Source organism: Bradyrhizobium sp. CB1717, from assembly GCF_029714325.1.
Taxonomy (GTDB): domain Bacteria; phylum Pseudomonadota; class Alphaproteobacteria; order Rhizobiales; family Xanthobacteraceae; genus Bradyrhizobium.
Genome location: NZ_CP121666.1, coordinates 4,022,994 through 4,078,915, shown reverse-complemented (window position 1 = coordinate 4,078,915; position 55,922 = coordinate 4,022,994). Strand labels below are relative to the sequence as shown.

57 protein-coding genes and 1 pseudogene (2 of these 58 cut by a window edge) are annotated in these 55,922 nt (G+C 64.3%); 31 read left to right on the top strand and 27 right to left on the bottom strand.

Annotated features, from left to right (window positions below; translation table 11 throughout):
• Nucleotides 1–455 carry the 5' portion of a hypothetical protein gene (locus QA649_RS19250; protein ID WP_283025560.1) on the bottom strand. It extends 445 nt beyond the left edge of the window, so 455 of the gene's 900 nt are visible here — the first part of the coding sequence; it begins with the start codon at nt 453–455; its stop codon lies off the left edge, out of view.
• 249 nt (nt 456–704) lie between these two features.
• Between QA649_RS19250 and yidD the strand changes: the two genes are divergently transcribed.
• Entirely contained in the window at nt 705–1,043 is a 339-nt protein-coding gene (yidD, locus tag QA649_RS19245) for a membrane protein insertion efficiency factor YidD (protein ID WP_283025559.1), read from the top strand.
• 88 nt (nt 1,044–1,131) lie between these two features.
• On the top strand, nt 1,132–1,341 hold the full coding sequence (locus QA649_RS42955) for a hypothetical protein (RefSeq protein ID WP_349254072.1): 210 nt from the start codon (nt 1,132–1,134) through the stop codon (nt 1,339–1,341).
• Here the strand turns inward: QA649_RS42955 and QA649_RS19235 are convergent, their stop codons facing one another.
• Together QA649_RS19235 and QA649_RS19230 are read right to left on the bottom strand one after the other, a co-directional pair.
• Nucleotides 1,342–2,553, bottom strand: coding sequence for a hypothetical protein (locus tag QA649_RS19235; RefSeq protein WP_283025557.1), 1,212 nt, complete (start codon nt 2,551–2,553; stop codon nt 1,342–1,344).
• Between the two features lie 2 nt (nt 2,554–2,555).
• The gene (locus QA649_RS19230; RefSeq protein WP_283025556.1) at nt 2,556–3,923 is read right to left on the bottom strand and encodes an amino acid permease; all 1,368 of its coding nucleotides are present in this window, start codon (nt 3,921–3,923) and stop codon (nt 2,556–2,558) included.
• 321 nt (nt 3,924–4,244) lie between these two features.
• On the opposite strand from QA649_RS19230, the gene QA649_RS19225 reads away from it, so the two are divergent.
• Nucleotides 4,245–5,549: an alpha/beta hydrolase gene (locus tag QA649_RS19225; RefSeq protein WP_283025555.1), complete on the top strand. Its 1,305-nt coding sequence runs from the start codon at nt 4,245–4,247 to the stop codon at nt 5,547–5,549.
• 170 nt (nt 5,550–5,719) lie between these two features.
• Nucleotides 5,720–6,046, top strand: a complete 327-nt coding sequence (locus QA649_RS19220; RefSeq protein ID WP_026312645.1) for a GrlR family regulatory protein — start codon at nt 5,720–5,722, stop codon at nt 6,044–6,046.
• A gap of 17 nt (nt 6,047–6,063) precedes the next feature.
• On the opposite strand, the gene QA649_RS19215 is transcribed toward QA649_RS19220, so the two are convergent.
• Both QA649_RS19215 and QA649_RS19210 read right to left on the bottom strand, forming a co-directional pair.
• Complete coding sequence (locus QA649_RS19215; protein WP_283025554.1) at nt 6,064–6,441, bottom strand: hypothetical protein; 378 nt, start codon at nt 6,439–6,441, stop codon at nt 6,064–6,066.
• 92 nt (nt 6,442–6,533) lie between these two features.
• Complete coding sequence (locus tag QA649_RS19210; protein WP_283025553.1) at nt 6,534–7,709, bottom strand: MFS transporter; 1,176 nt, start codon at nt 7,707–7,709, stop codon at nt 6,534–6,536.
• A 186-nt stretch (nt 7,710–7,895) separates the two neighbouring features.
• Between QA649_RS19210 and thrS the strand changes: the two genes are divergently transcribed.
• The gene (gene thrS, locus QA649_RS19205; RefSeq protein WP_283025552.1) at nt 7,896–9,938 is read left to right on the top strand and encodes a threonine--tRNA ligase; all 2,043 of its coding nucleotides are present in this window, start codon (nt 7,896–7,898) and stop codon (nt 9,936–9,938) included.
• 93 nt (nt 9,939–10,031) lie between these two features.
• Nucleotides 10,032–10,595 carry a nitroreductase gene (locus QA649_RS19200; protein ID WP_283025551.1) on the top strand — a complete coding sequence of 188 codons (564 nt, stop codon included), beginning with the start codon at nt 10,032–10,034 and terminating at the stop codon, nt 10,593–10,595.
• A 34-nt stretch (nt 10,596–10,629) separates the two neighbouring features.
• Here the strand turns inward: QA649_RS19200 and QA649_RS19195 are convergent, their stop codons facing one another.
• Nucleotides 10,630–11,493: a LysR family transcriptional regulator gene (locus QA649_RS19195; RefSeq protein ID WP_283025550.1), complete on the bottom strand. Its 864-nt coding sequence runs from the start codon at nt 11,491–11,493 to the stop codon at nt 10,630–10,632.
• A gap of 217 nt (nt 11,494–11,710) precedes the next feature.
• On the opposite strand from QA649_RS19195, the gene QA649_RS19190 reads away from it, so the two are divergent.
• The 3 genes from QA649_RS19190 to QA649_RS19180 all read left to right on the top strand — a co-directional run bounded on the left by QA649_RS19190 (nt 11,711) and on the right by QA649_RS19180 (nt 15,501).
• Entirely contained in the window at nt 11,711–12,124 is a 414-nt protein-coding gene (locus tag QA649_RS19190; protein WP_283025549.1) for a TadE/TadG family type IV pilus assembly protein, read from the top strand.
• A gap of 1 nt (nt 12,125) precedes the next feature.
• The gene (locus QA649_RS19185; protein WP_283026053.1) at nt 12,126–13,796 is read left to right on the top strand and encodes a pilus assembly protein TadG-related protein; all 1,671 of its coding nucleotides are present in this window, start codon (nt 12,126–12,128) and stop codon (nt 13,794–13,796) included.
• A gap of 445 nt (nt 13,797–14,241) precedes the next feature.
• Nucleotides 14,242–15,501 (top strand): serine hydrolase domain-containing protein, encoded by a 1,260-nt coding sequence (locus QA649_RS19180; RefSeq protein WP_283025548.1) that lies wholly within the window; start codon nt 14,242–14,244, stop codon nt 15,499–15,501.
• On the opposite strand, the gene QA649_RS19175 is transcribed toward QA649_RS19180, so the two are convergent.
• The 4 genes from QA649_RS19175 to QA649_RS19160 all read right to left on the bottom strand — a co-directional run bounded on the left by QA649_RS19175 (nt 15,487) and on the right by QA649_RS19160 (nt 20,993).
• Nucleotides 15,487–17,949, bottom strand: coding sequence for an EAL domain-containing protein (locus QA649_RS19175; protein ID WP_283025547.1), 2,463 nt, complete (start codon nt 17,947–17,949; stop codon nt 15,487–15,489). The two genes, QA649_RS19180 and QA649_RS19175, sit on opposite strands and share 15 nt — an antisense overlap.
• Before the next feature lie 978 nt (nt 17,950–18,927).
• Nucleotides 18,928–19,122, bottom strand: a complete 195-nt coding sequence (locus QA649_RS19170) for a hypothetical protein (protein ID WP_164987853.1) — start codon at nt 19,120–19,122, stop codon at nt 18,928–18,930.
• Nucleotides 19,123–19,423: 301 nt separating this feature from the next.
• The gene (locus QA649_RS19165) at nt 19,424–19,780 is read right to left on the bottom strand and encodes an aldo/keto reductase (protein ID WP_349254071.1); all 357 of its coding nucleotides are present in this window, start codon (nt 19,778–19,780) and stop codon (nt 19,424–19,426) included.
• Between the two features lie 139 nt (nt 19,781–19,919).
• Nucleotides 19,920–20,993 (bottom strand): hypothetical protein, encoded by a 1,074-nt coding sequence (locus QA649_RS19160; RefSeq protein ID WP_283025546.1) that lies wholly within the window; start codon nt 20,991–20,993, stop codon nt 19,920–19,922.
• A gap of 244 nt (nt 20,994–21,237) precedes the next feature.
• On the opposite strand from QA649_RS19160, the gene QA649_RS19155 reads away from it, so the two are divergent.
• Nucleotides 21,238–22,290 (top strand): patatin-like phospholipase family protein, encoded by a 1,053-nt coding sequence (locus tag QA649_RS19155; protein ID WP_283025545.1) that lies wholly within the window; start codon nt 21,238–21,240, stop codon nt 22,288–22,290.
• Between the two features lie 19 nt (nt 22,291–22,309).
• Here the strand turns inward: QA649_RS19155 and QA649_RS19150 are convergent, their stop codons facing one another.
• The gene (locus QA649_RS19150; RefSeq protein ID WP_283025544.1) at nt 22,310–22,738 is read right to left on the bottom strand and encodes a CBS domain-containing protein; all 429 of its coding nucleotides are present in this window, start codon (nt 22,736–22,738) and stop codon (nt 22,310–22,312) included.
• A gap of 188 nt (nt 22,739–22,926) precedes the next feature.
• Nucleotides 22,927–23,751 (bottom strand): rhomboid family intramembrane serine protease, encoded by an 825-nt coding sequence (locus QA649_RS19145; RefSeq protein WP_283025543.1) that lies wholly within the window; start codon nt 23,749–23,751, stop codon nt 22,927–22,929.
• A 456-nt stretch (nt 23,752–24,207) separates the two neighbouring features.
• Here QA649_RS19145 and QA649_RS19140 point away from each other — a divergent pair, with 456 nt between their 5' ends.
• The gene (locus QA649_RS19140; RefSeq protein WP_283025542.1) at nt 24,208–24,762 is read left to right on the top strand and encodes a PAS domain-containing protein; all 555 of its coding nucleotides are present in this window, start codon (nt 24,208–24,210) and stop codon (nt 24,760–24,762) included.
• 176 nt (nt 24,763–24,938) lie between these two features.
• Nucleotides 24,939–25,766: a Crp/Fnr family transcriptional regulator gene (locus QA649_RS19135; protein ID WP_283026052.1), complete on the top strand. Its 828-nt coding sequence runs from the start codon at nt 24,939–24,941 to the stop codon at nt 25,764–25,766.
• Nucleotides 25,767–26,044: 278 nt separating this feature from the next.
• Here QA649_RS19135 and QA649_RS19125 read toward each other — a convergent pair whose 3' ends face one another.
• Nucleotides 26,045–26,530 (bottom strand): phasin, encoded by a 486-nt coding sequence (locus QA649_RS19125; RefSeq protein WP_283025540.1) that lies wholly within the window; start codon nt 26,528–26,530, stop codon nt 26,045–26,047.
• Between the two features lie 442 nt (nt 26,531–26,972).
• Nucleotides 26,973–27,359, bottom strand: coding sequence for a hypothetical protein (locus tag QA649_RS19120; RefSeq protein ID WP_283025539.1), 387 nt, complete (start codon nt 27,357–27,359; stop codon nt 26,973–26,975).
• Between the two features lie 147 nt (nt 27,360–27,506).
• Between QA649_RS19120 and QA649_RS19115 the strand changes: the two genes are divergently transcribed.
• Together QA649_RS19115 and QA649_RS19110 are read left to right on the top strand one after the other, a co-directional pair.
• On the top strand, nt 27,507–28,013 hold the full coding sequence (locus tag QA649_RS19115) for a GNAT family N-acetyltransferase (RefSeq protein ID WP_283025538.1): 507 nt from the start codon (nt 27,507–27,509) through the stop codon (nt 28,011–28,013).
• A gap of 123 nt (nt 28,014–28,136) precedes the next feature.
• Nucleotides 28,137–28,439 (top strand): hypothetical protein, encoded by a 303-nt coding sequence (locus tag QA649_RS19110; protein WP_283025537.1) that lies wholly within the window; start codon nt 28,137–28,139, stop codon nt 28,437–28,439.
• 77 nt (nt 28,440–28,516) lie between these two features.
• On the opposite strand, the gene QA649_RS19105 is transcribed toward QA649_RS19110, so the two are convergent.
• A complete protein-coding gene (locus tag QA649_RS19105; protein ID WP_283025536.1) occupies nt 28,517–30,457 on the bottom strand; it encodes a DEAD/DEAH box helicase in 1,941 nt (646 codons plus the stop codon).
• Between the two features lie 569 nt (nt 30,458–31,026).
• On the opposite strand from QA649_RS19105, the gene QA649_RS19100 reads away from it, so the two are divergent.
• Together QA649_RS19100 and QA649_RS19095 are read left to right on the top strand one after the other, a co-directional pair.
• Nucleotides 31,027–31,767, top strand: coding sequence for a metallophosphoesterase family protein (locus tag QA649_RS19100; RefSeq protein ID WP_283025535.1), 741 nt, complete (start codon nt 31,027–31,029; stop codon nt 31,765–31,767).
• Between the two features lie 126 nt (nt 31,768–31,893).
• Nucleotides 31,894–32,247, top strand: a complete 354-nt coding sequence (locus QA649_RS19095; RefSeq protein WP_283025534.1) for a cupin domain-containing protein — start codon at nt 31,894–31,896, stop codon at nt 32,245–32,247.
• A 22-nt stretch (nt 32,248–32,269) separates the two neighbouring features.
• Here the strand turns inward: QA649_RS19095 and QA649_RS19090 are convergent, their stop codons facing one another.
• From QA649_RS19090 to QA649_RS19080, 3 genes are all read right to left on the bottom strand, one after another.
• Entirely contained in the window at nt 32,270–32,782 is a 513-nt protein-coding gene (locus tag QA649_RS19090) for a hypothetical protein (protein ID WP_283025533.1), read from the bottom strand.
• A gap of 44 nt (nt 32,783–32,826) precedes the next feature.
• Nucleotides 32,827–33,309: a VOC family protein gene (locus QA649_RS19085; protein ID WP_283025532.1), complete on the bottom strand. Its 483-nt coding sequence runs from the start codon at nt 33,307–33,309 to the stop codon at nt 32,827–32,829.
• A 109-nt stretch (nt 33,310–33,418) separates the two neighbouring features.
• Complete coding sequence (locus tag QA649_RS19080) at nt 33,419–34,570, bottom strand: zinc-binding dehydrogenase (RefSeq protein ID WP_260389753.1); 1,152 nt, start codon at nt 34,568–34,570, stop codon at nt 33,419–33,421.
• Between the two features lie 182 nt (nt 34,571–34,752).
• Here QA649_RS19080 and QA649_RS19075 point away from each other — a divergent pair, with 182 nt between their 5' ends.
• From QA649_RS19075 to QA649_RS19060, 4 genes are all read left to right on the top strand, one after another.
• Complete coding sequence (locus QA649_RS19075; RefSeq protein WP_283025531.1) at nt 34,753–35,232, top strand: GNAT family N-acetyltransferase; 480 nt, start codon at nt 34,753–34,755, stop codon at nt 35,230–35,232.
• A 308-nt stretch (nt 35,233–35,540) separates the two neighbouring features.
• The gene (locus tag QA649_RS19070) at nt 35,541–36,731 is read left to right on the top strand and encodes an MFS transporter (protein ID WP_283026051.1); all 1,191 of its coding nucleotides are present in this window, start codon (nt 35,541–35,543) and stop codon (nt 36,729–36,731) included.
• 133 nt (nt 36,732–36,864) lie between these two features.
• On the top strand, nt 36,865–37,476 hold the full coding sequence (locus QA649_RS19065) for a PilZ domain-containing protein (protein ID WP_026312634.1): 612 nt from the start codon (nt 36,865–36,867) through the stop codon (nt 37,474–37,476).
• Between the two features lie 330 nt (nt 37,477–37,806).
• A complete protein-coding gene (locus tag QA649_RS19060; RefSeq protein ID WP_283025530.1) occupies nt 37,807–38,430 on the top strand; it encodes a transglutaminase-like cysteine peptidase in 624 nt (207 codons plus the stop codon).
• 118 nt (nt 38,431–38,548) lie between these two features.
• Here the strand turns inward: QA649_RS19060 and QA649_RS19055 are convergent.
• Together QA649_RS19055 and QA649_RS19050 are read right to left on the bottom strand one after the other, a co-directional pair.
• Nucleotides 38,549–40,310, bottom strand: a pseudogene (locus QA649_RS19055) (CHAD domain-containing protein).
• A gap of 464 nt (nt 40,311–40,774) precedes the next feature.
• Entirely contained in the window at nt 40,775–42,133 is a 1,359-nt protein-coding gene (locus QA649_RS19050) for an amidohydrolase family protein (protein ID WP_283025529.1), read from the bottom strand.
• Nucleotides 42,134–42,492: 359 nt separating this feature from the next.
• On the opposite strand from QA649_RS19050, the gene QA649_RS19045 reads away from it, so the two are divergent.
• A complete protein-coding gene (locus tag QA649_RS19045) occupies nt 42,493–42,699 on the top strand; it encodes a hypothetical protein (protein ID WP_283025528.1) in 207 nt (68 codons plus the stop codon).
• A 14-nt stretch (nt 42,700–42,713) separates the two neighbouring features.
• Here the strand turns inward: QA649_RS19045 and QA649_RS19040 are convergent, their stop codons facing one another.
• Nucleotides 42,714–43,421, bottom strand: a complete 708-nt coding sequence (locus tag QA649_RS19040; RefSeq protein WP_283025527.1) for a GntR family transcriptional regulator — start codon at nt 43,419–43,421, stop codon at nt 42,714–42,716.
• A gap of 270 nt (nt 43,422–43,691) precedes the next feature.
• Here QA649_RS19040 and QA649_RS19035 point away from each other — a divergent pair, with 270 nt between their 5' ends.
• The 5 genes from QA649_RS19035 to QA649_RS19015 are packed head-to-tail and all read left to right on the top strand — an operon-like array spanning nt 43,692 to nt 48,597.
• Nucleotides 43,692–44,678, top strand: a complete 987-nt coding sequence (locus tag QA649_RS19035) for an ABC transporter ATP-binding protein (protein ID WP_283025526.1) — start codon at nt 43,692–43,694, stop codon at nt 44,676–44,678.
• 42 nt (nt 44,679–44,720) lie between these two features.
• The gene (locus tag QA649_RS19030) at nt 44,721–46,010 is read left to right on the top strand and encodes a PotD/PotF family extracellular solute-binding protein (RefSeq protein ID WP_026312631.1); all 1,290 of its coding nucleotides are present in this window, start codon (nt 44,721–44,723) and stop codon (nt 46,008–46,010) included.
• Between the two features lie 4 nt (nt 46,011–46,014).
• Entirely contained in the window at nt 46,015–46,974 is a 960-nt protein-coding gene (locus QA649_RS19025) for an ABC transporter permease (RefSeq protein ID WP_283025525.1), read from the top strand.
• Between the two features lie 2 nt (nt 46,975–46,976).
• Nucleotides 46,977–47,855: an ABC transporter permease gene (locus tag QA649_RS19020; RefSeq protein WP_018647069.1), complete on the top strand. Its 879-nt coding sequence runs from the start codon at nt 46,977–46,979 to the stop codon at nt 47,853–47,855.
• Nucleotides 47,856–47,859: 4 nt separating this feature from the next.
• Nucleotides 47,860–48,597 carry an aspartate/glutamate racemase family protein gene (locus QA649_RS19015; RefSeq protein WP_283025524.1) on the top strand — a complete coding sequence of 246 codons (738 nt, stop codon included), beginning with the start codon at nt 47,860–47,862 and terminating at the stop codon, nt 48,595–48,597.
• Here the strand turns inward: QA649_RS19015 and QA649_RS19010 are convergent, their stop codons facing one another.
• Nucleotides 48,598–49,566 carry an arginase family protein gene (locus tag QA649_RS19010; protein WP_283025523.1) on the bottom strand — a complete coding sequence of 323 codons (969 nt, stop codon included), beginning with the start codon at nt 49,564–49,566 and terminating at the stop codon, nt 48,598–48,600.
• A 358-nt stretch (nt 49,567–49,924) separates the two neighbouring features.
• Here QA649_RS19010 and QA649_RS19005 point away from each other — a divergent pair, with 358 nt between their 5' ends.
• Nucleotides 49,925–50,416, top strand: coding sequence for a hypothetical protein (locus tag QA649_RS19005; protein WP_283025522.1), 492 nt, complete (start codon nt 49,925–49,927; stop codon nt 50,414–50,416).
• Between the two features lie 189 nt (nt 50,417–50,605).
• Here the strand turns inward: QA649_RS19005 and QA649_RS19000 are convergent, their stop codons facing one another.
• Nucleotides 50,606–50,977: a hypothetical protein gene (locus tag QA649_RS19000; protein ID WP_283025521.1), complete on the bottom strand. Its 372-nt coding sequence runs from the start codon at nt 50,975–50,977 to the stop codon at nt 50,606–50,608.
• Nucleotides 50,978–51,080: 103 nt separating this feature from the next.
• Nucleotides 51,081–51,398, bottom strand: a complete 318-nt coding sequence (locus QA649_RS18995; RefSeq protein ID WP_283025520.1) for a hypothetical protein — start codon at nt 51,396–51,398, stop codon at nt 51,081–51,083.
• A 93-nt stretch (nt 51,399–51,491) separates the two neighbouring features.
• Here QA649_RS18995 and QA649_RS18990 point away from each other — a divergent pair, with 93 nt between their 5' ends.
• Complete coding sequence (locus tag QA649_RS18990) at nt 51,492–51,656, top strand: hypothetical protein (protein WP_283025519.1); 165 nt, start codon at nt 51,492–51,494, stop codon at nt 51,654–51,656.
• 2 nt (nt 51,657–51,658) lie between these two features.
• On the opposite strand, the gene QA649_RS18985 is transcribed toward QA649_RS18990, so the two are convergent.
• Nucleotides 51,659–52,189 carry a gamma carbonic anhydrase family protein gene (locus QA649_RS18985; RefSeq protein WP_283025518.1) on the bottom strand — a complete coding sequence of 177 codons (531 nt, stop codon included), beginning with the start codon at nt 52,187–52,189 and terminating at the stop codon, nt 51,659–51,661.
• Nucleotides 52,190–52,270: 81 nt separating this feature from the next.
• Complete coding sequence (locus QA649_RS18980; protein ID WP_283025517.1) at nt 52,271–52,600, bottom strand: hypothetical protein; 330 nt, start codon at nt 52,598–52,600, stop codon at nt 52,271–52,273.
• Between the two features lie 222 nt (nt 52,601–52,822).
• Between QA649_RS18980 and QA649_RS18975 the strand changes: the two genes are divergently transcribed.
• Both QA649_RS18975 and QA649_RS18970 read left to right on the top strand, forming a co-directional pair.
• Nucleotides 52,823–53,530, top strand: a complete 708-nt coding sequence (locus QA649_RS18975) for a hypothetical protein (RefSeq protein WP_283025516.1) — start codon at nt 52,823–52,825, stop codon at nt 53,528–53,530.
• A gap of 340 nt (nt 53,531–53,870) precedes the next feature.
• Nucleotides 53,871–54,212 (top strand): cupin domain-containing protein, encoded by a 342-nt coding sequence (locus QA649_RS18970; protein WP_283025515.1) that lies wholly within the window; start codon nt 53,871–53,873, stop codon nt 54,210–54,212.
• A 178-nt stretch (nt 54,213–54,390) separates the two neighbouring features.
• Here the strand turns inward: QA649_RS18970 and QA649_RS18965 are convergent, their stop codons facing one another.
• Entirely contained in the window at nt 54,391–55,245 is an 855-nt protein-coding gene (locus QA649_RS18965) for an AraC family transcriptional regulator (RefSeq protein ID WP_283025514.1), read from the bottom strand.
• Between the two features lie 240 nt (nt 55,246–55,485).
• Between QA649_RS18965 and QA649_RS18960 the strand changes: the two genes are divergently transcribed.
• Nucleotides 55,486–55,922, top strand: partial view of a molybdopterin-dependent oxidoreductase gene (locus tag QA649_RS18960; protein ID WP_283025513.1) — the beginning only. Its footprint extends 1,690 nt past the window's final position; 437 of the gene's 2,127 nt are visible here — the first part of the coding sequence; it begins with the start codon at nt 55,486–55,488; its stop codon lies off the right edge, out of view.

Genomic DNA, 55,922 nt, shown 5'->3' with positions numbered 1-55,922 from the left:
CCGGCCAGCAGCAGGAACACGCACATGGACTCGCAATAGGCCTCGGGCGCGACCGAAGGACGGGCCGACTGCCCGCCGCGATTCTGAAGGCTGATTCCGACCGTGGTCAAAAGTCCGAGATTGCGGAAGCGCCGGCCGAGCGTGATCGCGTCGTTGACGGAACCGCCGCTGGAATCGAGCACCACGGTGGCGCCGCCGAGCTGGCGTCCGCGAGAAAACTCTTCGAACTCCTTGGGGGTATCAGCGGTGATGATGCCGACCGCGCTGACCCAGCCGCGGCAATTCGGTTCGCAAGCGACCCAGCTGAACTTCATCGGCAGCTTGCGCTCTTCGAGAGCGCTGCCCGCTCGGGCCGATGACCCGAATGTCGCGACGGCGCCGGCCAGCGCGACTCCACAGACGGCGGTTCCCACCAGCAACCAGCCGCGAAGATCAAGGGAGTTCAGAAGTTTCAATCTGGTTCCTTCCCCAAAGCCCCAAGGTCGCCAAACAATCCCCGGTAGCGCCCTCTGAGTCCATCATACAGGCGTATGTTTTCTACACACGGCCGTCATAAAAATGGTATCCGGGCGAATACAGATCGTCCACAGATACTTGCTGCACTGCTCCCAGAAAGCAGGCAAAATATGGCGCGCAAACAACACCTTACAGTTCCCTGCGCCGGAACCGGGCAACACCTCGCTTAACGTCGCAGCAACGCGCCCATGAAGCATTCAACCTGCGAGCATTGTTCCACTCCCGTCGAAGGCGTCCTTCGCCTTCCGCGAAGATTTGGCCGCGCGCTGATCTGGCTCTATCGCCACACGCTCTCGCCGCTGGTCGGATACAATTGCCGGCACCTGCCGACCTGCTCCGTCTATGGCGATGAGGCGATCGAGCGCTTCGGGCTCTGGGCCGGCGGCTGGATGACGCTCGCGCGCGTGCTCCGCTGCAATCCGTACGGCACGTCGGGCATCGACAATGTGCCGCTCGTCGCGCCGCAAAACGCACGCTGGTATCTGCCCTGGCGGTATGCCCGCTGGCGCGGCGTCAATGCGTCCTGAGCTTGCTGCAGCGCTTTGCGCATCGCTGACCTCGGAACCGGAACCGTCGCCTCGCGTTGTTGTGATGCTCCCACGGGAGGAAACAACAATGCGCTGGAAAATCAGCCCTCATTTTCACCTCAGGTCTGGGCCCAACCCTGGTCCCAGGAAGCCTCACGATCCCAGAACCCTCGATATGCTCGCCATCATCGCATTGCTGGTGCTCGCGGCCGGCTCCGGCTGGTATCTGGCGACGAGTCTTGCAACGCCGCCCAGCACGACGGCCTTCGTCGTGCCGAGCCAGAGCGTGCACTGGTAGCTAGCGGAACCAGAAGAAGCGTCCCGGCGGCGGCGGGATCGGCTCGGGCGGGCGCGGTCGCTTCGGGCGCGGCGGTCGTGGCGGCTCGGCGGACGAAGCGGTCTCAGCCGCCGGCGCGCTCTCGCTTCCCGGCACTTTCACCGCCAGCAGAAGATTGGATTCATGCATGCGCCAGCGATAGCCGACGCCGAAGTCGATCGGCTGGGCGCGCGTGAACAGTTCGGCGTAGCGCTCCTGGTAGCGTCCGGGGAACTCATCGATCGGCCCGAGGTAGCGGCCGAACGGGAAGAAACGCCACTGCCGTGCATTGTAGTTGGCAAGCGGAATGCCTGAATCGTCCTGGACGATGGTGGCGCTGTTGGCGAGCAGCCAGTCGCGGACGACCGTGAAGTTGCCGGAGTGCATGAGATAGGACGCGCTCTTGAGCAGACTGTTGCCGGGCCCGAGCGTCTCGCAGAACCTCAGGAAACCGGTCGCGCGCGCGCCGGAATTCGACAGGTCGGTCGAGAAATAATACAGCGTGCGCACCTCGCCGTCGCTGCCGGCGAAGGTAATGCGGACACCGCGCGTCGCGTTCGGTCCCGGATTGTCGTTCCCCACATGCATCCCGCCCTTGTTGTCGAGCGCGACCATCTCGACGTTGCGGATGGTCTTGCCGGAGCGGGCGAGGAAGACATAGAGGATCGGCAGGGTGCCGTTGACCTGGTTGGTGTGCAGGTCGACCTTCATCTGCTTGGTGATGAAGAAGGAGAAGCTCAGGATCGAGCCGAGCGAGCGCTCGACATTGTAGAGCGCGGCGCCGACCGAACCGCGCGGCACCTTCGTCAGATCGGGCACGGCGCCAACCGGCTCCAGCGCGCCGAGCACGTAGGTGCTGGCCTTGGAATAGAAGGCATTGGCGTAGAGGAAGTCCGGGCCGCTGAACATGTAGAACATGGTCGGCCGCGGCGCGGCCAGATTGACGTCGGACCAGGCGCGGATCTTCGATATTTGCCGCTGCTCGAGCTGGGCGAAGGCGTTGTCGAAGAATTTTGCGTGATGCTGCCAGTTGGGGTCCCTGGTCAGCGGCACCAGCGGCGAGTCCGCCGCAGGCTGCATACCCGCAAGGAAGCGCGCGGTATCGTCAAAGGTGACGTCGGCGGCAGATGCGGACGAGACGGCCGCAGCCAGGAGGGCAAGAGCGACTGCCGCAATTCTCATGGATCGAAACATGTCTATTCGCGGTGTGATGAATTGGCAGCGGCGACCGGCCGCCTGCGGAAGACAGCATAGATCAACAGGCCCGAGACCATGACGAGCATCCCCGAGAGCGACTGCACCGGTCGCTCGGTCAGGAGGTAGTACATCATGAACGCGGTCACGAGCAGGAAAACGAGCGGCGTGAACGGGTATCCCCAGGCGCGATAGGGTCTGGGCAGATCAGGATCGGTGATGCGCAGCTTGATGACGCCGGCGACCGTGAAGAACGAGCAGAACAACAGCGCGAACTGGATGAAGTCGAGCACGGCCTCGAAGCTGCGCGTGAACAGCAGCAGGGTCGCGACCGCGAGCTGGAACAGGATGGCATAGGCCGGCGCACCGCTGACCGATCGCTTCGAGAAGACGCGCAAGGCAGGAATGTCCTCCCCCATCGTCATCATCACGCGCGGGCCGATCCACATCATCGCGCTGATCGAGGAGATCAGGCCGACGCAGATCATGGCGCCGACGATCCGGCCGCCGAGGCTGCCGAAGATGGTGGTGCCGGCGACACTGGCGACGTCGAGCTGGCCTGCGAGCGCGCCGACGGGCGTGGAATAGAGGAACACCGCGTTCAGCGCGACATACAGCACCAGCACGATCAGCGTTCCCACGAGCAGTGCACGCGGCAGGCTTTGTTGCGGCGTGTTCATCTCGCCGATGATGTAGGTCGCGGCATTCCAGCCCGAGAACGAATACATCACGAAGACGAGTCCGATCGCGAACGGCGCGCTGACGATATGCGCGAGGTCGCCCGGCTGCGGCGTGAAGGCGATCGGCTGCGGCGCGCCGATGATGAAGCCGGCGACCAGGAAGGCGACGATCAGCACGACCTTCAAAATGGTCGAGATCAGCTGGAAGGTCGAGGAGTGCCTGACGCCGGTCAGCTGCACGATCGAGACCAGCCACACCACGCCGAGGGCGAGCGGGATCGGCGGCAGATCGGGAATGACCGACTTGGCGTATTCGCCGAAGGCCATCGCGGCGAGCGCGACGGGCGCTGCAAAGCCCACCGTCGCCGAGACCCAGCCGGCGAGAAAACCGAAGGCGGGATGATAGGCGCGGCCGAGGAAATTGTACTCGCCGCTCGAGCGCGGAAACATCGCGCCCAGCTCGCTGTAGGAGAACACGCCGCACAGCGCGACGATGCCGCCAACGGTCCAGAGCAGGAGGATCGAGAAGCCGGACGGGATGTCCTTGACCTGGAAGCCGAGGCTGGTGAAGACGCCGACCCCGATCATGTCGGCAACGACGATGGCGGTTGCGACCAGAGCGGAGACCCCGGGCCCGCTCCCGGTCAGCCGGCCAGTCCAGGGTGCGGTACCCGCATCTGATGCCGTCATCGGGGTCCTTAACCTCAGGCGTCTCGCCTCACGGGGAGCATCGTGCAGTTTGGCTTCAGTCAATTCAAGCAGGGTTAACAAGGGCTAAATGAGGCAAAGGACATTGGTATTTTCGCACCGCTTATGCAGGGTCGTGGGGGATAAACCGGCCCAGGCACCGGAAAATCCCGTTCCCTACCCCACAATCACGACACGATTGCGTGGTCCTTTTGGGCGTTCCGGATGTGGGGAAGTTTCTCCGGACACTTAACGTCGCCTAAACGCCAGTCGGCTCAATTGTCTAGAGATTGCCGATGGACGTGACTTTGGGGTCATGGGTGGATGGTCGGGGCCGTTCCGAACATGAGAGCTGACATTCGTGCCGACCGGGCCTCGTCCGGTCGGCACGGTCGTGCGCTCCGTGTCGGCCTGATCTCAGCCTTGGTGCCGCTGTTGCTGACGCTGGTTCAATGCGGCAAGGCGCCCAATCCGGCAGCGCTCGCGGCGAACTCGCAGGCCAATGTCCAGGTGGTCGCCAAGACCAATACCCAACAGATTGCCAGCGCCGACACATTCGAGGATCGCTTCCCCGCCCCGCAGTTCAGGGAGCGTTTCCCCTCAGCGAGCGAGAGTTTCCTGCAACGGCAGATGTCCGACTTCTCGCCCAAGCGCGCCGTGCAGCAGCAGCCGGAGCAGTCGCCCTACAAGGTCGCCTCGCTCGCGCCGCAAGTCCCCTACCAGCGTCCGCCGCGCGACGACCTGACGACCCTCGTCAGCATGAAATCGTCCGCCTTCCCCTATTTCGGCAACAACCCCGCCTCCGACGCGCCGTTCCTCAACATCTCCAAGGGCGACCGCCGCGGCCACCGCAGCTATTCCGGACGCGTCTACTGGCAGGACGAGACCTACAGCGACAGCCGCGTGCTGGTGCACGTGCCCGAGCATTTCGACGTACGCAAGCCGGGCGTGGTCGTGGTGTTCTTCCACGGCAATGGCGCGACGCTGGAGCGCGACGTGCGCGACCGGCAACTGGTGCCCAGGCAGATCACCGACTCCGGCGCCAATGCCATCCTGCTTGCGCCGCAGATGGCGGTCGATGCCGCCGATTCCAGCGCCGGCAAATTCTGGCAGGCCGGCGGCCTCAAGCGCTTCATGGAGGAGTCGGCGAACCACCTCGCCCGCCTCACCGGCGATCCCGACAGCGCGCGCGCCTTCGCCAACATGCCGATCGTCATCGTCGGCTACAGCGGCGGCTTCCTGCCGACGGCCTGGAGCCTCGAGGTCGGCGGCATCAGCGACCGCGTCCGCGGCGTGGTGCTTCTCGACGCCGTCTATGGCGAAATGGACAAGTTCGCTTCCTGGATCGAGAGCCACCGCTCCGGCTTCTTCGTCAGCTCCTACACCCGTTACACCGCACGGCGTGACCGCGAGCTGATGAGCATGCTCAGGCAGAAGGGCATCAGCGTCTCCGAGGACATGGACGGCCCCTTGCGCCCCGGCAGCGTGGTGTTCGTCGAAACCGGCGACGGCATCACCCATCGCGACTACGTGACCCGCGCCTGGACGCGGGATCCGCTCAAGGACGTGCTGGTGAAGATGTCGGCGACGCCGGCACTGGCCCTGACGCGCGTTGCGTCAAGCCGTTAGGATATTGCGCCAGCCGGTATTTGCCCGCGCTTGCCTGCAATTGTCTCACCAGCTGATCAAAATGTGATGTTGATGGGCTTTCGTCCCCGGGAGCCAACGGATTGCGCCCGCTGCCAACGACCATAATTTGCCAGCCGAGTTGCGGTCGGAATTTCTGCGGGGACATGCGGGTGCGTCAGGGATTGTACAAGGCCGACTTCCACACGGTTCACGGGACCGGGTGCGGCGTCGTCTATGTGATGGATGGCAAGATGCGCGGCGGCAATTCCGCTTTCGCCTTCATCGGCACCTACACGGGCGAAGGCGACAGCATCAAGGTCAAGATCTCGACCCAGCGCTACAATGACGATCCGTCCTTCAAGGCGCTGTTCGGCATCGACCGGATCACGTTGACGCTCACCGGCCGGGAAGACGGCGACACGGCGGAGTTCGAAGGCAGCGCGCTGCAAGTGCCGGGCGTTGCCTTCAGGGCCGTGCTGAGCTGGATCAGCGATTAGCCGCCCGGCTCCGAGCGTTAGGTCTTGGGCAACTTCGGAATGCTCTCGGCAAAGCCGTTGAAGCAGGCCAGCCGCTCGTCCTCTTCCTTGAAGAAACGGCAATCGGCGTAGCCCTTGGCCTTTGCCGGCTTCGGCTTCGGCGCCGGCGGGATCACGGCGTCGTAGCAGTTGAGACGGTCCTTGGTGCCGTCGTCGATCTCGAGGCAGGCCTGAAGCCGCGCCGCGATCGACTGCGGCTTGCCCTTCGGCGCCGGAGTAGCCGTCGCGGCCGCCGCCTTGGTGCCCTTGGGCGTGACCTGCACCAGCGGCTTGTCCCCGACCATCGGTGGCTTGTCGGCTTGCGCGAACGCGGAGGTGGAATAGAGCACCGCAGCAACCGCCAGAATCATCCTCATCTCAGTCAACTCTCTTTGGTCCCCATGACCGGCCTTCTAGCGCTCTGACGCGCCGTTTGCCAAGCACCTTGCGCGTACGAAAGCGCGGGATTTCAGGCCGTCGCAGCCGCAGCCGGCCGGGGCCGGGTCAGGATCACCAGGACCAGCGCCAGCACGACGAAGCCGACCGCCACGAAGCCGATCGTGTGCAGGAGCTCGCGGGCAAACAGCAGTCCGCCGGTGGCGGACCCGACGGCCTGGCCGATATAGAGGACGGAGGTGTTGAGCGCGACGGTCGCCGGCGCCAGCGGCGGCGCAGCCGCGACCAGCCGCACCTGCTGCATCGAATTGGTCGAGGCAAAGCCCAGGCCCCAGATCGCGACCGCGATCGCCATCAACGCGATGGTGCCCGCGCTCAGCGCCCACACGGCGATGCCCGCAAGCACGAGGCAGGTGAACAGCAGCGAGGTTCGGTAAGGCCCCCAGGTGTCGACGATGCGTGTCGCGATGGCGACCCCAAGGAAGCCGCAGATGCCATAGATGGCGAACACCATGCCGACCGTATCGGGGCTCGCCCCGGTCAGCTTCTTCAGCAGCGGGCCCATGAAGGTGAACACCACGAACTGCCCGGACATTTGCAGCATGGTGATCGCCAGCAACAGCAAAATCGTCCTGCTACGGCCGACCGCACTCCAGGTCTTCAGATCCACCGGCGTGCCCTTCAAGCCCGCCGGCAGGCGCAGCAGCAGCAACAGGAAGCTGATGCAGCCGAGCGCGCCGATCCCGCCATAGGCGGCGTGCCAGCCATAACGGCTGGCGATGAAGGTGATCAACGGCAGACCGACGGCGGCCGCCAGCGACCAGCCGAGAAAGATATAGGCGATCGTGCTGCCGCGCCGCTCCGCCGGCACGATCAGTGCCGCGGTGCCCGCCGCCTGCGGCGTGTAGAGCGCACCGACCGCGAGCATGACCAGGCGGATGACGAGGAGGCTCGCGTAGTCGGGCGCAAACGCCGAGGCGAAATTGCCGAGCGCGAGCACCGCCAGCGTCGTGGTGAGCAGAGTCCGTCGCTCGATGCGGCTGGTCAGCCACGCCGTCAGCGGCGAGCCGATGCACAGCGTCACCGCGCCGAAGGTGATCAGGAGCCCGGCCGCGTGGATGCTGATCCCAAGCCCCGCCGACAATTCCGGCAGCATGCCCGCCGGCGCCAGCACCGAGCAGCCGGTGACGAGATTGCCGAGCATCAGGGCAGTTGGCGCGAAACGGCCGGCGGCGGGGGGATTTTCCATGCAAACGCATGTAGCGGCGGCGTGTGACGAGTTAAAGGGCACAACGCCAAATAGTTGGGGCTGCGCCGCGGGTTTTGCGCGTCACTTTCTTGGAAATGCCGGATTGCACAGGCCGAATCGCCTGATATATCGCTCGTTCCCGCTTACCTGCGCTCGTTCGCAGGAGTGAGCCTCAGGAGAAAAGCAATGACAGACCAGCCCAAATCCGAGTCCGGTTTCCAGTATAGCCTGTCCAACCTGAAGCCCGTGACCCCCGCTCCCAAAGTCACCCTCACCTTCCCCGACGGCGCCCGGCGCGAATACGACAAGGGCATCACCGGCCTCGATATCGCCAAGGGCATCTCGCCGTCGCTGGCCAAGCGCACGGTTGCGATGGCGCTCGACGGCGAGCTCGCAGACCTCAACGATCCCATCGAGGCCGATGCCAAGATCGAGCTCGTCAATCGCGACGACCCGCGCGCGCTCGAATTGATCCGCCACGACTGCGCGCACGTGCTGGCGGAAGCCGTGCAGACGCTGTGGCCGGGCACCCAGGTCACCATCGGTCCGGTGATCGAGAACGGCTTCTACTACGACTTCTTCCGCAACGAGCCGTTCACGCCGGAAGACTTTGCCGCGATCGAGAAGAAGATGCGCGAGATCATCGCGCGCGACAAACCCTTCACCAAGGAAGTGTGGGATCGCGAGAAGACCAAGCAGGTGTTCCGCGACAAGGGCGAGGCCTTCAAGGTCGAGCTGGTCGACGCCATTCCCGGCACCGAGCCGATCAAGATCTATTACCAGGGCGACTGGTTCGATCTCTGCCGCGGCCCGCACATGACCTCGACCGGCAAGGTCGGCAATGCCTTCAAGCTGATGAAGGTGGCCGGCGCCTATTGGCGCGGCGACAGCAACAACCCGATGCTGACCCGCATCTACGGTACGGCCTTTGCCAAGCAGGAGGACCTCGACGCTTATCTGAAGCAGATCGAGGAAGCCGAGAAGCGCGACCACCGCAGGCTCGGGCGCGAGCTCGACCTCTTCCACTTCCAGGAAGAAGGTCCGGGCGTCGTGTTCTGGCATCCGAAGGGCTGGACCATCTTCCAGCAGCTGATCGCCTATATGCGCCGTCGCCTGACCGGCGACTACAGCGAGGTCAACGCGCCGCAGATCCTCGACAAGGTGCTGTGGGAGACTTCGGGCCATTGGGGCTGGTACCGCGAGAACATGTTCGCGGCGCAGTCGGCCGGCGACGAGGCCGAGGACAAGCGCTGGTTTGCGCTGAAGCCGATGAACTGCCCCGGCCACGTTCAGATCTTCAAGCACGGCCTGAAGAGCTACCGCGACCTGCCGCTGCGCCTCGCCGAGTTCGGCGTGGTGCATCGCTACGAGCCGTCCGGCGCCATGCATGGCCTGATGCGCGTGCGCGGCTTCACCCAGGATGACGCGCACATCTTCTGCACCGAGGACCAGCTCGCCGAGGAGTGCCTGAAGATCAACGATCTGATCCTGTCGACCTATGCCGACTTCGGCTTCACCGGCGACCTCACGGTGAAGCTGTCGACCCGTCCCGACAAGCGCGTCGGCACCGATGCGATGTGGGATCACGCCGAACGCGTGATGGCGACCGTGCTGCGCGAGATCCAGACGCAGAACAATCACATCAAGACCGAGATCAATCCGGGCGAAGGCGCGTTCTACGGGCCGAAGTTCGAATATGTGCTGCGCGACGCCATCGGCCGCGACTGGCAGTGCGGCACCACGCAGGTCGACTTCAACCTGCCGGAGCGGTTCGGTGCGTTCTACATCGACCATGACGGCGGCAAGAAGCCGCCTGTCATGGTGCACCGTGCGATCTGCGGTTCGATGGAGCGCTATATCGGCATCCTGATCGAGCACTATGCCGGCAACTTCCCGCTCTGGCTCTCGCCGGTGCAGGCGGTGGTCACGACCATCACCTCGGAAGGCGACGAGTACGCCAAGCAGGTGCTGGAGCAGGCGCGGCGCGCCGGACTTCGGGTCGAGATCGACCTGCGCAACGAGAAGATCAACTACAAGGTCCGCGAGCACTCGCTGGCCAAGATCCCGGCGCTGCTCGTGGTCGGCAAGAAGGAGGCCGAGACGCAGTCGGTCTCCGTCCGCCGGCTCGGCAGCGACGGCCAGAAGGTGATGACGACCGCCGAGGCGATCGCCGCGCTGGTCGACGAGGCGACGCCGCCGGATGTGAAGCGGGTCCGCGGCGCCATCTGATCCCTGAAATTGATCTAAACTCGCTTCCGGTTGCGGGCGTGCATGCTTATGTCGGCATGGCACGCCCGACGACCAGCCGAAGAGGATATCGCAGTGCCCGACGCCATCGAACTCCTGAAGACCCGCCGCTCGGTCAAGCCGCGCGAGATGACCGGACCCGGCCCGTCGGCGGCCGAACTCGAGACGATCCTCACCATCGGCGCGCGTGTGCCCGATCACGGCAAGCTCGCGCCCTGGCGCTTCATCATCTTCGAGGGCGACGCCCGCCAGCGCGCCGGCGAGGTGATCGCGAAGGTGTTTGCCCGCAAGAATCCGGGCGCGCCGGCCGCCGACGTCGAGACCGAGCGCAAGCGCCTCATGGACGCGCCGCTGGTGATCGGCATCGTCAGCTTCACCAAGCCGCATCCGAAGGTGCCGGCCTTCGAGCAGGAATTGTCGGCGGGCGCCAGCGCCATGAATATCGTCACGGCCGCGACCGCGCTCGGCTATGGCGCCTGCTGGCTGACCGGCTGGTTCGCCTTCGATCGCGATGTGCTCGACGGCCTCGGCCTCAAGCCGGACGAGAAGCTCGCAGGCTTCGTTCATATCGGCACACCGAGCAAGCCCAGCGAGGACCGTCCGCGTCCTGCTCTGTCCGATATCGTGACCAGATTCTAAGCCCGGAAAGCTCGCCCCGCCAAGGCTGAAGATCTCATCTCGGCTCGAAGAACAACGATGCCAGTTGCTTCGTGAGTTCAGCCACGCGCGCGTTGCCGAGACTCGCTCGAACGCACATGATCCGGCGTATGGTCGGCAATTCAGGAAGATAATAGTCCCTTGCAACGACCACCGTGTCGGGCACCTTGCTGGCAGGCACGGCGGTGAATCCCATGCCGGCTTCCACGGCCCGCAGCTTGACCTCGAAATCGGGGCTGTTGAAGACGATCTTGTATGAAATCTCGTGACGTTCGAGCGTTCGCACCATCCAATCGTCGCCAGGCCACGTCAGGATCGGAATGGGAGATCCCGGACTTACCACAAACTGCTTCGCCCTGACCCAGACGAGCGGCTCTTCAATTCCGGCGACGATCATTTGGCGGATATCGCCATCCATGCGCGGCTGATCAAACATGCAGGCAATGTCGAGATATCCCTCGATCAAGGCTTTCGCGAGGGTGCCGGACTGATCGACCTGGACGAAAATGCCGGAAAGACTGCCGGCAGATTGCTGCGCCTTGAAGAAATTGGTCGCGAAGAGCGAATTGAGCCCCAGCCTGACCGGCTGCGAACGATCGGTATTGCCGGACAGTCTCAGTAACTGGTCATTCGCCTCGATCATGCGCCTGGCTTGTTGCAGGGCAAGCCTGCCGAGATCGCTGAGGGCCGTACCGCCTGAGGTCCGCTCAAACAGCGGTCCTCCCACCAGATTCTGAAGCCTCTTCATCTGTGAACTGATCGCCGGCTGGCTCAGGCCCAACAGTTCACCGGCCTTGGACAGGCTCCCGGTCTCGGAGATCGCAATCGCGGTACGCACGATTTCCGTAGGAATATTTACGTACCCCTTGCGTTGATTCATTTAATTAATCTCCTTAAAATACTTAACCGCAGGTTGTCTCCGTTAGAAACACCCTACAACTCTGAAGTGTTGATCTAAAACAAGCTTTCTATGGCCCCATAAATTTTTTGGGGACTAAAGCCCGCAATGACACCCGCAAACTTACGGAACGATCCATAAAATAAGCCGTAACGAGCGCGCCCGCATCCTCGACCACAACAAAGGGTTGAGGTTCGCCATGCTTCGATTCGTGCTCTGCCAGCGCGGCGCTTCCGCCGTCGAATTCGCGCTGATCACGCCTCTCTTTCTATTGATGCTGTTTGGGATCGTCATCTTCGGCGGCTATCTCACGATGATTCACGGGGTCCAGCAGCTTGCCGCGGAAGCTGCCCGCTCGTCAGTCGCCGGCGTCTCCGACAGCGAGCGCAACACGTTTGCAACCGGCTACGTCTCTGCAAACGCCGCGACCTACCCGCTGCTGGATCCAGGCAAAATCGTCGTCAGCGCCGCTCCATCGAGCAGCTCCACGAACGTGTACGTGGTGACCGTGACATATGATGCGTCCGGCAGCATCATCTTCGCGCTTCCACTCGCACCGGCTCCCTCCTCCACGATCGTACGCTCCGCCGCCATTCCCTATGGAGGGTTCTAGGATGAAATTGGCCCAGCACCTCGGGCGCCGATTTGCCTCCGACGATCGTGGCAACGTTGCGATCATGGGAGCGATTGTGATGACCCTGGTCATCGGCTTCGCCGCGCTTGGCGTGGATCTCGGCGCGATCTTCGCCGACAGGCGCAAGGCCCAGAGCGCAGCGGACCTCGCGGCGATCGTCGCTGCCGGCAACCTGAACAACGCCACCAATGCCGCCTCTGCGACCGTCGTGCGCAACAACTATCCGGCGAACGCGCTGGTCGGCGTCGAGCTTGGAAATTACACGGCCAACGCTGCCGTAGCGCCGGACAAGCGCTTCGTCACGCCGGCAACGGGAACGCCGACGGCCGCACGGGTCACCCTCGAAACGAAGACACCGCTCTATTTCGCGCGTTACGTCACCGGTTCGAGCCAATACACGATCAAGACAACAGCAACGGCATCGAGCACGGCCCTTGCGTCGTTCGCGATCGGCTCACGCCTTCTCGCGGTCAACGGCGGACTGATCAACGCCATGCTTGGGTCCATGCTGGGAACAAACCTTTCACTGACGGCCATGGACTATCAGGCGCTCGCGAACGCGCGCATCGACGCGCTCGATTTCCTCTCTGCGGTCGCGACGCGGGCCAATGTGACTGGCCCGACTTACGACAATGTCCTGAGCAGCAACGTCAAGATGGCCGATCTCCTTGCGGCCATGCTGACGACGCAACAGAACGCCAATGGCAACAACGCGGCCACGATCACCTTGTCGAGCATCGCCCAAGCCACATCCGCACAGTCAACCCGGATTGCTCCGGGATCGCTCCTGGATCTTGGGCCTTACGGCAGCCTCGCAATTGGCCAGAAGCCCAAGGTCGGAGCCAGCCTTTCGCTCTTGAGCTTGCTGTCCGGCACCGCAGCCGTCGCGAATGGAAACAATCAGATCGCGACCAGCGTGAACCTCAACCTGCCTGGGATCACCCAGGTTTCGGTGGTCGCCACCGTCGGCGAACGTCCCGTGGGCTCGGGCTGGTTCGCCGTCGGTGCCCAGGGCGCAAGCGTCCACACGGCTCAGACGCGCGTCCTGATCACGATCCAGCTCGCCGGCAGCGGCGGCATTGCTTCAGTCAATCTGCCGATTTATGTCGAGGTGGCAGCGGGTACGGCCACGCTGTCCGGCATCTCCTGCGGACGGCCCGACATCAGCAATTCGACTGTCACGCTCGGCGTTACCCCTGGCGTCGTCGACGCCTGGGTCGGCAACGTTTCGATGGCCGACATGACCAATTTCAGGACCAAGCCGAACCCTCCGCCCGCCACATTGGTCAACCTATCTGGCGTAACCATCACCGGCCGCGCTCATGCTGAAATCAGCAATACCGCGGCAAAGCAGGTCGACTTCAGCTACGCCGACATTCAGGCTCAGACAATCAAGACAGTCACCACGACAAATTTCACCTCTTCGTTGATGTCGAGCCTGGTCAGGGACATGAGCTTGACAGTCACGACCGGTCCCCTCGCGCTGCCGCTACCCGGCGCCGGCTCGACGGTCGCCAATATCCTTTCCGGCGCCACGAGCTCGATCGATCAGATACTCGCATCCACGCTTGCCGCACTCGGCGTCGGAATCGGGCAAGCGGACGTATGGGTTTCCGGCGTCAGATGCGACGGCGCGGTGCTCGTCAACTGATCGAGTTGCCGCAATCCAGCTCAGAGCGCGATCATTTGTAACCGGTCGTGTTTGAGTCATTCCGCGTTTCGGAAATGGGCCAGTGCTGGCCCGATGCCATCTTGACTTTGAACGTTCTCAATTGGGAGTCTTTAGCATGCCTTCCCGTTTCAAGGGCGCTGAAGGCGATTTCCCAGACCGGGGAATGTTCTGACCGCCTCCGGCATGTCTCGCCAGGAATGCATCCGAGCTCGAAGTCCAGATCGATAAATTCCTCGCGAGCGTTCGTGCCATGTAGCCGCATCCTTCCAACGCGCCATTGACGCCGAGATCAGGCACGCGGACCAGGCTCAGCGAGGACCGTTCGCGACCGTTCCTTTCGGAAATCGTGACGCGATTTTAATCGATGGCTTGTTGACGCCTTCGGCATCTTGCGGCTTTGATCCCGGCGAGGGAGGAAGCCCGGATGAAGCGTCGTGAATTTCTGGTCGGAGCCGCACTGCTCGCCGGCGCGATGGGGCGAAGTCGCGCCGCGGACATCCCTGCCCCGTCGCCCGACGGGCTCGAGCGCATCACCGCCTATTTCAACAACGAGGTCACGAGCGGCCGGCTGCCGGGCGCCGTGATCCTGGTGCAGCAGCACGGCAAGCCGGTCTACCTCGAGACCTTCGGCGTGCGCGACACCAGGACGGGCCTCGCCATGACGCCCGACACGATCTTCGCCATCCACTCGATGACCAAGCCGATCACGTGCCTCGGCGCGATGATGCTGATCGACGAGGGCATGCTCGCGCTCACCGATCCCGCGTCGAAATACGTCCCGCTCTTTGCCGACACCAAGGTCGGAATAGAGCCGGAGGGCACATCGACGGTCGAACTCGAGCCGCCGATCCGTCCCGTCAACATCGAGGATCTGCTGCGGCACACCTCGGGCATCAGCTACGACTATATCGGCGCCCCCTGGGTGATGCAGGTTTACCAGGCCGCCAATATTTTCGAGGGCCCCTTCAACAACAGACAGTTCGCCGACCGTATCGCCAAGCTGCCGCTGACGCGCCAGCCCGGGACGCTGTGGCGCTACGGCCATTCCACCGACGTGCTCGGCGCCATCGTCGAGATCATCTCCGGTCAGACACTGTACCAGTTCCTCAAGCAGCGCATTCTCGATCCGCTCGGCATGACCAGCACCAAATTCGTGCTGACGACACCGGAGGAGCGCGCGCGGATGGCGCGGCCGCTGCCGAACGACCCGATCCTGCTCGCCGGCGAGCGCGACCGCCTCGCCCATCCCGAATGGGAATCCGGCGGCGGCGGGCTGCTGTCGACCATCACCGACTATCAACGCTTCTCGCAGATGCTGCTCAATGGCGGCGAGTTCGAGGGCAAGCGTTACCTCAGCCCCGCCGCGTTCAAGGCGATGACGACCGATCACATCGGGCCCGGCTCGGGTGTGGGGCGCGACTATTTCTACTTTCCGGGTGACGGCTTCGGCTATGGCTACGGCATCGGCGTACGCACCGATCCCGGCAACGCGAAGCCGCCGCCGGCGGGATCGATCGGCGAGTTGAAATGGGACAGTGGCAGCGGCACCTATTTCGGCGTCGATCCCAAGCTCGACATGGTCTACCTCATGATGCAGCAGACCCAGAACGAGCGCAGCCGCATCACGCCCGCCTTCAAGGCGCTGGTCTACGACTGCTTCCCCGAGGCGCTACGCCGCCCGTGAGGCGCGCTGGCCGAACTTGGCCAGCAGTGTTGCGATCTCCGCGGCGGGCCGCGCTGCGCTGAACAGAAAACCCTGCACCTCGTTGCAGCCTTCGGCGCGCAGCCAGTCGAGCTGATCCTCGGTCTCGACGCCCTCCGCGGTCGTGGTGATGTTGAGGCTGCGGCCGAGCCCGGAGATCGCGCGCACGATCGCGCCGCAATCGGGACGCCGCGCCAGATCCTTCACGAAGGAGCGGTCGATCTTGATCTTGTCGAACGGGAAGCTTCTGAGATAGCTGAGGCTGGAATAGCCGGTACCGAAATCATCCATGGAGATGCCGACGCCGAGCTCGCGCAACTGGTGCAGGATCGCGAGATTGGCGTCGGTCTCGGCCAGGAAGATCGACTCGGTGATCTCCAGCTCGAGCCGCTTCGGCGACAGGCCGGACTGCGCCAGCGCCGAGATCACGACCTGGACCAGGTTGCGGCTGCGGAATTGCGCCGGCGACAGGTTGACGGCGACCTTGACGTCGACGGGCCATTTCACCGCTTCGGCGCAGGCCTCGCGCAGCACCCATTCGCCGAGCTGCGTGATCAGGCCGATGTCTTCGGCGACCGGAATGAATTCCGCCGGCGAAATCATGCCCTTGTCGGGATGACGCCAGCGCAGCAGCGACTCGAAGCCGGAGATGCGGTCGGAGGCGATCGACACCAGCGGCTGATAGTGCAGCTCGAACTCGCCATTGGCGAACGCCCGGCGCAGATCGAGCTCCATGTCGCGGCGCTTCTGCGCCTGCAGGTCCATCTCGCGCTCGAAGAAATGATGCACGCCGCCGCCGTCGGACTTCGCCCGGTACAGCGCCATGTCGGCGTTGCGCATCAACTGCTCCGACGTCACGCCGTCACCGGGCGACAGCGCGATGCCGATGCTGGCGCCGATCACCATCTCCTGCCCGTCGATCTCATAGGGCGCCTTCAGCATGTCGATCAGCAGGCTCGCGCAGGCACTGGCCTCGTTCGGCGAGACGTCGGCGGCCAGGATCACGGCGAACTCGTCGCCGCCGAGCCGGGCCGCGAGATTGGCGCCGCGGACGGCAATGGTCAGGCGCTCGGCGACTTCCTTGAGCAGGCGGTCGCCCGAGGGATGTCCGAAGGAATCGTTGATGTTCTTGAACAGGTCGAGGTCGATGTAGAGCACGCCGACGCGCTTGCCCCCGGCCTGGTCGAGCGCCTGCTTCAACCGTTCCTGGAAATATTCGCGGTTCGGCAGGTCCGTGAGCCCGTCATGGTGCGCCATGTGGGCGATGCGCGCCTCGGCCTTGCGCCGCTCGGTGATGTCGACCACCGCGACCAGATAGCCGTCGCGATCGTTGAATGCGACGCGGCGGCCGAAGGTGAGCACCTCGATCTCGCTGCCGTCGGCGCGCAAATGCCGCCAGTTGCGCGGGGAGTGATAGGTGTCGCCGACGCGTTCGAGGGCCTCGGCGTGACTGTCCCACTCGTCCTGCGGCCAGATCTCGTGCAGCTTCATGCGCAGGAAAGTGGCGCGGCTGTAGCCGTAATGCTGGACCGCGGCGTCGTTGACGCTGAGAAACTCCTTGCTCTCGGCGTCGAACACCCACATCGGCATCGGATTGTTGTCGAACAGCAGGCGGAACGAGGCGTCGCGCCGCTTCAAGGCGGTGACGTCGGAGATCGTCAGCGAGACCACGTCGGCAAAGGCAGTGGCGCTGAGGCGGAGATGGCGGCCCTCGTGCTCGATCTCGAGCTGTTCGCCGCGGCCGCCGGAGATGGACCTGAGCAGGAATTCCATGACATCGGGCGATGCCAGCAGCGTGCCGCCCTCGCCGATCCGGCGCCACAACAGGCTCGCGCCTGCGGCCGCCAGCAGCACGCCCGCGCTCTTGTTGTGGTGCACGATCTGGAGATCGAACGGCTTGCCCCCGGCGTCGCGCAGCGTCGCCAGCGAGATCACCGCATCGTCGGTCGCAGAGAAGATCGCATCCAGCAGATTATATTGCGCGCCGCGCTCGTTGACATAGGCGCCGACCAGCGTGGCCCCCCAGCGCGAGGCGGTGGGCAGCGCCAGCACGTCATAGGTCCTGACCATGCCGTCGCGTACGCAATGCGCGCTCGCCTGGTGCGGCCGACCGTTCGCCAGCGCGCTCGCCGCAGCTTCCGACAAAGCCGTGGCACAGTCAGGCGAGAGCTCCTCGACCGGGATGTCCCAGCGCTCCTCGCCGAGCCATTTCTGCACGTAACGGCCACTGCGCGACAGTTCGAGTGCACCGTCGTTCTTCAAGAGCGCGATGTGGTCGGCGAGCCGGCCGAGGCTGCCGAGCATCACGTCCTCATAGCGCGGCAGCCGCTCACCCGGCTTCAACGCGGCACGCCATTTGCGCTGAAGCACCGGGATGTCGTCGAACATTTCGGCGGCCGGTTTTCCCGGCATCTTCTTCGCGGCAGTCATCGCAGTCCCCAACGCACTTTCCCGGCGCATCCAATGCAGGTGCACTTAATGGCGTGTAAAGAGCGCGCGGGCGCGGGTTCCATTCAGTGATTATGACAGTTTTAAGTCAGGTGTTGGTTAGTGCGCGTTAGAGACTATGACGGTTGTGCTTTGCGCGTGCGTGACGAGATGGCGACAGCGTCGCGTCACTCTCGGTGTCGTCGTTAGAGAGGTTTGGCGCGCGCCTGCATCAACATCGTCATTGCGAGCGCAGCGAAGCAATCCAGAGTCTTTCCGCGGATACATTTCTGGATTGATTCGCTGCGCTCGCAATGACGGAGCGAGAGGCAACGGTGCCGCTTCACCGGCTTGCATCTTCCTTGCAGACACACCTTCGCGTCCTCGCGGCTCATCTCGCCCGAGCTTTGCCTGGTCGTCTCACCCCCATTGAAAGAGGGCGCAGGGAAGACCGGGTGCCGGCCGGGCACCCACGGTCCACTGTGCGAAAGGTGGCAACAAAGAATTTGCACAGCGGCATACAGGTGAAGCCAAACATCCGGCCTTCCCTGCGCAGTGGTATTACGGCTTATGTCGTGCTCTCCCCGGGGAGCGATGCACTATTGCCCCCGTCGCCATGCGGATGACTGATGCGCGTGCCCGGTCGGGCCGCCACATCACCGCAAGACTTGGCGCACAGACCCCGGGCGCCAGGACCACACGATTTGGCCGTACGCCGATCACACCGGTCGTGTGCGCGACGACCTTGCTCACAGTTGCCTGCCCTGCAAAACCCTTCGCGCCGATGTGGCCTGCGTCCACCGCTGCCCGGCCCGCGTTCGTGACGATCGCGATACGCCCCTCTTCCTTGGGCTGGAGTGCGCGCACTATCCGTCAATTCCGAATTTCGGTAAAGCGGAATATTTTTGGTGGCATGGATTGACGGACAATTAGGGTGTTTCGCCCGACGGGCAGCGCAAGGTGTTGTAGCCCCGCGCGCCGCTAGTCCTCGCTGGACGCCGCGGAGCGGTTGCGCAGATAGGCTTGCGACAGCAGGAAAAACAACGCGCGCTCGCCGTGATATTTGGCGGCCGGCCGGGTACGTTCGAACCCGTCGGCAAAGATCTTGCCGGACTGGTCGCACACCTGCCACCGCCAACCGAACCGTTTGCGCCTGGTAAGGATCACTTCGAACATGCCGACGGGCTTGGTCCCTGCTCCTCCGGTCTCGCAGGCAACGAGCCTGTCCCGGCGTCCCCCATTGGACGGATGCCCGACATATAACGCAGCAGAATGGAAAGAGAATAAAATTGATTGTCGGAATTACGTATCTTCCACCGGCGATAACGACGTCGCGACGTCCGCGGAATAAGCCGACGCTACCGGTGTTGATCGGCCTTCGATGCCGCTTGATAGCGCTCGCACGCGTATTCAAACCGGAACACAAGACGTAAAGCCCGGTAAGCAAACGCTCACCGGGCCTCGATGCAAACATCTGTCAGCGGCCGACCCGCGCCTGGAGATGGGCGGGATAGCGATCACCTTGCACCGCTACCCTGGCCAGCATTCCTGCAATCGCGGCGAGATCGGCCTCGGACAACGTTACCACCGTCGCGCCAAGGTTCTCTGCGAGCCGGGGCTTGGTGGTACCGGGGATCGGCACGATCCACGGCTTCTGCGCCAGCAGCCAGGCCAGCGCGATCTGCGCCGGCGTCGCCTGCTTCGCCGCAGCGATCTCGCCGAGCAGCTCGACCAGCGTCTGGTTGGCCTTTTCGTGCGCTGGATGAGAAGCACGGTACGATGTTGCGGACCGCAGTCGGCGCTGATCGGACTCGTGATCTCTCCTCCTCGTCATTGCGAGCGCAGCGAAGCAATCCAGAGTGCCTCCGCGGAACGATTCTGGATTGCTTCGCTGCGCTCGCAATGACGATGTGGGGAGATCCGACGCTACATCTATCAGAGCGACTCGCGGAGGGTCCCCTTCACCCGGAAGACTACCGCGCCACGACTTCCACTTCGCCGTCGACGCCGTTCACGACGTTGAAGCCGCGCTCGTAGACCTTGCCCTCGTTCTTGGCGATGGCGCGGTATTCGCCTTCGGAGAGCACGACGCGCGGGAAGGCGCCGATCGATTCCTTGATGACGTCACCGCCGGGGGTCAGCACCGACCAGGCGGTGTTGGCGAGCGCCTCGCCGCCCCTGTCGCTGACGAGCTTGAGCGTGATAACGGCGGCGCGATGGGTGATGGTGACGTCGGTGAGCTTGCCGGCCTGGACGCGGATGTCCGAGCGCACCACCGAATTGGCATCGCCATAGTTGGAGACGATGTAGTAGGTGCCCTCCGGGATCAGCACGACGTCGCCGGCGGCGACGTTGGGCACCAGCGAGGCACGCTCGCCGGACTCGAACTGGCTGCCCTTGTAGATCGCAAACGAGATCTGGTTCTGCGGAATGCGGCTGGTGCCGACGCGGCCCTCGATGCGCAGGCCCCCGGCCGGCAGCACGAAGGACTCGCGGTCGGTCTCGGCCTTGAGGCTGACGGTGCGCACCGCGCTGACGAGGCCGAAGGCGACGTGGACGACGTAGTTGCCGGGCGGCAGCACGATGTTCGGCGTGGCGCTGCGGTCCTCTTTGATCAGCTTGAAGGTGCCGTTCTCGTCGGGACGGTCGGCAAACACCCGCCAGACCAGGCCGCTGGTGATCGGAGCGGAATCCTTGCCGTATCTCGCCGTCAGCGACAGCACACCCTGGCCGGGCACGGCCGCATTGAGCGGCGCGGCGGGCGGCACCGTCGTGACCGCGGGCGGCGGCATGCTGGGCGTCACCGGCTGGGTCAGGGTGGGCGGCAGGCTCGGCGGGCCGGCACCCGGGCCGGAAGGGGGCGCCAGGCTGACGGCGCCGCCGGGATCTGGCACCGAAGCCGGGGGCACCGGCGGCGGGCGATCGGAGAAAAGCTGCGCCTGCGCAGCGTTTTGGCCTGCTGTCACGAGGCAGGCGACAAGGGTCAGCGCCGGCAGCAGCCTGCCGCTGCGCCGCCATCCGATGATGCCGTCACCCCCGCGTGTCATGTTCCCTGCTTTTCACCGAAAACGCGGCAAATTCAAGCCTCGGATATCCCAGGAAATACGGCCCCGATCCGATCTTTGGAACCCGACTGATCCCGCGTGATTAGACTTAAGGCAACAGCCCTCGCCATACTCCTGCCCAGCGCCTTTTCCAAAGCGGCATAAACCATGCTTCGCCCCTGATATGGCGGAGCGCAAGCGGGCTGCCTAGTCTGGCGGCGGGCTGTCCCAGCGTAGGAGAGTTTTAGTGCTGGAGATCTTGAAGGGCCGCGGCTCGAACGGCTCCAACGGCGAGCAAGCCGGCGAAAAAGTCGGTGAGAAGGTCGGCTTGGGGAGCATCCGCCGGCCGGTCATTGGCCTCGCGCTCGGCGGCGGCGCGGCGCGCGGCTTTGCCCATATCGGGATCCTGAGGACCCTGATTGCCAACGGCATCGTGCCCGACGTCGTGGTCGGCACCTCGATCGGCGCCGTGGTCGGCGGCCTCCATGCGGCCGGTCGGCTCGATACGTTCGAAGAGTGGGGGCGCAGCCTGCAGGGCATGCGCAACATCCTCGGCTATCTCGACATCCGCCTCAACGGCTCCGGCCTGATCGGCGGCGAGAAGCTCGCAACCCGGCTCGAGAAGGCGATCGGCCAGACCCTGATCGAGGACCTGCCCGTCAAGTTCGCCGCTGTTGCGACCGAGGTCCGCACCGGCCACGAGATCTGGCTGACGCGCGGCCGCATGGTCGACGCGATGCGGGCGTCCTACGCCCTGCCCGGCATCTTCTCACCGGTCCTGATCGGCGACCGCTGGCTGGTCGACGGCACGCTGGTCAATCCGGTGCCGGTCTCGGCCGCCCGCGCGCTCGGCGCCGAAATCGTCATCGCCGCAAATCTTTCCAGCGACGTCTTCACCCATTCCACGACGATCCATGCGCACGGCGCGGCGCCCGCCCCGGTCGCCTCCGAGGCCGAGGCGACGCCGACCAAGCGGCGTTTTCCGCGCCTGTTCTCGCCCGAGAGGACCATGAAGCGCGAGTTCTTCGGCGGCGGCGGACGGCCCGGCATCTCCTCGGTGATGGTCGATGCGTTCAACATCATGCAGGACCGCATCACCCGCGCGCGCCTCGCCGGCGATCCGCCCGATATGTTGATCACGCCGAGGGTCGGCCACTTCGGCTGGTTCGACTTCCACCGCGGCGAGGACCTGATCGCGCACGGCACGCGCGCCGCCGAGCGCGCGCTGGAGTCGATCCAGGAGGCGATCGATGTGCTCGCGCCGGCGCCCGCGGGCCACGCGCCCAAAGCGGGCGAGTAGGACGGACGCGTGAGGTCCGTCAGGCGGTCTTGATGTAGTCGCGCAGGGCTTCCTGCTCGGTCTCGTATTCGCGGACACGCCATTTGACGATGTCGCCGATCGAGATCAGGCCGACCACCTTGCCGTTGTCGATGACGGGCAGATGGCGGAACTTGCCTGTCGTCATCGTCTCCATCAGCTCGGCGACGGTGTCGGTCTCCTTGCAGGTGACGACCTTGCGGGTCATGACCTCCGCGACCGGCTCCTCCAGGACGCCGGCGCCGCGCTCGCCGAGCACGCGCACGATGTCGCGCTCGGACAGGATGCCTTCCAGCCGGCTCTGGTTCATCACCAGCACCGCGCCGATCTTCTTCTCACCGAGCAGCTTGATCGCGGCCGACAGCTTGACGTCGGGCTCGACGCTCATGATCTGGTGGCCCTTGGTGTTGAGAATGGAACGTACCGTCATTGCCGCCTCCCTGAATCGGAGCCGTCCGCTTTTGGCGGTCCGGACTTGTTCGCGAGTCTTCAACTAACAGTTTTGGCGCGGGTTTCACGCTCGCGCACTTGTCGAAGCGCTGCCTCTATCGGCTTGTCGCTTCGGAACATTCTTCACGCGAATGATGGATGAATTCGGGCCGGGCCGCAAGCACAGCTTCAAATGCGGTCTGAAACGTCCTGTGATGACGCATCCGCAGCATCGCTTCGCACGCGCGGCACGGGATCGAACAGCGCGAACAGCAACAGGCCGGCGAAGAAGCCGCCGATATGTGCCTGCCAGGCGACGCTCGTGGTTTCGGCATCGATCCCGATCGCGCCGACGCCGAAGATAATGTTGACGCCGAACCAGACTGCGAGGAAACCGACCACCCGCCCGTCGCGCAGCGCACGCGACAGCGGCAGCGCGGGAACTTTTGCGGCGGTATCGGCGTCCGAACGGCTGAAGGACAGGAAGCTGCCGCGGGCGAAGGCGAAGCGGATCGCGGCTGCCATCGCGCCCGACACCGAGGCCGAGGCGCCGATCATCGGCGCCACCGCATGCTCATGGGTGACGAGATGGGCGAGCGCGCCGGCCGCCGCCGTCACCGCCATGAAGACGAAGAACCTGATCGCGCCGAAGCGCCGCGCCAGCGCGCTGCCGAACGGCAGCAGCCACAGCACGTTGAAGCCGAGATGGGTCAGATTGGCATGCAGCAGCGAATAGGTGACGAAGCTCCAGACTTTAGCACCGGCGCCGCCGGGGATCTGTAGGTTGAGCAGCGAGGAATCGTAGCGCTTCGGGATGAAGCCGAAGACGTCGATGGTCCAGTTCTCGAGCTCCGGCGGCAGCAGCACCCGCAGATGAATCAGTGCCAGCAAGGCGATATAAGCGGTCAGCGCCGCCGGCAGCGTCAGGATCGGCTCGCGCGGAGCCTCCTCATGGACAGCCGCCAGGCCCGGCTGAGAACCTTGCGGCGTCGAATCTTGCGGCGGGGAATCCAAGGCAGCTTCGCTTTCAGGCCCGATCGGAGCGACAGGCTTGGAGATAGTCGCCTTTACCGTCCCGGCGCAAGTACACAAAAGGAAAAGGCAGGGCCCTGGGAAAAGCCCTGCCTGTCCGTGTCGGCCTTCCGATGCCCTAGGGAATGAAGGTGTATCCCCACCCCTCCCCGGCCCGTGGCCAAACTGTTTGACGCCCTGTGTACAGACCCCGCCGAGAACCTGGAGAAAAAGCGGCGGGGCTTGCGACCGCGGTCACCATAGCAGGGCCGCGCGAGCTGCAAAGCGCATAGTTAATTTAACGTTAACGACGCAAAGACGGCCTTAACAGGCGTGAAAACGCCCCCGCGGCATGGACGCTGCAAATCCCCTCCTGCACAACAACAGAAGGGATCGCGGGTGCACTGAAGCGGGACAGATCTGTCCCGCAAGGTTGCGCCCCCGGGGTTAGCGTCAGTCATGAAACATCCGTCAAGCCGCGCATTTTTCGCGTATTGGGACAAGAAGCGCGGTACTGCACGGGCCCCTGACCGGGCCGACATCGATCCGGCCGCGGTGCGCGGCCTGCTCGGCGACATCTTCGTGCTGTCCTGCGAGCCCAATCTCGGCTTCCCCTTCCGCGTTGCCGGTACCCGCGTCTGCGCGCTTGCAGGGACCGACCTCAAGGACCAGAGCTTTGCGGCGCTGTTCACGCCAGCCAGCCGCAGCGAGATCGAGGACATCACGACCATCGTCGCCGACGAGACGCTTGGCGCGATTGCCGGCGTCACCGCCACGCGCGAGGACGGCAGCAAGGCGCATCTCGAGCTCCTGCTGCTGCCCTTCAACGCTCGCCCGCATACGCCGGTGAGCGTCACCGGCGTGCTCGCGCCGTTCGACGACGAATGCGGCGCGCTTTCAGCCTTCACCCTCACCTCTTGGCGCTACCTGCACCAACCGGAGAAGCTGCTGCCGCGCGCGATCCGCAAACTGCAGATCGCTCGCGGGCTGATGGTGTATGAGGGGCTGCGCTAGGAGCGGCGCTCGCGTCAGACGCGCAGTTTTGCAAACGGCCGGCTCGATCTTCGAAGGCCTGATCGTGATCAAACGCATTGGCGTGCCGGCTTGCCAATACGTCAGCGGAACCTTAGCTTTTAAGACGAGTTTATTCGTTTGCCGTGGCAAGCGGCAGCGCAGCTCGATTGGTGAAGATGCGTCTGCCGTGCGTCCGTCCAGGGACTATTCCCGTGATGGAGCACGCGAGAAGAGTTGGTAATCGGTTGTTAGCTGCGTTACCGCCGGCCGATTTCGCGTTGCTCGCACCTCATTTGCGAAAAGTAGAGCTTCAGCACGACGCAGTCCTGGTTCGATCGGGCGACAAGATCGAGCACCTGTCCTTTCCCTGCAGCGGCGCGGTCGCGCTCATCATGGAGTTGCCGAACGGACAGACGGCGGCAACTGCCGTGATCGGCAACGACGGCGCCGTCGGACTCCTGACGGCGCTCGGCCCGACCCGATCACCCATGACTGCGGTCGTCCGCGTGGCCGGGACGGCGCTGCAGATCTCGCCCGCACGATTTCACAATGCGCTCGAACGCAGTCCCGCCATTGCAAGCTCGGTTCAGCTTCTCACCAGGACGCTGCTGACGCAATTCCAGCACGTCGCAGCCTGCAATGCTCTGCATTCGGTCGAGGCGCGCCTCGCCCGCTGGCTGCTGCACATCCACGACCGGACGGATGGTGGTGACATCCTGCCCTTGACGCAGGAAACGCTGTCGGAATTGCTCGGCGTCCGCCGCACCACGGTCACCCACGTGGTGAGCGCGTTGCGCTCATCACGGGCAATCAAATCCAACCGGCGCGGCCAGCTGGAGATCGACAGGCACCGGCTCGAGATCATCGCCTGTGAGTGCTACAAGGTGATGAGCCGCAGGATCGATCGGATCGTTTCGCAGGATGCGCCAAGGGTCCTTCACGCCGCGCCGGCGCGGATTGGCTGCCTCCCCCCGGACCCGCCATTCGCCAAGACCGACTCGTAGACCCACGCCTCTCTGGCGAACCATTCGTGCGTCGCGGCGCACATCCTGCAATAGGTGCGCGAAAAGAACACCGCACTGCACCGAAACCTCTCGCCATCCATCTCGATGCCCGTCGGAATGGCATCTCCCGTTTCCGGGCACTTGATCATCACCATACCCATCGTGATTTCCTCCAGCTTGGAATCACCTCAGCAGTGAGGGAGGCCGCAATCGGCTGGACGGCTTCTCTTCTTGCGGAGACGCTCGTCCAGCCGATCCGCGCGGCCAACCGCTTCGATTCAAGCAGCGCTACGCAATACCCGGTTGAAGCTCTGCTTGATCGGCTCGGCCGTTTCCGTTGCGACCTTCTGGGCGAGGTCCCAGAGTTCGCGGTTCTGAGCCGAAGTTGCTTCGAAGGTCTTGCGACTGTGGGCGGTGGAGAGGTTGACGAGATCGGCAAACGACCTCGCATCGGCGAGCTGGGAAATGAAGTCCAGCGTGGAGGTGGTATTGACGTGGGATATTTCGACGAGCTTGATGCCGTAGTCGGCGGCACGCTTGGCATTGGTCGAATAGGCATCGCAGAGAGCGGTGGTGACTTCCTCCGAAGTCGCCCTCACCTTCGCAAAATTCGCCTGGGCCCGCGTGGCGCCCTGTTCGGCGAAACTGCCGAACATCGTCTGCATGTTGAAGAACGGTACGTCGAACTGGAACTTTGCGCTTCCGTTGGCCCCCACGTCTTGCGGAGCGGCATTGGTCTCGACTTTCACATTGGCATCATTCACGGGCTTTCATCCTTTCAAGCGAAACTAGATAACGGATTGAAGACTCCCCGGGGCATCGAGGTGCGTGCCGCACCAGGACACCAATACTGCTACTTTCAATGCGGTGGGATTGTTGCTGCGGATAACCGCTCCGTCCCCCTTGCAGAGCCGACTATGACCGAAGAGGGTGCTCTGTTCGGTTCGCTTTCAGACTCTCAGCGTGAATTTGTTCAATTGATGCGGCGCAGCGGCGCAGACCGCGTTTTGCATCTTTGAAGTTGTTGCGATCGCATGCGCCAACTTGAGATGAGCGCAGCAACGCCCCTGCTCCGAGGCAAATGATCGCACTTGCAACATGATCTTTTTGCCGGATTTCCGCTATTTCCCTCCCCGCTGCGGCCCGCCTGCGCTCCGGTGCGCCTCCCTCCATAAGACGGGCGCACCGGATCTGCGCCGCGAACCGTCAGGGCATCGCCAGATGCCAGGCACCGTTCAAGAAGCCGTCGCCGGTGATGTCGCCGGGCTTCTGGTCCTTGGCGAAGGTGTAGAGCGGCTTGCCCTTGTAGGCCCATTGTCTGGAGCCGTCGTCGCGCGTGATGACGGTGTAGCCGTCGCCGGGAGCGTCGCTCGCCTCGGCCTTCAGCACCGGCCAATTGGTCGCACACGGTCCGTTGCAGGCCGACTTGCCGTCCGCATCCTTGTCGAAGGTGTAGAGCGTCATGCCCTTGGCGTCGGTGAGCACGTTGCCCTTGTCGGTCTTGCCGGTCTTGGTCGGCGGCGCGGCGAACGCGGCGGGAACGATCGCGAGTGAGACGGCGAGCGTGAGCGCGAGGCGGATCGAGGACGTCATAGTGTCTCCTGTCATGCAATTGGCTTGCATGGATAGGACGCCGCGCCAGGGGCGCCGTATTCCTGCGCGGGCGGCAAAGATATTTTTCGCTGCGCTCACCGGCGCAGCGGAATAAACTGGAATGAGTGAGACGGAACGACGACCGACATGAGCAAGCCGCATTGGCGTCCCGCGCGCGCCTCCGACCTGCCCGCGATCAGCGCGATCGCGGCGCGCATCCATCCCGACCTTCCGGAACGACCCGAGGTGTTCGCGGAAAAGATGCGGCTCTGTCGCGACGGCTGCCGCGCGCTCATTGCGGACGACGAGACCGTCGGTTACGGCCTCGCGCATCCCTGGAAGCGGCACCGGATTCCGCCGCTTGATGCTTTCCTCGAACTCATCCCCGTCGATGCCGATTGCATCTATGTGCACGACGTCGCGGTGCTGCCCGATTTCCGCGGCGGCGCGTCGCGCGCTTATGTTGCTGATATCGAGAAGCTGGCTCGTGCGTCAGGCATAGCGGCGCTCGCGCTGGTCTCGGTCTACGCCACGCGGCCGCTGTGGGAGCGGTTCGGCTTTCGGCCGGTATCGGCGGATGCGGAATTGCGCGCAAAGCTCGCATCCTACGGCAACGGCGCGACCTACATGCTCCGCGACCTCGCCGCGACGTAACGTCCCAGGACCATCCGGGCTCACGCGGGCGTGAAGCCGCGCCTCGAACCGCTTCCGGCGAGCTCCCGTCGAAGGACTGTGCGGGCCGTTCCGGTCTCGCCGAACCGAGACTGGAGAATGTCCATGAAACTCACATTGTCGAAACTTGCCTTGATTGCATTCGCTGCGACGGCTGCGTTCAGCGCGACCAGCGCCAACGCGGCGCAGTATCGCACCTATGGCTGCGAGTTTGCCTTCTTCGAGGGCTGTGCCGGCCTGATCGATCTGCCGAACCAGGGCGGCGGACGTCGCGTCGCTCGCCCCACCCATGACATCTCACCGATCTACATGAAGCAGACTGATCCTCGCTACAATACGTCGCTGCGTGATGCCGGTGGTGGTGGCGGCGGCGGCGGAGGTGGTGGCGGTGGCGGCGGCGGCCGCTGAGCTCACACCGGGCCTTTCAGGTGATGCCGCCGGCGCAATCCGGCGGCATCATCGCTGTCTGCGTCGCCTCGCGCCGCTCAACCGCGCCGCTTCTTCTTTGATTTCTTTCCGGGCGCGCCCTTGACCGGCCACGGCGTGACCGACGGCTCTGCGTGGCCGGGCTTGTTCTTGTGCCGCTTTTTCTTTCCGAAGGACGGCGCGTCGTCGAATTTCGGCTTGCGTTCGCCGTGCCCCTTGTCCCGCGACTTGAATCCCGTGTCGCGCGGTCGATCGTCGCGACGGTCACGCTGAGCACCCTCGCGGCTCTCGTGCCGGGGTGCATATGACTGCTCCTCCGAGGGCGCGTGCCGCTGCGGCGCCTCCGCCATCGGCTCGATGCGGATGCTGTCCTCCTTGTCCGGACGCTTGATCTTCGCGGCAAAGGACTCCGCGACCCGCTCGGAAATCTCGAACTCGGTGGTGGTGTCCATGATCTTGATGGCGCCGATGTCGCGCTTGTCGATGCCGCCTCTGCGGCAGATCATCGGCAGCAGCCAGCGCGCCTCCGCATTCTTGCGCCGCCCGATCGCGGCGCGGAACCAGACGCTGCCCTCCGCCATGGCGTGCTTCGGCGACGCCTTTCCGGATTTCGCCCGAGGTTTTGCTGGACGATCGTCACCGCCTTCCAACCGGTCGCGACCGCGATCGTCGCGCGGACGGCCGGTCCGCTCGCCCGGATCGATGATGTCTTCGGGTGACGGCAGCCGCGCGCGATAAAGCCTTGCGAGCGCCGCGGCGATGTCCTCGGCCGAACGCTCGGCCAATAGCGCTTGCGCCAAGGCCAGATCGTCGGGAGTCGTCTCCTCGGTGAACAGCACGTCCTTCATGCGTTCGTGATCGAGCTTGCGTATCTCATCGGCCTGGGGCGCCGTGCCCCAGTCCGCGTCGACGCCCGCGAGATTGAGCAGCAGCTCCGCACGCCGCCGCCGCGCGGGCGGCACCAGCAGGACGCTCGTCCCCTTCCGGCCCGCGCGCCCGGTGCGGCCCGAGCGATGCTGCATCACTTCGGCGTCGTTGGGCAAATCGGCATGGATGACGAGGTCGAGGCTCGGCAGATCGATGCCGCGGGCGGCAACGTCCGTCGCGACGCAGACGCGGGCGCGGCCGTCGCGCAGCGACTGCAGCGCCAGGGTCCGCTCGTTCTGCGTCAGCTCGCCCGACAGGGCGACCACGGCAAAGCCGCGCTCCAGGAGCGCTGCCTGCAAATGCCTGACGGCGTCGCGCGTGCTGCAGAACACCAGCGCGCTCGGCGGCTCGTAGAAGCGGAGCACGTTGACGACGGCATGCTCGACGTCGGCGGGCGCGATCCGGATCGCACGGTACTCGATATCGGCATGACCGCCTTCGTCACCGGCGACCTCGATCCGGAAGGCGTCGCGCTGATATTGCCGCGCCAGCGCGACGATGCCGCGCGGAAACGTCGCCGAGAACAGCAGGGTGCGGCGCGTCTCCGGCGTGGTCTCGAGGATGAATTCCATGTCCTCGCGAAAGCCGAGATTGAGCATCTCGTCGGCTTCGTCGAGCACGACGGCGGCGAGTTCGGAGATGTCGAGCCGGCCACGCCGCAGATGATCGCACAGACGCCCGGGCGTGCCGACCACGATGTGCGCGCCGGCGGCGAGCTCGCGCTGCTCGCGCCGCGGATCCATGCCGCCGACACAGGAGACGACGCGCCCGCCGGCATGGCCATACAGCCAGGCCAGCTCGCGCTGAACCTGAAGTGCGAGCTCGCGGGTCGGCGCGACGATCAGCGCGAGCGGCGCACCGGCCTGCTCGAACTGCTCGGCATCATCGAGAAGATTTTTGGCAATCGCCAATCCATAGGCGACGGTCTTGCCGGAGCCGGTCTGGGCCGACACCAGAAGGTCGCGGCCGGTGGCTTCGTGGGCGAGCACCGCGAGCTGGACAGGCGTCAGTGAATCATAGTTCCGCTCGGCCAAAGCGCGGGCGAGCGGCGGGGTCAGGGCCGGAAGAGACACGGGATGGAGAACCTTGGTTGATTCAGGCGCGCAAAGGGTGATCTGGCGGACCTGAGCTGGCATGCGCGGCAAACGGCCCGGCCGCACGCTGGCGATTTGATCTGGGCGCTCTTTACGCCAAGTGTTCTGAAATCACCATGCCTGTGATGCATGGCTTTCCGGAGAGAACCGCGCCTGAAGGTTGCAGGAGATTTTTGTTGCCACCTTCGTTAACCTTGGCTGCAGCCGGATCTGACGCCGGGCCGGGACACAGGGAGGCGGATTCCATTGCCATACACTCCGTCATTGCGAGCGCAGCGAAGCAATCCAGACTGCCCCAGCGGAAAAATTCTGGATTGCTTCGCTGCGCTCGCAATGACGACGTGGAAGCACTGTCGGGGAATGCCCCAGTGACGTTCGATCTCGGAATCGTGGGGCCGGATGTCGTACGGGAACTCGAGGGCACCGAGGGTGGTGAAGGAAGGCCGGATCAGCGATGGCTAGTTAGTGAACGTCCCATTGGCTGATGCTAGATATGTCCAGCGACCTGGCAGAGCTAAGTTCAGGCGAAATAAAACGGGAGCTCAACGATGCGATTGGCAGTCATTTCCGACATCCACGGCAACCTTGCGGCGCTGGAGGCGGTGCTGGCCGACATCAAGGCACGGGGCGTCGATCGCACGGTCAACCTCGGGGATTGCGTCACCAGCCCGTTGTGGCCGAAAGAGACTTTCGAAGCCCTACAGTCGCTGTCGTTGCCGACCGTGCGCGGAAACCATGATCGCTGGATCGAGGAGTTCCCGGACGACAAGCTCTCGCCGGCAGGTCTGTTTGCGCGCAACGCGTTGACTGCGGAGCAGCGGCGCGCCCTCCACAGCCTGCCCTCCCTACTGCGACTGGACGATGGCATCCTGGCCTGCCACGGCACGCCCGAGAACGATACGACGTGCCTGCTGGAGGAATCGCTCGATGACGGCCGCTTTGTGCCGGCACGCCGCGACGTGCTGGAAGCACGCCTGGCGAGCGAGCCGGCGGCGCGCGTGGTGCTGTGTGGCCATAGCCACCGCCAGGCCGTCGTTCAGGGGCCGCGCGAGTGTCTGGTCCTCAATCCCGGGAGCGTCGGATGCCCAGTCTTCGCGGACATTCCCTTTGCCGCAAAACTGGAACATCGCTCGCCTCACGCCCGCTACGCGATCCTGACGAAGGGAAAAAGGGGCTGGCAGGTCGAACTCCTGGCGCTCGAATACGACTGGGAGGCCGCCTCGGCGCGCGCACTCGCCAACAACCGCCCGGAATGGGCGCAGGCCATGTTGTCCGGATACGTCAAATAGAAGCTGGCCGTGCTGAGATCTCCGAATCCACGCCGCAGGGCAGGATCGACGGGTGAACGAATACGGCCTTGTCGCGCCCGCCACGCGATCCCAAGTCGCGCCTCACGAACAAGCAACGGGTGAAACATGGCCGACAGCATATCGCTTGCCGACAAGCTCGCGACCTTTGGGGATTATTGGTCGCCGCGCACGATCACGACCTTCAACGATTGCGACGTGATGGTGGTCAAGGTGAAGGGCGAATTCACCTGGCACAAGCACGATGACACCGACGATTTCTTCCTGGTCCTGAAGGGCAGTCTCGACATCGAACTGCGCGATCGCACGGTGAGGCTCGGTCCGGGCGAGCTCTACGTCGTGCCCAAGGGTGTCGAGCATCGCCCGGTGGCCCGCGAGGAGGTTCATCTCATGCTGATCGAGCCGACCGGGACACCGAACACCGGCGACAAGGCAACCGCGGCAGCGCGCAAGCTCGCATAGCGAGCAACGGGCCTGGCGCTGCCTAATCCCTGGAGGCGGCCAGCTTGCTGAAGCTGCCGACCAGCCTGGCTTTTGCGCGCACGACAGTGTCCTTGGCCGCGCGAGCCAGGGCCCGGATGGCGCGCCAGGCTTCGGTCGCCTGCAGCCACGCCTTCGCCGCAGCGTATTTTCCGTACGCCCAGGCAAAAGCGGGAATTCGCATCAGCTTGTCGCGCGTGAGATGAAACAGGCGCTCGACCAGCACCAGCTTGAGCAATTCGCCGACAATGAAGGTCACGGCACCGCTCAGAACCTGACCGGTTGCGGCGAGGTAGGCTGCGACGGGCTTGATCGGCTCCAGAAGAATGACGGGCACGGAGAACAGGGCGAGAGACGTATAAGGCGGCAGCGATTTGATCCAGGCGCGCAATCGCCTGAACTCGAAATGCCGCCCGATCCAGCGGCCGATGGGCCTCGCCACGGCCATGAAGACCGCATCCACCAGGAAGTAGATCGCAGCCAGGATGTAAGTAACCGGTTTCAGGAGTCGTTTCACGGCACCTCTCCCGCGAAATGAAAGCCGGAACTTGGGCCTAAGTTTCACCTCGGCGTGAATAGTTCGGGGATATCGGATGGAACTTTTTGGGCATCGGCTCCCGCTCGGATCTCCGCATAGACCTCCAGAAGATTGCCGTCAGGGTCGCGAAAGAACAGCGTGCGATGTCCGAAGGACTGGTTTGTCGGCGGCGAGAGCAGCGCCACACCCTGCCGCACGAGCTCGTCGGCGCATTGATCGACCTCGGCCGCGGAGACCTTGAAGGCCAGTTGCAGCGAGGCGCTCCCTGCCGGGATCGGCGGATCGGACGCGGTCCGGCTCGGTTTTGCCAGAGCCAGGGTATTGCTGCCGAGGGCGTACTCGATCCAGTTCGGCGAGAGCTCGCGCGAGAGGGGAAAGGCGAGGATGTCTTCATAGAAGCTGCGCATCGCGGCCATGTCGCGCACGAAGATGACGGTGTAGTCGATCGCACGGATGGCGTTGAAGGGTGAGCGGCGGGCCGGATCGGTAGTGTGTGCGTTTGTCATTTCGTGCCTTATTCCGAACTCCGACTCGTAGCCCGCATCAGCGAAGCGATATGCGGGAAAGTCTTTGAAAGGTCCCGGATATCGCTTCGCTCATCCGGGCTACACGCCCTCACTCCACCAGCTCGGGCCACGGCACGATGGTCGACTTCACCGTCTTCATCGCCATCGCGTCCTTCACCGCCTGCGCGACCCCCTCTTCGGTGAACGGGTAGATCGTCTGCATCTTCAGCCAGGGATATTTGTCACGCGTGCGGTAGAGCATGTCGACGCCGAGCGGCAGATCGTTGCCGGTAAAGCCCCAGGATCCCAGAACGTTGAGATCCTTGGTGCAGATGCGGTGCCATGAGGTGTCGATCGAGCCCGCGTCGGTGAACTGGCCCATCTCGACATAGGTACCGCCGTCGCGCAGCATCTCGATGCCTTCGGGGCCGGCGGTGGGATGGCCCGAGCAATCCATCACGAGATCGGCGCCGAAGCCGCCGACGATTTTCCGCACGCGATCGATGCGGTCCTGCGGCGACTTGAGCTCCTCGATGTTCACGGTCGCCTCCGCGCCGAACTCGCGCGCGAGCTTGAGCCGCGGCTCCTCCGGCGCGCCGACGCAGATCACGCGCCCTGCCCCCATCTCCTTTGCGGCGGCGACTGCGAGAATACCGATCGGGCCCGAGCCCTGGATCACCACCGTGTCGCCCCAGGAAAAACCGCCGGCGCGGGTGGCGCGGTTGAAGGCGCGGATGCAGGACGTCAGCGGCTCGGACAGCGCGCCGAGGCGCAGCGACATGTCGTCGGGCAGCTTGTAGATCTTGGTGCCCGGCAGCATCTCGAGATCGACATAGACATATTCGGCCCAGCCGCCCCACATGTGCGGCGCCTTGTCGAAGCCGAGATAGCGGCCGTAATAGACCGGCGTCAGGCATTTGTTCGCCGTCTGCGGATAGTGGATGCAGTAGTAGCAGCGCCCGCACGGCATCAGCGGCGGGATCATCACCTTCGAGCCGACGGTCAGCGGCTTGCTCATGAAATCCTCGGTGAACTCGTCGCCGCATTCGACGATGACACCGCCGAGCTCGTGGCCGAGCGTGAACGGCCAGGGCAGCGGCTTCGGCCAGTGTCCCTTGAGGATATGCAGGTCGGTGCCGCAGACCCCGCAGGCGCCGACCTTGATCAGCGCGGCCTTGCGACCGACCTTCGGCCACGGCACGGTGCGGATGACGGGCTCGCTGCCGGGGCCTGCGTGGGTGCAGACGCGGATCTGTTGCATGGCTGTTTCCTCGGTGCCCGTCTGTTATGATTGATGGTGCGGGCTGAGACGAAGCGTATGTGAGATGCGCGCTCGTGCCAAGCGGGCAGTCTCGTAGCCCGCATGGAGCGAAGCGTAATGCGGGAACGCCTTTCCCGGATTTCGCTGCGCTCCATCCGGGCTACGGATCGAGGATGATGCCAATGCTGCGCGACTATCAGCCGGCGGATGCCGAAGCCATCACACGCGTCGCACTGGCCGCGTTCGCCGAATTCGAGCGACACTATTCCGACTGGCCGCTGTTCATGACTCACGTTGCGAAGATGCCGGAGCTGGCCAAGACCGGCGAGATCATCGTCGCCGAAGATGGCGGCCGGATCGTCGGCGCGGTCGCCTATATCGGCGCGCAAGCGCCGAAGCCGGAATTCTTCGATCCGGCCTGGCCGGTCATCCGCATGCTGGTGGTCGACCCCTCGGCGCGCGGCAAGGGCATCGGCCGGCGATTGACGGAGGAATGCCTGCGCCGCGCCGAGCGCGACCAGTCGCCGGCGATCGCCCTGCACACGACGCCGATCATGACGGTCGCGCTGCCGATGTATCTGCGCATGGGATTTGCGAGGATTGGCGAGGCGCCGGATATTCTGGGCGTGCCGTATACGGTGTATGTGAAGTCGCTGGCGTAGAGGCGTCTTCGTACCCGCCACACACTCCGACGTCATCCTGAGGCGCGAGACGTGCGACGCGTAGCGTCGCGCGGGGAGCCTCGAAGGATGGGCTACGGGCGCTCGCGGCCCATCCTTCGAGGCTCGCTTCGCTCGCACCTCAGGATGATGGCGGTGATTGTGGTGGCAACGCATGGCTGTGTCGAGGCACACCCAATTGTCTTGAGCCGCCACCGGCGAACGTGTACTCCCGCAAGGGTCCCACCCCAGGTGCCCGCTTGAACCCCCTCCCCCAAAATCCCGTGGTCGCGTCCGGCTCGTTCGCGGCGATGAGGTCCGTGCCGTATCGCCTCCAGTTCACGGCCTATGTGCTGGCGATGATGGCCGACAATATCGAGCATGTGATCAGCTATTGGGTGGTGTTTCAGAAATTCCATTCGCCGACGCTGGGCGGCTTTGCCGTGCTGTCGCACTGGCTGCCGTTCCTGCTGTTCTCGGTCGCGGTCGGAGGTCTCGCCGACCGGTTCGATCCGCGCCGCATCATCCAGTGCGGGATGCTGCTGTTCATCGTCGCTTCCGCCGGATGGGGCTTCTTCTTCCTGACCGACACGATCCAGATGTGGCACGCGATGCTGCTGCTGGTGATCCATGGCTGCGCCGGCGTGCTGTGGCAGACGCCGAACCAGCTGCTGCTCTACGACCTCGTCGGTCCCGCCGACTTGCCGAGCGCGGTGCGGCTGAACGCGATGGCGCGCTATCTCGGCATCCTGGTCGGGCCTGCGGTGGGCGGAATCATCATGCTGACGCTCGGCCCCTCGCACGGCATCATCTTCAACACGCTGTTCTATCTGCCGATGCTGCTGTGGCTGTTCTGGGCGCCGGTGCGGGACAAGAGCCTGGCTGCGCGACGCTTTGCGGTGCGCGGCCTTGCCGACATCGTGCTCACCATCCGCGCCATCGGCACGCAGCCGGTGCTGACGGCGATGACGTGGCTTGCCGGCCTCACCTCGTTCATGATCGGCAATGCCTATCACGCCCAGATGCCGGGCTTTGCCGGCGATCTCGGCCATGGCGATCCCGGCGTTTCCTACAGCGTGCTGCTCGCGGCGGACGCGGCCGGAGCGCTGCTCGCCGGCATCGCGCTGGAATCCTGGGGACGCCTCAAGGGTACGCCGCGCACCGCGATCACGCTGGCGATGCTCTGGAGCGTGGCACTGCTCGGCTTCGCCGCGGTGCGGATCTACCCGGTCGCAATCGTGCTGCTGTTCTTCGCCGGCTTCTTCGAGCTGTCGTTCAACACAATGGCGCAGGCCCTGGTCCAGCTGAACGCGCCGCACGACATCCGCGGCCGCGTCGTCGGCCTTTATAATATGGCCGGGCTGGGCATGCGGGCCTTCAGCGGCATCACCGTCGGTGTGTTCGGCGCCGCGATCGGCATCCACTGGTCGCTCGGGCTCTCGGCCGCCGTGCTGCTGACGCTGCTGTTCCTGCTGTATCGGCGGGGGACACGGACGGCTTGACCGGTTCCCCTCGGGATGTGGCTTTTCGATTGTGTCTGTCCGTAACCGGCGCGCCCGATCCTAACGCGGCATTAACCCTATGCACCTTAGGGTCGTCCCGGACTCCGCCCGGGCGGGGGGTCGGGTGTTGAAAATGGCGTTGGCGAACAAAAAATTTCTTCCGGCCGCCGAGGAGCGTCGGCGTTTCCAGCGGGTGAAGGTGCATCTGCTCGGCCGCTACATGCTGCCGGACCGCCGTGAATTCCCCTGCCAGGTGATCAACATGTCGCCGGGCGGCCTTGCTTTGCTCGCCCCCGGCATCGGCAATGTCGGCGACCGCGTGGTCGCCTATCTCGACCATATCGGCCGCGTCGAGGGCAAGATCACCCGCATCATCGACAATGGCTTTGCCATGACGATCGGGGCGACGCCCAGAAAGCGCGATAAGCTCGCGGCACAGCTGACCTGGCTCGCCAACCGCGACATCCTCAACCTGCCGGAGGACCGCCGCCACGACCGTATCGTGCCGCGCAACCCGATCGCGGTGCTGACGCTCGAGGACGGCACCAAGATGACCTGCCGCATCATCGACCTCTCGCTGTCGGGCGCGGCCATCGCCGCCGAGAACCGCCCGCCGCTGAAATCGACGGTTTTGCTCGGCCGGGTCCAGGGCCGCGTGGTCCGAAACCTCGAAGACGGCTTCGCGCTGGAGTTCATGCACGAGCAGCCGGCGGAGACACTCGAAGAGAGCGTTACCGCGCGGTAAAGCGCAATCGCGGCAAAACCACTGATTTTCCAGCCCTGAAGGCGGCCTCCCTGACACGGATGCCGCCTTTTTCATGCGTTGTGACGGACCTTGCGCGGGTTAACGCCGGGCCGTTTGCGCGCCGAAACGGCGGTTCCGTCAGCGTTTCCGCGTTAATCGATAAAGTTTGAATCAATTGCAGTAATCTCGAATTTTACTCGAATTCTATTCAAGTATAGATCGAATTAGCGGCACGTTTTACTTGTATTCGTCTCGACTTGACTTGGTCGACTTAGCGGCAACTCAAAAGCTCCGTGCGAAATGTGGTCCCAACAAGAAACGGGGGCCGCAATGTTTGATTTCAGGGGACAGGGGAAGGGACTGGCGATCGCTGCCATGCTCTTCGGGATCAGCGCGACGGTGCAGGCCGGCGAAGGCCGTCTGCTCTACGCGAGCCTCGGCGACACCACGCGTGCGCCGATCGGCTGGGTCGAGTTCTGTGCGGACAATGCCGCGCAGTGCCAGGGCGGGCCGACGCAGCCGCGCGACATCGTGATGTCGCAGACGGCGTGGCGCGACCTCGTCAAGGTCAATCGCTGGGTCAACGAGACCGTCAAGCCTTTGACCGACCAGGAGCACTGGGGCGTGATCGAGAAGTGGTCGCTGCCTTCGGACGGCTACGGCGACTGTGAAGACTACGTGCTGTTGAAGCGCAAGATGCTGATGGATGCCGGCTGGCCACGCGAGGCCCTGCTCATCACCGTGGTGCGCGACAAGAAGGGCGAAGGGCACGCGGTGCTGACGGTGAAGACCGACAAGGGCGAGTTCGTTCTCGACAATCAGAACGAGAACGTCGTTGCCTGGACGGAGACCGGCTACCGCTTCGTCAAGCGCCAGTCGCAGGGCGATCCCAACGTCTGGGTCTCGCTCGGCGACACCAAGCCGGCGGTCTCCACCGCCAGCGCAAGAGATTAGGAACGAGACAACAGGTTACGCGACCCGGTCACATCCCCACCCCTCCCCGTCCCAGACCGGTTCGCGCGCGGCCAGCCATCCCCCAATGGCTGGCCGCAACTTTTTTGGGGATGCGCAATCAGCCCAGCGACGACCACGGCACGCGCGCCGCGGTGAAGTCCCGCCAGCTGTCCTGCAATGACTGGTGCGCGCCGATCGATGCACGCGCCTGCCAGCCGGCGATCGCGGCCGCAGCGATCGTGCTGTCGCGATCTTCGGAACCGAGCCCGTCGAGCAATGAGGCCGTCACCGCCATGTCGTTGAAGGCGCCGAGCTCCTCCTGCAGGCCGGCGAGCCTGCGGGCGAATTTTCGCGCGGACTTGCGATCGGCAAACAGCGGCAGCAGGAACTCGGCGAGATAGCGCAGCCGCTTGGTCGCGAGCCGCACCCGGTGCACCTCCTCGACCGTGAGCGACTTGAATCGGCGGCCGCGCTTGAGCACCTTGGCGTGCTGCTCCGACAAGACGCGCTGGGCGAAGTTGACCGCGGGCTCGGCGAGCCGGCCGAGATCTTCCGCCGCGACGTCGTTGCGCCAGCCGCGCGTCTCGATCCAGCCGCCGAGGCTGATCAGGAAGACGGCGCAGCGGCGATCATCGAGCGCAAGGTGCGCCTTGCGATAGGCCTCCGACTGACGCTGCGCTGCGACCCGCCCCAGCTCACCGAAGCCGGCGACCGAAGGACAGGCTCTTGCGATCGTCGGCAAGGTGTCGAGCTGGAACACGTCCCAGTCGCGCGCAGCGGACAGGTCCTGCGCCAGCCATTTGGCTTCCGACCGCAGCGAATCGAGATTAGAGAGCGCGCCGGCCGATCGCATCAGGTCGAGCGCCGAGCGTAGCCGGCGCAGCGAGACACGCAACTGATGCACGCCTTCCGGATTGCGGCCGTCCTCGGCCGCCGGCAGCGATTGCAGCAGATGGAGGAAGCACGAGCGCAGGATCGTCGCGAAGGCCTCGTCGAGCGTGACGGTCGGATCGAGGCGAACCTTGCCCGGCCGGCGCGCCGACGGCGCCTTGTCCGCAGTAAGGTCGAAGCCGCGCGGACTTGCTGCGGATGGACGGCTTCACCGCGCCGTGCTCTGCAAGCCGCAGCGCGATCTCGTAGATCGTGCTCGCGCTGCCGCTCTTGAGCTCCAGCTCGATCTCGCTCACCGGCAGCGACCGCTCGCCGGCCGTCAGCTCGCCCTGGTCGAAGGCGATCTCGACCGTGCCGGACGGCAGGTCGACGATGCGCGTGTGCCGATGGATATCGGCGGTGAAGACCGCTTCCAGCGGCTGCGTTTCGAGCTGCTCGCGAAGCTTCTCCGGAATGAATGGCAATGCCAAAGCGGGATCGGGCGCAAGCGATGGCACGCTCGCCTCCCACTCGCCACGGCGCAGCGGATCGTCCGCGGCGTCGGTCTTCACGGTCTGGACGAAGCGCGTGCCGCTCTGGCGAACGCGCAAGCTCAGCCCGGCGCGACGAAGCGCCCGCTCGGGCGTGTCGTAGTAGACGGACTTGAGACGTTTTTTCGTGCCCTTGTTGCGAGCATTCGCCGCGATGACCGGCGCAGCGCTGAAATGGGCCATGCGATCTGCATCGATGAGAAGCTTGAGCTCGATTTCGCCGGCCGGACGCGCCGCAGCGTTCGACGGGGTCGGCCCCGGTGCAGGCGTTGCGTCTTGCGATGGCGTCTGATCGATCGCAGCGCCCTCGACAATCGCAGGTTCCGCGCCGGACTCGGCCGCGTCACGCTGCCTGAGGAAACCGGCGATGACTTGCGTTCGCTTACCGTCCTTTGGGACAGGATTCCCGTCCGGCACGCTCATGGTTTTGCGAGCCGACGTTGCGTCTGATTTTAACATTTCCGGTGACATGACAGTTCTATGACAGAGCGCCAGCATATAACCGGTGCGGCTCGCGAGGAATAGTCACGTTACGTCGCGGCGCATCATGATCCACATGCACATGCCGCACGGCAGACATCGACGAGGATTGTCATAATTCGCTGAGCGCGACGAATTAAATTGCCGCGACGCGTAGTAAGTGATCGAATTCGATAGCGAATCTCGCCGTTCTCGAAAGCGAGATGAACGCGTCAGCGAGATTGACTCATGCTAGCCGAGAAATTCTTTCTGGTTCTGGAGACGCTTAGAAGTCACGCCGCCGATGACAGCCCCGGAATTGTGACAAGCCCTATTGCGACAAGCCCCGCGCGGCCTCCCGAGGTCCCGGAAGTTGCAAAGGGTTCGCTGCGCAAGAGGCTGGTCCCCGACGATCGGGACTAGAAGCGGTCCAAATTTCGCCAGATCGCGCCACGCGATGCGCGTCAGTGCGCGAGACTGTTCCTGTAGATCTTGCCACCCTTCATGATCACGACGAAATTCTTCGCGGGATCTTCGACGAGGGCGATGTTGTCGAGCGGATTGCCGTCGACGAGCAGGAGATCGGCCAGCGCGCCCTCCTCCACCACGCCGAGCTTGCCGGGATAGGGATTGCGCAGGCCCGACAGACTCAGCAACTCCGCATTGGTCGACGTCGCCATGGCCAGCGCTTCGGCCGGCGTGTACCAGCGCGTCAGCGCGGCCACCATCGCGCCCTGCTTCTCCGCCAATGCCTGCGAGAACAGGACGTCGGTGCCGAACGCGGTCTTGATCTTGTACTTCTTCGCCAGCGCGTACACGCGGTCGGTGCCGGCCACCACCTGCCGCATCTTGTCCTGCTCTGAAGGCCCGAGCGCCGCGGCACCGGCGAGATCCAGGAACGGCTGCGTGCTGAGCCAGATGCCCTTCTCCGCGATCAGCTTTGCGCTCGCCTCATCCATGAGGTGACCGTGCTCGATGCATTTCACGCCGGCTGCGATCGAACGCTGGATCGCCACCGGCGTATAAGCGTGCGTGACAACATACGTGCCCCAATTGTCGGCGGCTTCGACCGCCGCGCGCAGCTCGGGCTCGGTGAAAGTGGAGACGTCGAGCGGGCTGAATGGCGATGCGACGCCGCCGCCCGCGGTGAGCTTGACCTGGGAGGCGCCCTGCATCAGTTGCTCGCGCGCCCGCACGCGGACTTCGTCGGGGCTGTCGGCCACCATGCTGCCGCCGACCCGCTCCATGCGGCTCAGCATGCCGCCGATCGTGCGCGGCAGATCGGAGAGCTGGCGGAAGTCGCCGTGGCCGCCGGTGATGGTGATCACGGCGCCGGATGGATAGATGCGGGGGCCGGCGACGAGGTCCTCGTCGATCGCCTGCTTGAGGCCGAAGCTCGGCCCGCCCATGTCACGCACAGTGGTGAAGCCGCGCATCAGCGTCGCCGTCGCTTCGCTGGCGGCAAGCAGATTGTTGTAGCCGATATCGCCCGCGAGCGCGGCCATCGGCGTCGGGCGTACCAGCATCGCGTGCCAATGCGCATCGATCAGCCCCGGCATCAGCACACGCCCGCCGCCGTCGACCACTTGCCCGGTGGCCGCGATGTCAGCGGTTGAAATCTTCTCGATCTTCCGGTCCCTGACGAGGACGTTGGACGCGGCCGAGAGCGCAGCGTTCCTGCCGTCGAATATCCGGACGTTGCGAAACAGGACGGCGGAGTCGTGCTGGGCTTGTGCGGAGAACGGACTGCCGAGGCCAATCCCGATCGACATGAGCAGCGCGGCGGCTCTGACGAGTCCGGCCGACGTGGTCAAACCCCACATGTCCAATCTCCACGCCGAAACCCGCTGCGCAGTTCTGCCGATGCCATGCGGTGCAGCTACGGATTGAGGCCTGCAAACAGCATCGAGTCAATTTGCGATCACAGCGAGATTTTGCAAGTCAGCCATACGACACGATGGGAGACGCGCCGCGACCGCCGCTTGCAGAAAAATGAGTAAGGGCGGCTGTCGCACTCGCGTCGAACTCAAGTCAAAACGCGACTATCCGGCTCACTCGCCGGCAACAACGGATTGCAACCTCTTCTCCCGGGAGTACGATCCCGCGCGGTCTGCGCGACTTTGAGGCGCTGGGCAGGAGGAGGGTCGCGGACGTCTGTAGCAACGGAATGGCGAGGCGTGACATGGTGGCGCAAACGAGTGACGGACACGTTCTGCTGGCCAAGAAGCTCGGTGGACTCTTCGCAATCATATTGGGATGCCTGCTGACGGCCGTCGGCGTGACGTTCGAATCCGACAGCACGACCTTGGTCGGCGTCCTGTTTCTTGCGCTGGGAGCCGTATTGCTGGTGCTCAAGATCGTCAGGCGAAATCAGCAACGTCCGTCCTGACAGACGGCAGCCGCTCAGGCGCCGAGCACGTCGGCGAGCCGCAGCTCGTCGGCGGCAGGATCCTTCAGGAACAGCTCGGCTTCGATCTCGTTCAGATGCGACAGCATCTGCGCGCGGGCAGCCTGCTTGTCGCGCTTGCGGATCGCGCTGACGATGCCGGCGTGATGATCGGTGCCGCAGGCGGGCGTGTCGTGGCGGCGGTAGAGCAGGATGATGAGAGAGGAGCGCGCGATCAGCTCCTTGAGGAAACCGAGATAGATGCTGTGGCCACTCATCTCGGCGACGAGCTTGTGAAATTCGCCGGAGAGGCGAACCGAGGCGCGCGCGTCGCCGCGCAATTCCGCTTCGCGCTCCTCGGCAAGATGCTGGCCGAGCCGATCGAGCCAGGCCGGTGAGACCGCGTCGATCGCGTGGTCCACGATGGTGGGCTCGATCAGGCGGCGCGCCTCGAACACCTCGCGGGCATCGGCAGGCGTCGGGCGCGCGACGAAGGCGCCGCGGTTCTTCTCGATATTGACGATGCCCTCATGCGCGAGCTGCTGCAGCGCGGTACGCACCAGCGTACGGCTCGCACCATAGATCTCGCCGATCTCGTCCTCGCCGAGCTTGGTGCCCGGCAGCAGACGGTGCTCAAGGATCGCCGCGGTCACACCCTCCCTGATACGGCTGACGCGATCGCTCGCGTCCGGCGCTTCGGGTTTTTGGCGGGTCTTGGCGGCCATTTGCTTAGAGGTGTTGGGTGTGAGGCTCGATCGGCGAACGTTCGGCCTCGAATGTTAGTCGACGAGCTGTATCCAATCACAGGCGAAACTTTATACAATCTTCGCCCGTTTTGTGTGCAGATGACTGCCCAGGCAGCGGACGCCCCGGATACGCCGGATTCGACCTAACGATCTGACTCCGCTGCACAGTTTGGGGATTTTGCCGACCGAGGCCTGTTGGCACGGACCTTGCGGAGAGAGCCGCAAGCATCGCCCTTCCTCGGACACGCCATGGCCACTCCCGCCGCTCTCGAACTGGTCGCCGTCACCAAGCGCTACGACACGACGCTGGCGGTCGATACCGTCAACCTGAAGATCCCGGCCGGGACCTATTGCTGCCTGCTCGGCCCCTCCGGCTGCGGCAAGACCTCGACCCTGCGCATGATCGCCGGCCACGAGGCGGTCAGCGCGGGCGACATCATCCTGGGCGCGCAGAACGTCACCGACCTCGAGCCCGCCAAGCGCGGCACGGCAATGATGTTCCAGTCCTACGCACTGTTTCCGCACCTCTCCGTGCTCGACAACGTCGCCTTCGCCCTGAAAATGCGCGGCATCGACAAGCCGACCCGCCACAAGCGTGCCGGCGAGCTTCTGGAGCTGGTGGCCATGAGCCCCTATGCAGGCCGGCTGCCGGCGCAGCTCTCCGGCGGCCAGCAGCAGCGCGTGGCGCTCGCCCGCGCCCTGATCACCGAGCCGCAGATCCTGCTGCTCGACGAGCCGCTCTCGGCGCTCGATCCGTTCCTGCGGGTGAAGATGCGCGGCGAGCTCAAGCGGCTGCAGCGCGAGCTCGGCATCAGCTTCATCCAGGTCACCCACGGCCAGGAAGAGGCGATGGCGCTCGCCGACCACATCGTGGTGATGAACCAGGGCAAGATCGAGCAGCAGGGCTCGGCGCGCGACATCTTCCACCATCCCCGCACCGAATTCGTGGCCCGCTTCATCGGCGGCCACAACGTCCTCAGCGACGCCGGCAACCTCATCGCCGTGCGCGCCGACCAGCTCGGCATCAAGCCGATCACTGAAGGTGCGTTCGGCGCGCCGGCGCTGCTGACCCAGACCGAGTACCAGGGCTCCTACATCGCCGTCTCGCTCACGCTCGACGACGGCACCGCCCTGTTCTCCCACGTTCCGGAAGCCACCTTCGACGTTCACCCGTTCCGTCCGGGCGATCGCGTGCTGGCGACCTGGGATCCCGCCAAGGCGCAGCGCCTGCAATAGCGCCGATCGATCACTGGAATGCGCAACAGAGGAGTGACTGATATGACCGAGACCACCAGGACGAAGGGCGTCAGCCGCCGCACGCTGCTCAAGGGCACCGCAGGTCTCGCCGGCCTTGCCGCCGGCTCCGGCGCCATCACCGGCTTTCCCTATGTGAAGTCGGCCGACGCGAAGGTGCTGCGCTATCTCGGCACCGCCGTGAACGAGGGCGACGACATCTCCAAGCAGTGCCTGAAGGACACCGGCATCAAGATCGAATACATCACCGCGACCACCGACGACGTCACCAAGCGCGTGATGACCCAGCCGAACTCCTTCGACGTGCTGGACACCGAATATTTCTCGCTGAAGAAGCTGGTGCCGTCGGGCAACATCCTTGCCCTCGACGCCAAGAAGATCAAGGAATTCGACAACATCACGCCGGTCTTCACCAAGGGCGAGACGCCGGGCGGCAAGAAGATCGGCGGCCAGGGCACCGCACCTTGGAAGGTGCTCTATCTCGAAGGCAAGGACTCCAAGAAGTTCGCGACGTCGGCGACCGAGTTCGTCACGCTGATCCCGACCGTCTACAACGCCGACACGCTCGGCATCCGTCCCGACCTGATCAAGCGGCCGATCAGCACCTGGGCCGAGCTGCTCAATCCCGAGTTCAAGGGCAAGGCCTCGATCCTCAACATCCCCTCGATCGGCATCATGGATGCCGCGATGGTCGTGGAAGCCACCGGCAAGTACAAATATGCCGACAAGGGCAACATGACCAAGGAAGAGATCGATCTCACCATGAAGGTGATGACCGAGGCCAAGAAGGCCGGCCAGTTCCGCGCCTTCTGGAAGGATTTTAACGAGAGCGTGAACCTGATGGCATCAGGCGAGACGGTGATCCAGTCGATGTGGTCGCCGGCCGTGACCAAGGTGCGCTCGATGGGCATCCCCTGCACCTTCCAGCCGCTCAAGGAAGGCTATCGCTCCTGGGCGTCGGGCTTCTGCGTCTCCAAGGGCGTGTCGGGTGCCAAGCTCGAATGGGCCTATGAGTTCGTGAACTGGTTCCTGTCCGGCTATGCCGGCGCCTATCTCAACCGCCAGGGCTACTACTCCGCCGTGCTCTCCACCGCGAAGGCACACATGGAGCCGTACGAGTGGGCGTACTGGATGGAAGGCAAGCCGGCCGAGAAGGACATCAAGGCGCCGGACGGTTCGCTGCTGGAAAAGGCCGGCGCGGTGCGCGACGGCGGCTCCTACGAGGACCGCATGGGTGGCGTCGCCTGCTGGAACGCCGTGATGGACGAGAACGACTACATGGTCCGCAAGTGGAACGAGTTCATCGCGGCCTAAATTGATGGACACGTCAGAGGACATCCTGCATCCGGCATCCCCGGACCTCGTCCGGGGATCGGAGACGAAGCGCGCCGCGAAAGCGGCGCGCCTGTCGCCGTCCTTCATCTCCTGGCTCCAGGCCGGGCCGATGATGCTGGTGTTTCTCGCCTTCTTCCTGATCCCGCTGGTGTTCGTCGTCATCGTATCCTTCTGGGACTACAACGAATACCAGTTGCTGCCGGCCTTCTCGGGCCGCGGCTACACCGACACGTTCGAGGGCTGCATCGCGCAGCTCCCCGACCTCTGCACGATCGGCAAGACCTATCTGAAGACGCTAAAACTCTGCTTCATGGTCTGGGCCATCACGCTCTTCATCGGCTTCTGGGTCGCCTACTTCCTCGCCTTCCACGTCAAGTCCAAGACCTGGCAGATGGGGTTGTCGCTGCTCTGCACGATCCCGTTCTGGACCTCCAACGTGATCCGCATGATCGCCTGGATCCCGCTGCTCGGCCGCAACGGTCTCGTCAATTCCGGCCTGGTCAAGACCGGCTTGATCAACCATCCGCTGGAATGGCTGCTGTTCTCCGAATTCTCCGTGGTGCTGGCGCTGGTCCACCTCTTCACCTTCTTCATGGTGGTGCCGATCTTCAACTCGATGGTGCGCATCGACAAGTCGCTGATCGAGGCCGCCTATGACGCCGGCGCCACAGGTTTCCAGACCCTCGTCAACGTCGTCATTCCCCTGGCCAAGCCCGGCATCGTGATCGGCTCGATCTTCGTCATTACCATCGTGATGGGCGACTTCATCACGATCGGCGTGATGGGCGGCCAGCAGATTGCGGCTGCGGGAAAGATCATCGAGACGCGTGTCAACGCGCTGCAATTCCCCGCGGCCGCGGCCAACGCCGTGATCCTGCTCGCGATCACCTTCCTCATCATCACCATGATGTCGCGCATCGTCGACATCAAGAAGGAGCTCTGAGCATGAAGGAAGGACGTCCGCGCTCTTTCTACGTGCTCGCGGTCTTCTTCGCGGCCTATGTGCTGTTTCTCTACGGGCCGATGATCGCGATCTACGTGCTGTCGTTCCAGGGGCCGCAGGGCGGCCTCACCTTCCCGATGAACGGCGTATCGACCTTCTGGATCGCAAAGCTGTTTCAGGGCACCGGCATCGTCGATCTCGGCGCGGCCTTCCGCCGCTCGCTGCTGCTCGGCGTGATCGTGATGATCGTCACCGTCGTGCTGTCGGTCGCCGCCGGCATGGCCTTCCGCAGAAAATTCAAGGCGCAGAGCATCCTGTTCTATTCGGCGATCGCGAGCCTGATCGTGCCATCGATCATCACCTCGCTCGGCATCTCGCTTGAATTCCGCATCATCGACGATCTGATCAAGGCACACTGGAACGAGAATTTCGAGACCTCGATGGGCCTGCTCACCTCAGGCCTCGGCGCGCACCTGACCTGGACGCTGCCGTTCGGGCTTTTGATCATGTTCGCGATCTTCAACCGCTTCGATCCGCGGCTGGAAGAAGCCGCGCGCGATCTCGGAGCGACGCCGTGGCAGACCTTCCGTCATGTCGTGCTGCCGATCATCCTGCCCTCGGTGATCGGTATCGGCCTGTTCGGCTTCACGCTGTCCTGGGACGAACTGGCGCGCTCCAGCCAGGCGATCGGCGCGGTGAATACATTGCCGCTCGATCTCCAGGGTCTCACCACCACCGTGACCAACCCCGACATCTACGCGCTCGGCACCGTGATCTCGGCCGTCTCGTTCACAGTGATCACGCTTGCGCTCGGCACCATCCACGTGCTCAACAAGCGGCAGGCGGCCAAGGGCTCGGACGCCGGCAAAGGGCTCGTCTGATCTGATGCGGATTCACGTCGTCAATCCCAATACAACGGCGTCGATGACGGCGAAGATCGCCGCTGCGGCACGCAGCGTTGCCCTGCCCGACACCGTCATCGATGCGCGCCAGCCCGCGATGGGCCCGGTCTCGATCGAGGGCTTTTACGACGAGGCTTTTGCGGTCCCCGGCATGCTCGGCTGCATCCGCGAGGCCGATCGCGAGGGCGCGCATGCCCACATCATCGCCTGCTTCGACGATACCGGCTTGGATGCCGCGCGCGCCGCCGCCAAAGCGCCGGTGATCGGCATCGGTGAGGCCGGCTTCCACATGGCGAGCCTGATCTCAGCGCGCTTTGCCGTCGTGACGACGCTCGGTGTCTCCATCGTGCCGATCGAACATAATCTGAAGAAGTATGGCCTCGCCGAGCGCTGCACCCGCGTCCGTGCCGCCGAGGTCCCGGTGCTCGCGCTCGAGGAGCGCAACACCGACGCGCTCGGCAAGATCTCGGCGGAGATCACCGCCGCCATCCGTGACGATCGTGCCGAGGCCATCGTGCTCGGCTGCGCCGGCATGGCCGATCTCGCAGCTGAGCTTGCCGTAACCCACGGCCTGCCTGTGGTCGACGGCGTCGCCGCCGCGGTGACGCTGGCGGAGTCGCTGGTGCGGCTGGGGCTGACAACGTCGCGGCTCGGCCCCTACGCGGCGCCGCGGCCGAAGACCTACTCCGGGCCGTTCTCACTGTTCCAACCCGAAGCCTAGTCACCCCGCTGCCGGGCGGCGTTCCCTTGACGCCAACTGCTGACGTCCGATGCATCCCAGGGCGACGCAGAAGATACGGGATGCCGCGAGGACGCCAAGGCCTCTGACATCAGCATCGGGCACCAATTCCACGAGGTCAAAGCCTACGATCCTCGCGCGCCCGGCAACGCCATGTAGCAGCTCGACGACGTCGAGATAGCCGAGGCCACCGGGCTGGGGAACGAGCACCGCAGGGATCACGCCGGGATCAAGGCCATCGCAGTCGAGTGTGACGATACAGCGGCTGCCCGGCACGACCTGCTCGACGATCGGCTGCACGCCATGCCGCCGCACCGATGCGGCGTCGAACAAATGCACACCCCATGCGCGCGCGTCAGCAAGATCACCGGCGCGCGAGCCGCCGACACCGCGTTGCCCGACCTGGATGATCCGCTCGACCCACGGCATTTCGCTGGCGCGGCGCATCGTGCTCGAGAATGTGTGCTTGAGACCACCACGCTCGTCGCGCCAGTCGAGATGTGCGTCGATCTGCAGGATGGTGACGGGACCGCAGGGCTGGAAAGCGGCGAAGAAGGGAATCGGGACGGAATCGTCACCGCCGAGCAGCACGGGCACGGCCCCGGCCTTCACAATGGACACCGTCGTGGCAGTGATCGCTGCACGGTTCTCCAACGGCGTTGCCGGGCTCGTTGCGAGATCACCAAGATCGACCACACGCAGTTCGGGCGAGAGCAGAGGTCCATCCTGATCGAAATCCCACCGCAACGGATCTGACGCGATCGACCGTGTGCTGTCGCGAAGGGCGGAAGGCGCACGAGCTGCATGGCTGGCCTGGCCCGGCAAGTGCGGCGTCGCCTCGGCTGCGCCGAAGATCACGATATCGGCGCCGGACAACGCCTGTTGTCCGGCTGCCGGGACACCAAGGAAAGTGGCGGGGATGCGGCCTTGCTGCTTGTTGTCCATCGACATGAACCGGGAAGTGCATCCGTCCCCGAACAGTTCCTATGGTAATGGGAGAGCTGCCGCGCGACGCCAACGCCGACCGCTGTCGCCCGGCGCGCGCTTGACCAACGACGTGGAGCATGGTGCCGGCGAAGACCCCCCCAGTCCTGATCAACGCCTCGTCGGAGCCGGATCGGACGGACGCTGTCGGTTCCCCTGACCCGCACAAGGAAGCGCCAAGGGCCCTGTCCATACCTTTTTTGGTCCCTAGCCTCTTTTTGGTCCCAATTGTTGCCGAATAGTAACACTTTCGGGACATCCCGGTCGCCCTTTCTGGCTGCCGGTCTTCGCCACTCACCAAGTTTCAATTTGGGTTTTGTCAGCGATGATCGATCTCGTGGAGGACACACGGCCCACCCCCCTGCTTCGGCTTGGCGCCCAGCCCATCGCGCTGACCGCCGTCGCCCTTTTCTTGCTGATCGCCGGCGTGACTTCGATCGCGATCTGGCGTGCCTATACCGGCTCAGCGCCGGAAACCGACCGGGTGGTGGCATCGCGGCAGCTGCAGGCCCGCACCGCCCAGGCCTCCGAGCAGTTGGTCGAGAAGACCAAGGGATTGGAGGCGACCCAGCAGGAATCGATCGACCAGCTCCAGGTCGTGCAGGACCAGCTCCAGACCGTGAAGCGGCTGCTCGCGGCCCAGCAAGCTGACACCAAGCGCCTGTCGGAGCAGGTGACGACCCTGAACGAATCCATCGACGGCTTGCGCCAGTCTTTCGCCAGCGCCCGCGCTACCGAGGCCGAAACGCCCTCGGTTACCCGCAGGAAACCGGCGCGTTATCGTCATGCCAGCGCGCGCAAGCGCTCGCGCGGCTGAACTGGCCTTTCGCCCGCGGCTTTAATTTCTCCACTTGTGAACTGGATCACATTCGCCCGTATGATTCCGCGCGATGCTGGCCGTCACCGGATGGCGTGAGCCGATTTCAATATCCGGGGCTGGCAAGGTCGTTGACGGTATACTGCGTCAACGGCCTTGTTTTTTAGTGGGTCGACAGATCTTCCACCCTCATTCGCAGACGTCGACGCGACGGTATCGCCACCCCGAAGGCGTCATCACGCGCTTGCGTACGACGTAGCAGCCGCCGTAACCGCCATCGTCATAGCCGGTACCATAATAGTAGGGATCGCCGTAATACGGGGAGCCATAACCGTAATAGGCGCCGTAGTAACCGGCGCCGGCGAGGCCCGCGCCGATGGCGACACCAGGCCAGAAGCCGCCGCCATGCCAATGGCCGTGACCGCCATGGCCCCAGCCACCACCGCCATGAAAGCCGCCGCCATGTCCATGTCCAAAACCGCCCCCCGCCTGGGCCGCCTGCGGCATCGACAGCCCGACCGCCGCGACGGCCAGCGCCGCCATCATCGTCTTACGTAACATCACTCGATCCTCCGCGTGGACACGCTCCACGCTTCAAGCGGGGATCAAGCTAGCGTCGTCGGGGCAATCGGGACAGCCACACTGTCTCACTTCCGCGCGAGCATCAGCAGCCGCGACAGATACTCTTCATTTTCTTGTCGAGCTGCCGGTTCTCGGCATTGACGGTGGCGTCGGCAGCACCACCGGTGCCGGAGCCGGTGGTCAATCCGGAGCCCGGGCCCGATGATTGAGCCGTACCCAGGCTGTTGGTGCCGGGCGGCGGCGCCGGCGCGTTGGCGACACCTCCGGTCGGTCCCGACAAACTGCCGGTCGATCCGGAAGAGCCGCCGGTCGCTTGCGCGAAGGATACGGCCGGCATCGCCGCGAGACCGAGGATCAAGACCAACGTCTTCATTGAAGCGTTTGCGCGCGGTGGGGCCATTGGGGTGCTCCTTTATCCGTCAACGGTCCCGACCAGGACCCGTTCCGGAACCAATGCCGTCACATCGGCTTGAAAGCGAGGAGGCCCATCACGATGACCGATCGCGATCCCTTTGCAGAGGGCGAGCGCGCCGCGCGCGAAAATATCCCGGCGGAAGCCAATCCATATGCGGACGGCAGCGACGAGCATGCGCTCTGGGCCGCCGGCCACGAGAGGGTTGCGGGCGCGATCGAAGCGCGTGAATCCGAGGGAGGCTGAGCTCAGCCGATCCGCTTCAAGCCCTTCTTGAAGCGCGGGCCGTTGGCGACGTAGAACTTCGCCGCGCTTCCCATCCTCTGCACCTGGGCGTCGTCGAGCGTGCGGATCACGCGCGCGGGCGAGCCGATGATCAGCGAGCGTTCGGCAAACTCCTTGCCCTCGGTGATGACGGAACCGGCGCCGACGATGCTGTTGCGGCCGATCTTCGCGCCGTTCATCACGATCGAGCCCATGCCGATCAGCGCGCCCTCCTCGATGGTGCAGCCGTGCAGGATCACGTTGTGGCCGACGGTGCAGTTCTTGCCGATGACCAGCGGAAAGCCGAGATCGGTGTGGCAGGTCGAGCCGTCCTGCACGTTGGCTCCCTCGCCGATCTCGATCCACTCATTGTCGCCGCGCAACACCGCGCCGAACCAGACGCTCGCCCCCGGCTTCAGGCGCACGCGGCCGATCACGGTCGCGGTCTCCGCGATGAAATAGTTGCCGTCGGCGGGAAGTTCGGGCGCCTGCCCATCGAGCTCGTAGATCGCCATCAAGGTCTCCTGTCAGGTTGACCCAGCCATAGCGAAACGGCGGCCCCGACGCAAAGTGCCGCGCGGCCTGCAAAGCGAGCGTCAGGTCAGGACGCCGGCGGCGCGCAAGGTCATCAGGAAGAAGGTGCCGCTCATCATGCTCCAGAAGCCGGCGATGACGGTCGCCATCATCACGAATTCGACGCGGCGGCTTTCCACCCGCATGCCGCGCAGCGTGTTGCGCATGATGATGAAGGGCGCGGCGAACACCAGGAACGGCACCGCCGCGAAGGTCCTCGGCGCGACCCCGTCCTGCAACAGGCCGAAGCCGGCGGGCCGCTGCGCGACCGCCTGGTATCCGTTCACGAGGGCGCCGGCGAGCGCGAAACCGATGCAGATCGAGAAGAAGGAATTGAGGGCTTCAGGTGTCATCGGAAACTGTCCGCACTTACGCAACGCCGGAGCCTTCCTGTGACAAATCGTGCCGGTTAACGCTACATTATCCTTAAGAGAAGGTTAACGGCGCCGGTCGATCCGCGCAGGGCCCTCTCCCTTCCCCGCGGCCGGCAAGGCTGCGCGAATTCGCCGCCGCATGGCATATTCGCCGCTGATTCGTCGGCCATCGGCCGACTTCGGGTCTTTACGCGCGCCATCATGACGATGTTTTCGGCAGCTCCCCTCAGGTCCTCCAGGACGCGCACTTGGGCGCACGTCGTCCCGATCGTGCTCGGCGGCGCTGCCGCGCTGAGCGCGGTCGCGCTGGTTGCCTATTTGTTGTGGCCGACCTGGGGAGCCGGCGGCGCCAGCGCCCCGGACAAGCTGCCGGTGAGCGTCGGCGGCACATTGTTCAACCTGCCGGTGGCTGCGATCCGGATGAAGATCCAGCGGCACTCCGGGCCGCAGGAGCGCATCGATCTCGACTTCCTCTATCCCTCGCTGGAGTCGCCCGGCGCGCCCAAGCACGTCACCGCCGACACGGTGGAGACGGCGGTGCAATCGATCGACCGCATCTTCCTGTCGATCGCAGCCCATCACGATGCGCTCTCGCCCGAGCAGCGAACGGCGACAATCTATCCGCGCTATCTCGACCGGGCCGCGATCCAGCCGGAGGACGGACTGACGATGCGGATGTTTCGCGCCGACACACCTTATGGCAGCGAGGATCTCTACTCCGCCGCAAGCCCCGCGCTGACCGCGCGCTGCACGCGCGATGCGGCGACGCCCGGCATGTGCCTCTCCGAGCGCCGCGTCGGCGGTGCCGACCTCACCTTCCGCTTTCCGCGCAGCTGGCTGTCGCAATGGCGCGAGGTGGCCGAGGCAATGGAGAAGCTGACGGCGCAATTGCGCGGGCCGAAGAGCTGAGCGCGGCGGAGCTCCCCGACAAAAAAGTCGAAAACAACCCCATGCACAGTAGCCAGGCGCCTGGCATGACTTCGTATTTGTCGAAGTCAAATTGACCCGTCGGGCAAAACAGGGGCATAATGGCATTATCCAGCGGTCTCGGCATTAGACGCGCTGCCGGACGAACGCCCCGTTCGGAGACCGGGCAAGAACGTCACTGCCGTGAAGCACTCGCCTCGCCTCGAGACGTAATCGTGACGTCGATGCCCTCCTGGTCGAAGCTCGCGTTCACCTCGAACTCGGAATGGGGCGCTACGTGGGCTTGTAGGTAATTCGGCTCTGGAAACGCGTGGGAATATCGATGACAATCCAGCCAGGCAATCTATTCGCGGATGTGGCGGATGTTTCGGCCGCCAACATGGGGGAAGAGGCGTTCAGCGAAATCCTCGCGCGGCCTGGCTTGAAGATCGAGCGCATTGTATCGCAGGGGCAAACTAGTCCGCCGGGCTTCTGGTATGACCAGGCGTGGAACGAGTGGGTGATCGTGCTGAAAGGGCGCGCCACATTGCAGTTCGAAGATGAGCTTGCCGCACGATCGCTGGGCGTGGGGGATTACGTCTTCATCCCTGCAAGGAAACGCCATCGCGTCGAGTGGACGGAGCCGCAACAGCTAACGGTCTGGCTCGCCGTCCATTTCGAGTGAGCGCTTATCGCAATCGGATCAGCCGAGTGCGGAGATCGACCAGTCTATTGGTCCGCATCCGCGCACGGTGATGCACCGCCGTGGATGAGGACCGCTTTGGATCACAAGCGGCAAGACTCAGATCGAGCATATGCTTCGCACCAAAAACCCGACATCTGCGCGTTGATCGGCACACTTCTCAGTCCCGGCCCTTCTTCGCCCGATACAGGCTCGGCGTCGTCCCGACCGCCTTGCGGAAGGCGCGGTTGAAATTGGCCTGCGACGAAAATCCCGCGGCATAGGCGATGTCGACCAGCGGGCGATCGCTGGTGGACAGGAGCCGCTTGGCGAGATCAAGACGCTGACGGCTCACATATTCATGCGGCGCGGCGCCGGTCGCGGCCTTGAAGCTGCGGGAGAAATGCGCCGGGCTCATGCACGCCACCGATGCCAGATCCTTCACCGTGAAATCGCGCTCGACGGATGCGTCGATAAACTCGGTCACGCGCACCAGGCGCCTGGCATCGAGTGGCTTCTGGACGGCATAGGACTGCTTCAACCGGACTGACGTGGCCGAATAGGTGTGCACGAGATGCGCCGACAAGGCGCGTCCGAGGCTCTCGACCAGGAGACGACCGGTCGATGTCTCCTGCGCGAGCTCGCCAAGGATCCTTTCCGCGACATGCTCGATGAAGCTATCCCGGTCGATACTCTCGTAGCGGATGGACATCCCCGACGGGTCGATATCGAGATCCCTCAGCATGGTGTCGTCGAACGGCTTGCCGGGCAGAAAGAGATGCAGGCATTCCTGCATCTGGTTCTCGACGCGGATGAAATCCTCGCGGATGCCGGCCGGGCACAGCCACACGGTGCCTTTTCGGCCAAAGGTGCGCTGCCGCATGCCCGCGCCTTCGCGGTCGACGACCGAGCTGCCGCGCAGCAGGATCGCGATCTCGGTGTCGCGCGGCAATTGCGGGGGAAGATCGCCCGGCTCATGGCTCCAGCGCTCGGCAAGGAGGCTTCCCCACCGCCGGTCGTTGGACGTCTGAAGCATTCTGCCGGTAACATATTTATCGACAGAGTTGCCAAGCATACCCATCGGAAATCTCCGCCAGATCACGCGATGTGTGGGTAGAAAGGTATTGCCGGGTCCAGCAATTACCATGCCAGAGATCCGGCAGTGCGTCCACCGGCCGAAAGCAGTCCGGGACAACAACACCGCACATTTTGAAAAGCCAGACCGCGCCCGGCCGCCGCATCCTCGGCCGTCTTGAATCAGGAAACGGAGAGATCCATGGCCCGGACCACGGTCATCGGCGCGTGCCCCCACGATTGCCCGGACACCTGCTCCATCCTGACCACGGTCGAGGATGGCAAGGCCATCGCGGTCCGCGGCAATCCGGATCATCCGTTCACGCGCGGACGGCTCTGCGTCAAGGTCAACAACTATGAGGAGCGCGTCTACAGCGACAAGCGCGTTCTCAATCCGCTGAAGCGGGTCGGTCCGAAGGGCTCCAGGCAGTTTCAACGGATTTCCTGGGACGAGGCCCTCGAGACCATCGCATCGCGCTGGAAATCTGTCATCGCCGAGCACGGCGCGCAGGCGATCCTGCCCTACAGCTATCTGGGCACGCAGGGCATCATCAACGGGCTCAACGTCGGCGATCCTCTGTTCAACAAGCTCGGCGCGACCGTTCTGGAGCGCACCTTCTGCGACTCCGCCTCATGCAC

Coding starts and splice junctions, on each gene's coding strand:
- yidD (WP_283025559.1), top strand. CDS start 705: ATGAAGCATTCAACCTGCGAGCATTGTTCCACTCCCGTCGAAGGCGTC.
- QA649_RS42955 (WP_349254072.1), top strand. CDS start 1,132: ATGCGCTGGAAAATCAGCCCTCATTTTCACCTCAGGTCTGGGCCCAAC.
- QA649_RS19235 (WP_283025557.1), bottom strand. CDS start 2,553: ATGTTTCGATCCATGAGAATTGCGGCAGTCGCTCTTGCCCTCCTGGCT.
- QA649_RS19230 (WP_283025556.1), bottom strand. CDS start 3,923: ATGACGGCATCAGATGCGGGTACCGCACCCTGGACTGGCCGGCTGACC.
- QA649_RS19225 (WP_283025555.1), top strand. CDS start 4,245: ATGGTCGGGGCCGTTCCGAACATGAGAGCTGACATTCGTGCCGACCGG.
- QA649_RS19215 (WP_283025554.1), bottom strand. CDS start 6,441: ATGAGGATGATTCTGGCGGTTGCTGCGGTGCTCTATTCCACCTCCGCG.
- QA649_RS19210 (WP_283025553.1), bottom strand. CDS start 7,709: ATGGAAAATCCCCCCGCCGCCGGCCGTTTCGCGCCAACTGCCCTGATG.
- thrS (WP_283025552.1), top strand. CDS start 7,896: ATGACAGACCAGCCCAAATCCGAGTCCGGTTTCCAGTATAGCCTGTCC.
- QA649_RS19195 (WP_283025550.1), bottom strand. CDS start 11,493: ATGAATCAACGCAAGGGGTACGTAAATATTCCTACGGAAATCGTGCGT.
- QA649_RS19190 (WP_283025549.1), top strand. CDS start 11,711: ATGCTTCGATTCGTGCTCTGCCAGCGCGGCGCTTCCGCCGTCGAATTC.
- QA649_RS19185 (WP_283026053.1), top strand. CDS start 12,126: ATGAAATTGGCCCAGCACCTCGGGCGCCGATTTGCCTCCGACGATCGT.
- QA649_RS19180 (WP_283025548.1), top strand. CDS start 14,242: ATGAAGCGTCGTGAATTTCTGGTCGGAGCCGCACTGCTCGCCGGCGCG.
- QA649_RS19175 (WP_283025547.1), bottom strand. CDS start 17,949: ATGACTGCCGCGAAGAAGATGCCGGGAAAACCGGCCGCCGAAATGTTC.
- QA649_RS19170 (WP_164987853.1), bottom strand. CDS start 19,122: ATGTTCGAAGTGATCCTTACCAGGCGCAAACGGTTCGGTTGGCGGTGG.
- QA649_RS19165 (WP_349254071.1), bottom strand. CDS start 19,780: ATGACGAGGAGGAGAGATCACGAGTCCGATCAGCGCCGACTGCGGTCC.
- QA649_RS19160 (WP_283025546.1), bottom strand. CDS start 20,993: ATGACACGCGGGGGTGACGGCATCATCGGATGGCGGCGCAGCGGCAGG.
- QA649_RS19150 (WP_283025544.1), bottom strand. CDS start 22,738: ATGACGGTACGTTCCATTCTCAACACCAAGGGCCACCAGATCATGAGC.
- QA649_RS19140 (WP_283025542.1), top strand. CDS start 24,208: ATGAAACATCCGTCAAGCCGCGCATTTTTCGCGTATTGGGACAAGAAG.
- QA649_RS19135 (WP_283026052.1), top strand. CDS start 24,939: ATGCGTCTGCCGTGCGTCCGTCCAGGGACTATTCCCGTGATGGAGCAC.
- QA649_RS19120 (WP_283025539.1), bottom strand. CDS start 27,359: ATGACGTCCTCGATCCGCCTCGCGCTCACGCTCGCCGTCTCACTCGCG.
- QA649_RS19115 (WP_283025538.1), top strand. CDS start 27,507: ATGAGCAAGCCGCATTGGCGTCCCGCGCGCGCCTCCGACCTGCCCGCG.
- QA649_RS19110 (WP_283025537.1), top strand. CDS start 28,137: ATGAAACTCACATTGTCGAAACTTGCCTTGATTGCATTCGCTGCGACG.
- QA649_RS19100 (WP_283025535.1), top strand. CDS start 31,027: ATGCGATTGGCAGTCATTTCCGACATCCACGGCAACCTTGCGGCGCTG.
- QA649_RS19095 (WP_283025534.1), top strand. CDS start 31,894: ATGGCCGACAGCATATCGCTTGCCGACAAGCTCGCGACCTTTGGGGAT.
- QA649_RS19085 (WP_283025532.1), bottom strand. CDS start 33,309: ATGACAAACGCACACACTACCGATCCGGCCCGCCGCTCACCCTTCAAC.
- QA649_RS19080 (WP_260389753.1), bottom strand. CDS start 34,570: ATGCAACAGATCCGCGTCTGCACCCACGCAGGCCCCGGCAGCGAGCCC.
- QA649_RS19075 (WP_283025531.1), top strand. CDS start 34,753: ATGCTGCGCGACTATCAGCCGGCGGATGCCGAAGCCATCACACGCGTC.
- QA649_RS19070 (WP_283026051.1), top strand. CDS start 35,541: ATGAGGTCCGTGCCGTATCGCCTCCAGTTCACGGCCTATGTGCTGGCG.
- QA649_RS19065 (WP_026312634.1), top strand. CDS start 36,865: ATGGCGTTGGCGAACAAAAAATTTCTTCCGGCCGCCGAGGAGCGTCGG.
- QA649_RS19060 (WP_283025530.1), top strand. CDS start 37,807: ATGTTTGATTTCAGGGGACAGGGGAAGGGACTGGCGATCGCTGCCATG.
- QA649_RS19050 (WP_283025529.1), bottom strand. CDS start 42,133: ATGTGGGGTTTGACCACGTCGGCCGGACTCGTCAGAGCCGCCGCGCTG.
- QA649_RS19045 (WP_283025528.1), top strand. CDS start 42,493: ATGGTGGCGCAAACGAGTGACGGACACGTTCTGCTGGCCAAGAAGCTC.
- QA649_RS19040 (WP_283025527.1), bottom strand. CDS start 43,421: ATGGCCGCCAAGACCCGCCAAAAACCCGAAGCGCCGGACGCGAGCGAT.
- QA649_RS19035 (WP_283025526.1), top strand. CDS start 43,692: ATGGCCACTCCCGCCGCTCTCGAACTGGTCGCCGTCACCAAGCGCTAC.
- QA649_RS19030 (WP_026312631.1), top strand. CDS start 44,721: ATGACCGAGACCACCAGGACGAAGGGCGTCAGCCGCCGCACGCTGCTC.
- QA649_RS19025 (WP_283025525.1), top strand. CDS start 46,015: ATGGACACGTCAGAGGACATCCTGCATCCGGCATCCCCGGACCTCGTC.
- QA649_RS19020 (WP_018647069.1), top strand. CDS start 46,977: ATGAAGGAAGGACGTCCGCGCTCTTTCTACGTGCTCGCGGTCTTCTTC.
- QA649_RS19015 (WP_283025524.1), top strand. CDS start 47,860: ATGCGGATTCACGTCGTCAATCCCAATACAACGGCGTCGATGACGGCG.
- QA649_RS19010 (WP_283025523.1), bottom strand. CDS start 49,566: ATGTCGATGGACAACAAGCAGCAAGGCCGCATCCCCGCCACTTTCCTT.
- QA649_RS19005 (WP_283025522.1), top strand. CDS start 49,925: ATGATCGATCTCGTGGAGGACACACGGCCCACCCCCCTGCTTCGGCTT.
- QA649_RS19000 (WP_283025521.1), bottom strand. CDS start 50,977: ATGTTACGTAAGACGATGATGGCGGCGCTGGCCGTCGCGGCGGTCGGG.
- QA649_RS18995 (WP_283025520.1), bottom strand. CDS start 51,398: ATGGCCCCACCGCGCGCAAACGCTTCAATGAAGACGTTGGTCTTGATC.
- QA649_RS18990 (WP_283025519.1), top strand. CDS start 51,492: ATGACCGATCGCGATCCCTTTGCAGAGGGCGAGCGCGCCGCGCGCGAA.
- QA649_RS18985 (WP_283025518.1), bottom strand. CDS start 52,189: ATGGCGATCTACGAGCTCGATGGGCAGGCGCCCGAACTTCCCGCCGAC.
- QA649_RS18980 (WP_283025517.1), bottom strand. CDS start 52,600: ATGACACCTGAAGCCCTCAATTCCTTCTTCTCGATCTGCATCGGTTTC.
- QA649_RS18975 (WP_283025516.1), top strand. CDS start 52,823: ATGACGATGTTTTCGGCAGCTCCCCTCAGGTCCTCCAGGACGCGCACT.
- QA649_RS18970 (WP_283025515.1), top strand. CDS start 53,871: ATGACAATCCAGCCAGGCAATCTATTCGCGGATGTGGCGGATGTTTCG.
- QA649_RS18965 (WP_283025514.1), bottom strand. CDS start 55,245: ATGCTTCAGACGTCCAACGACCGGCGGTGGGGAAGCCTCCTTGCCGAG.